The 55401-nt window shown below is 64.4% G+C and carries 56 protein-coding genes, 2 tRNA genes and 1 pseudogene (2 of these 59 running past the window's edge); 26 read left to right on the top strand and 33 right to left on the bottom strand.

Features of this window, described 5'->3' with window-relative positions; all coding sequences use genetic code 11:
* Positions 1-419, top strand: partial view of a hypothetical protein gene (locus CIK75_RS13595; RefSeq protein ID WP_143413351.1) — the 3' portion only. Its footprint begins 34 nt before the window's first position; the window shows 419 of its 453 coding nt (coding positions 35-453); its start codon lies off the left edge, out of view; it ends in the stop codon at positions 417-419.
* A gap of 49 nt (positions 420-468) precedes the next feature.
* Here CIK75_RS13595 and CIK75_RS13590 read toward each other — a convergent pair whose 3' ends face one another.
* A complete protein-coding gene (locus CIK75_RS13590) occupies positions 469-2301 on the bottom strand; it encodes a bifunctional UDP-sugar hydrolase/5'-nucleotidase (RefSeq protein WP_241895460.1) in 1833 nt (610 codons plus the stop codon).
* A gap of 157 nt (positions 2302-2458) precedes the next feature.
* On the opposite strand from CIK75_RS13590, the gene CIK75_RS13585 reads away from it, so the two are divergent.
* The 3 genes from CIK75_RS13585 to CIK75_RS13575 all read left to right on the top strand — a co-directional run bounded on the left by CIK75_RS13585 (position 2459) and on the right by CIK75_RS13575 (position 5342).
* On the top strand, positions 2459-3094 hold the full coding sequence (locus CIK75_RS13585; protein ID WP_096224456.1) for a TetR/AcrR family transcriptional regulator: 636 nt from the start codon (positions 2459-2461) through the stop codon (positions 3092-3094).
* Positions 3081-4835, top strand: a complete 1755-nt coding sequence (locus tag CIK75_RS13580) for an MDR family MFS transporter (protein WP_096224455.1) — start codon at positions 3081-3083, stop codon at positions 4833-4835. The genes CIK75_RS13585 and CIK75_RS13580 overlap by 14 nt, the downstream gene beginning before the upstream one ends.
* Before the next feature lie 162 nt (positions 4836-4997).
* On the top strand, positions 4998-5342 hold the full coding sequence (locus CIK75_RS13575; RefSeq protein ID WP_086996461.1) for a bifunctional 3-phenylpropionate/cinnamic acid dioxygenase ferredoxin subunit: 345 nt from the start codon (positions 4998-5000) through the stop codon (positions 5340-5342).
* On the opposite strand, the gene CIK75_RS13570 is transcribed toward CIK75_RS13575, so the two are convergent.
* Positions 5325-6173, bottom strand: a complete 849-nt coding sequence (locus CIK75_RS13570; protein ID WP_096224454.1) for a hypothetical protein — start codon at positions 6171-6173, stop codon at positions 5325-5327. The two genes, CIK75_RS13575 and CIK75_RS13570, sit on opposite strands and share 18 nt — an antisense overlap.
* Positions 6174-6223: 50 nt before the next feature.
* Positions 6224-7198, bottom strand: a complete 975-nt coding sequence (locus tag CIK75_RS13565) for a D-2-hydroxyacid dehydrogenase family protein (RefSeq protein ID WP_096224453.1) — start codon at positions 7196-7198, stop codon at positions 6224-6226.
* 109 nt (positions 7199-7307) lie between these two features.
* Here CIK75_RS13565 and CIK75_RS13560 point away from each other — a divergent pair, with 109 nt between their 5' ends.
* The 4 genes from CIK75_RS13560 (at position 7308) to CIK75_RS13550 (ending at position 10348) form a co-directional block, all read left to right on the top strand.
* A complete protein-coding gene (locus tag CIK75_RS13560) occupies positions 7308-8324 on the top strand; it encodes an aldo/keto reductase (protein ID WP_096224452.1) in 1017 nt (338 codons plus the stop codon).
* 116 nt (positions 8325-8440) lie between these two features.
* Complete coding sequence (locus tag CIK75_RS16620; protein ID WP_256382365.1) at positions 8441-8563, top strand: hypothetical protein; 123 nt, start codon at positions 8441-8443, stop codon at positions 8561-8563.
* 65 nt (positions 8564-8628) lie between these two features.
* Positions 8629-9846, top strand: coding sequence for an MFS transporter (locus tag CIK75_RS13555; protein ID WP_086996759.1), 1218 nt, complete (start codon positions 8629-8631; stop codon positions 9844-9846).
* A 49-nt stretch (positions 9847-9895) separates the two neighbouring features.
* Positions 9896-10348: a VTT domain-containing protein gene (locus tag CIK75_RS13550; protein ID WP_086996449.1), complete on the top strand. Its 453-nt coding sequence runs from the start codon at positions 9896-9898 to the stop codon at positions 10346-10348.
* A gap of 16 nt (positions 10349-10364) precedes the next feature.
* Here CIK75_RS13550 and CIK75_RS13545 read toward each other — a convergent pair whose 3' ends face one another.
* Both CIK75_RS13545 and ald read right to left on the bottom strand, forming a co-directional pair.
* On the bottom strand, positions 10365-10919 hold the full coding sequence (locus CIK75_RS13545; protein WP_086996446.1) for a YetF domain-containing protein: 555 nt from the start codon (positions 10917-10919) through the stop codon (positions 10365-10367).
* 77 nt (positions 10920-10996) lie between these two features.
* The gene (ald, locus tag CIK75_RS13540) at positions 10997-12124 is read right to left on the bottom strand and encodes an alanine dehydrogenase (protein ID WP_086996442.1); all 1128 of its coding nucleotides are present in this window, start codon (positions 12122-12124) and stop codon (positions 10997-10999) included.
* A 105-nt stretch (positions 12125-12229) separates the two neighbouring features.
* On the opposite strand from ald, the gene CIK75_RS13535 reads away from it, so the two are divergent.
* The gene (locus tag CIK75_RS13535; RefSeq protein WP_256382364.1) at positions 12230-12721 is read left to right on the top strand and encodes an Lrp/AsnC family transcriptional regulator; all 492 of its coding nucleotides are present in this window, start codon (positions 12230-12232) and stop codon (positions 12719-12721) included.
* Here CIK75_RS13535 and CIK75_RS13530 read toward each other — a convergent pair.
* The 8 genes from CIK75_RS13530 to CIK75_RS13495 all read right to left on the bottom strand — a co-directional run bounded on the left by CIK75_RS13530 (position 12718) and on the right by CIK75_RS13495 (position 20256).
* On the bottom strand, positions 12718-13452 hold the full coding sequence (locus CIK75_RS13530) for an ABC transporter permease (protein WP_086996439.1): 735 nt from the start codon (positions 13450-13452) through the stop codon (positions 12718-12720). The two genes, CIK75_RS13535 and CIK75_RS13530, sit on opposite strands and share 4 nt — an antisense overlap.
* Positions 13449-14246: an ABC transporter ATP-binding protein gene (locus CIK75_RS13525; RefSeq protein WP_096224451.1), complete on the bottom strand. Its 798-nt coding sequence runs from the start codon at positions 14244-14246 to the stop codon at positions 13449-13451. The genes CIK75_RS13530 and CIK75_RS13525 overlap by 4 nt, the downstream gene beginning before the upstream one ends.
* 78 nt (positions 14247-14324) lie before the next feature.
* Positions 14325-15782, bottom strand: a complete 1458-nt coding sequence (locus CIK75_RS13520) for a GuaB1 family IMP dehydrogenase-related protein (protein WP_086994270.1) — start codon at positions 15780-15782, stop codon at positions 14325-14327.
* Between the two features lie 81 nt (positions 15783-15863).
* Entirely contained in the window at positions 15864-16757 is an 894-nt protein-coding gene (locus CIK75_RS13515) for an FHA domain-containing protein (RefSeq protein ID WP_086994250.1), read from the bottom strand.
* 7 nt (positions 16758-16764) lie between these two features.
* Positions 16765-17022, bottom strand: a complete 258-nt coding sequence (locus tag CIK75_RS13510) for a hypothetical protein (protein ID WP_086994247.1) — start codon at positions 17020-17022, stop codon at positions 16765-16767.
* Positions 17023-17150: 128 nt separating this feature from the next.
* A complete protein-coding gene (locus CIK75_RS13505; protein ID WP_086994244.1) occupies positions 17151-17879 on the bottom strand; it encodes a GntR family transcriptional regulator in 729 nt (242 codons plus the stop codon).
* Positions 17880-17881: 2 nt separating this feature from the next.
* The gene (locus CIK75_RS13500; protein ID WP_086994242.1) at positions 17882-19501 is read right to left on the bottom strand and encodes a 5-oxoprolinase/urea amidolyase family protein; all 1620 of its coding nucleotides are present in this window, start codon (positions 19499-19501) and stop codon (positions 17882-17884) included.
* On the bottom strand, positions 19498-20256 hold the full coding sequence (locus tag CIK75_RS13495; RefSeq protein WP_086994267.1) for a 5-oxoprolinase subunit PxpA: 759 nt from the start codon (positions 20254-20256) through the stop codon (positions 19498-19500). Before CIK75_RS13495 ends, CIK75_RS13500 begins: the two co-directional genes overlap by 4 nt.
* A 201-nt stretch (positions 20257-20457) precedes the next feature.
* Between CIK75_RS13495 and CIK75_RS13490 the strand changes: the two genes are divergently transcribed.
* The 3 genes from CIK75_RS13490 to CIK75_RS13480 all read left to right on the top strand — a co-directional run bounded on the left by CIK75_RS13490 (position 20458) and on the right by CIK75_RS13480 (position 22333).
* A complete protein-coding gene (locus CIK75_RS13490; protein ID WP_198962450.1) occupies positions 20458-21222 on the top strand; it encodes a SurA N-terminal domain-containing protein in 765 nt (254 codons plus the stop codon).
* A 44-nt stretch (positions 21223-21266) separates the two neighbouring features.
* Entirely contained in the window at positions 21267-21767 is a 501-nt protein-coding gene (locus CIK75_RS13485) for a DUF456 domain-containing protein (RefSeq protein ID WP_086994239.1), read from the top strand.
* Positions 21768-21922: 155 nt separating this feature from the next.
* Positions 21923-22333 carry a hypothetical protein gene (locus CIK75_RS13480; protein WP_143269154.1) on the top strand — a complete coding sequence of 137 codons (411 nt, stop codon included), beginning with the start codon at positions 21923-21925 and terminating at the stop codon, positions 22331-22333.
* A gap of 29 nt (positions 22334-22362) precedes the next feature.
* On the opposite strand, the gene CIK75_RS13475 is transcribed toward CIK75_RS13480, so the two are convergent.
* Genes CIK75_RS13475 through CIK75_RS13440 form a run of 8 tightly spaced genes read right to left on the bottom strand, consistent with a single transcriptional unit; the run spans position 22363 to position 29642 of the window.
* Positions 22363-23808, bottom strand: a complete 1446-nt coding sequence (locus tag CIK75_RS13475; protein WP_086994234.1) for a deoxyribodipyrimidine photo-lyase — start codon at positions 23806-23808, stop codon at positions 22363-22365.
* Entirely contained in the window at positions 23805-24659 is an 855-nt protein-coding gene (locus CIK75_RS13470; RefSeq protein WP_086994231.1) for a prenyltransferase, read from the bottom strand. The genes CIK75_RS13475 and CIK75_RS13470 overlap by 4 nt, the downstream gene beginning before the upstream one ends.
* Entirely contained in the window at positions 24656-24970 is a 315-nt protein-coding gene (locus CIK75_RS13465) for a lycopene cyclase domain-containing protein (RefSeq protein ID WP_086994228.1), read from the bottom strand. Before CIK75_RS13465 ends, CIK75_RS13470 begins: the two co-directional genes overlap by 4 nt.
* Positions 24967-25329 (bottom strand): lycopene cyclase domain-containing protein, encoded by a 363-nt coding sequence (locus CIK75_RS13460; RefSeq protein ID WP_086994226.1) that lies wholly within the window; start codon positions 25327-25329, stop codon positions 24967-24969. Before CIK75_RS13460 ends, CIK75_RS13465 begins: the two co-directional genes overlap by 4 nt.
* Positions 25326-27065: a phytoene desaturase family protein gene (crtI, locus tag CIK75_RS13455; RefSeq protein ID WP_086994223.1), complete on the bottom strand. Its 1740-nt coding sequence runs from the start codon at positions 27063-27065 to the stop codon at positions 25326-25328. The genes CIK75_RS13460 and crtI overlap by 4 nt, the downstream gene beginning before the upstream one ends.
* The gene (locus CIK75_RS13450; protein ID WP_086994221.1) at positions 27065-27949 is read right to left on the bottom strand and encodes a squalene/phytoene synthase family protein; all 885 of its coding nucleotides are present in this window, start codon (positions 27947-27949) and stop codon (positions 27065-27067) included. Before CIK75_RS13450 ends, crtI begins: the two co-directional genes overlap by 1 nt.
* A 2-nt stretch (positions 27950-27951) precedes the next feature.
* Entirely contained in the window at positions 27952-29091 is a 1140-nt protein-coding gene (locus tag CIK75_RS13445; RefSeq protein WP_086994218.1) for a polyprenyl synthetase family protein, read from the bottom strand.
* A complete protein-coding gene (locus tag CIK75_RS13440) occupies positions 29088-29642 on the bottom strand; it encodes a MarR family transcriptional regulator (protein WP_086994215.1) in 555 nt (184 codons plus the stop codon). Before CIK75_RS13440 ends, CIK75_RS13445 begins: the two co-directional genes overlap by 4 nt.
* A 105-nt stretch (positions 29643-29747) precedes the next feature.
* Between CIK75_RS13440 and CIK75_RS13435 the strand changes: the two genes are divergently transcribed.
* Complete coding sequence (locus CIK75_RS13435; protein ID WP_241895459.1) at positions 29748-30560, top strand: tryptophan-rich sensory protein; 813 nt, start codon at positions 29748-29750, stop codon at positions 30558-30560.
* Positions 30561-30616: 56 nt separating this feature from the next.
* Positions 30617-32083, top strand: a complete 1467-nt coding sequence (locus tag CIK75_RS13430; RefSeq protein ID WP_086994213.1) for an SDR family oxidoreductase — start codon at positions 30617-30619, stop codon at positions 32081-32083.
* Positions 32084-32104: 21 nt separating this feature from the next.
* On the opposite strand, the gene CIK75_RS13425 is transcribed toward CIK75_RS13430, so the two are convergent.
* Positions 32105-32578 carry an Lrp/AsnC family transcriptional regulator gene (locus CIK75_RS13425; RefSeq protein ID WP_086994210.1) on the bottom strand — a complete coding sequence of 158 codons (474 nt, stop codon included), beginning with the start codon at positions 32576-32578 and terminating at the stop codon, positions 32105-32107.
* A 395-nt stretch (positions 32579-32973) separates the two neighbouring features.
* Between CIK75_RS13425 and CIK75_RS13420 the strand changes: the two genes are divergently transcribed.
* The 6 genes and pseudogenes from CIK75_RS13420 to CIK75_RS13395 all read left to right on the top strand — a co-directional run bounded on the left by CIK75_RS13420 (position 32974) and on the right by CIK75_RS13395 (position 37511).
* Positions 32974-33189 (top strand): helix-turn-helix domain-containing protein, encoded by a 216-nt coding sequence (locus CIK75_RS13420; protein ID WP_086994207.1) that lies wholly within the window; start codon positions 32974-32976, stop codon positions 33187-33189.
* Complete coding sequence (locus CIK75_RS13415; RefSeq protein ID WP_086994204.1) at positions 33176-34330, top strand: alanine racemase; 1155 nt, start codon at positions 33176-33178, stop codon at positions 34328-34330. The genes CIK75_RS13420 and CIK75_RS13415 overlap by 14 nt, the downstream gene beginning before the upstream one ends.
* A gap of 83 nt (positions 34331-34413) precedes the next feature.
* Positions 34414-34486 (top strand) — tRNA-Ala (locus CIK75_RS13410).
* A 78-nt stretch (positions 34487-34564) separates the two neighbouring features.
* Positions 34565-34666, top strand: a pseudogene (locus CIK75_RS16580) (DUF4193 family protein); the annotation flags it as partial.
* Positions 34667-34812: 146 nt separating this feature from the next.
* Positions 34813-36024 carry an acetyl-CoA C-acetyltransferase gene (locus CIK75_RS13400; RefSeq protein WP_086994201.1) on the top strand — a complete coding sequence of 404 codons (1212 nt, stop codon included), beginning with the start codon at positions 34813-34815 and terminating at the stop codon, positions 36022-36024.
* 14 nt (positions 36025-36038) lie between these two features.
* Positions 36039-37511 (top strand): enoyl-CoA hydratase/isomerase family protein, encoded by a 1473-nt coding sequence (locus CIK75_RS13395; RefSeq protein WP_096224450.1) that lies wholly within the window; start codon positions 36039-36041, stop codon positions 37509-37511.
* Here CIK75_RS13395 and CIK75_RS13390 read toward each other — a convergent pair.
* Positions 37508-38416, bottom strand: coding sequence for a cation diffusion facilitator family transporter (locus tag CIK75_RS13390; protein WP_086994195.1), 909 nt, complete (start codon positions 38414-38416; stop codon positions 37508-37510). The genes CIK75_RS13395 and CIK75_RS13390 overlap by 4 nt on opposite strands.
* Before the next feature lie 106 nt (positions 38417-38522).
* On the opposite strand from CIK75_RS13390, the gene CIK75_RS13385 reads away from it, so the two are divergent.
* From CIK75_RS13385 to CIK75_RS13375, 3 genes are all read left to right on the top strand, one after another.
* Positions 38523-39674: a N(5)-(carboxyethyl)ornithine synthase gene (locus tag CIK75_RS13385; protein WP_086994192.1), complete on the top strand. Its 1152-nt coding sequence runs from the start codon at positions 38523-38525 to the stop codon at positions 39672-39674.
* 94 nt (positions 39675-39768) lie between these two features.
* Entirely contained in the window at positions 39769-40977 is a 1209-nt protein-coding gene (locus tag CIK75_RS13380; protein ID WP_086994190.1) for an FAD-dependent oxidoreductase, read from the top strand.
* Between the two features lie 144 nt (positions 40978-41121).
* A complete protein-coding gene (locus CIK75_RS13375; protein ID WP_086994187.1) occupies positions 41122-42357 on the top strand; it encodes an MFS transporter in 1236 nt (411 codons plus the stop codon).
* Between the two features lie 13 nt (positions 42358-42370).
* Here CIK75_RS13375 and CIK75_RS13370 read toward each other — a convergent pair whose 3' ends face one another.
* Together CIK75_RS13370 and CIK75_RS13365 are read right to left on the bottom strand one after the other, a co-directional pair.
* A complete protein-coding gene (locus CIK75_RS13370; RefSeq protein ID WP_096224449.1) occupies positions 42371-43759 on the bottom strand; it encodes a sugar porter family MFS transporter in 1389 nt (462 codons plus the stop codon).
* Positions 43760-43917: 158 nt separating this feature from the next.
* Entirely contained in the window at positions 43918-44343 is a 426-nt protein-coding gene (locus CIK75_RS13365) for a VOC family protein (RefSeq protein ID WP_086995450.1), read from the bottom strand.
* Between the two features lie 248 nt (positions 44344-44591).
* On the opposite strand from CIK75_RS13365, the gene CIK75_RS13360 reads away from it, so the two are divergent.
* A tRNA-Ala gene (locus CIK75_RS13360) sits at positions 44592-44667 on the top strand.
* 56 nt (positions 44668-44723) lie between these two features.
* Here the strand turns inward: CIK75_RS13360 and CIK75_RS13355 are convergent.
* Complete coding sequence (locus CIK75_RS13355) at positions 44724-45254, bottom strand: YetF domain-containing protein (protein ID WP_086995405.1); 531 nt, start codon at positions 45252-45254, stop codon at positions 44724-44726.
* Positions 45255-45292: 38 nt separating this feature from the next.
* On the opposite strand from CIK75_RS13355, the gene CIK75_RS13350 reads away from it, so the two are divergent.
* Positions 45293-46282, top strand: a complete 990-nt coding sequence (locus CIK75_RS13350) for a 2-dehydropantoate 2-reductase (RefSeq protein ID WP_086995447.1) — start codon at positions 45293-45295, stop codon at positions 46280-46282.
* On the opposite strand, the gene CIK75_RS13345 is transcribed toward CIK75_RS13350, so the two are convergent.
* The 7 genes from CIK75_RS13345 to CIK75_RS13315 all read right to left on the bottom strand — a co-directional run bounded on the left by CIK75_RS13345 (position 46218) and on the right by CIK75_RS13315 (position 52497).
* Positions 46218-46847 carry a DUF2249 domain-containing protein gene (locus CIK75_RS13345; protein WP_086995402.1) on the bottom strand — a complete coding sequence of 210 codons (630 nt, stop codon included), beginning with the start codon at positions 46845-46847 and terminating at the stop codon, positions 46218-46220. The two genes, CIK75_RS13350 and CIK75_RS13345, sit on opposite strands and share 65 nt — an antisense overlap.
* 65 nt (positions 46848-46912) lie before the next feature.
* Positions 46913-47311: a hypothetical protein gene (locus CIK75_RS13340; protein ID WP_086995399.1), complete on the bottom strand. Its 399-nt coding sequence runs from the start codon at positions 47309-47311 to the stop codon at positions 46913-46915.
* A 16-nt stretch (positions 47312-47327) separates the two neighbouring features.
* Complete coding sequence (locus tag CIK75_RS13335) at positions 47328-47846, bottom strand: methylated-DNA--[protein]-cysteine S-methyltransferase (protein ID WP_086995396.1); 519 nt, start codon at positions 47844-47846, stop codon at positions 47328-47330.
* Between the two features lie 6 nt (positions 47847-47852).
* Positions 47853-49256, bottom strand: a complete 1404-nt coding sequence (locus tag CIK75_RS13330) for a DUF1731 domain-containing protein (protein WP_086995393.1) — start codon at positions 49254-49256, stop codon at positions 47853-47855.
* 115 nt (positions 49257-49371) lie between these two features.
* The gene (locus tag CIK75_RS13325; protein ID WP_086995390.1) at positions 49372-49632 is read right to left on the bottom strand and encodes a GlsB/YeaQ/YmgE family stress response membrane protein; all 261 of its coding nucleotides are present in this window, start codon (positions 49630-49632) and stop codon (positions 49372-49374) included.
* 251 nt (positions 49633-49883) lie between these two features.
* Complete coding sequence (gene putP / locus CIK75_RS13320) at positions 49884-51404, bottom strand: sodium/proline symporter PutP (protein ID WP_086995387.1); 1521 nt, start codon at positions 51402-51404, stop codon at positions 49884-49886.
* Positions 51405-51567: 163 nt separating this feature from the next.
* Positions 51568-52497, bottom strand: coding sequence for a LysR family transcriptional regulator (locus tag CIK75_RS13315; protein WP_086995444.1), 930 nt, complete (start codon positions 52495-52497; stop codon positions 51568-51570).
* Between the two features lie 172 nt (positions 52498-52669).
* On the opposite strand from CIK75_RS13315, the gene CIK75_RS13310 reads away from it, so the two are divergent.
* Positions 52670-55401: the 5' portion of a bifunctional proline dehydrogenase/L-glutamate gamma-semialdehyde dehydrogenase gene (locus tag CIK75_RS13310; RefSeq protein ID WP_241895458.1), read on the top strand. 946 nt of this gene lie beyond the right edge of the window; only the first 2732 of its 3678 coding nucleotides appear in the window; the start codon lies at positions 52670-52672; its stop codon lies beyond the right edge, outside the window.

The following is a 55401-nucleotide window of genomic DNA, read 5'->3' as shown; positions in this document are numbered from 1 at the left end:
GTGGCCTTGGCATTGTGCTCGGCGGTCTTTTCTCCGCCATCAGTGCCGCCTCCCCTTCCTATTTGGCCGCCTGGGCGGTCGCCTATTTGGTGTTGGTGGTCGGTGTCGCGCAAGTGGTGCTGGGCCTGGGCCAGGACCGGCTGGCCGTAAAGACCCCTTCGGAGGGCATCGTTTCGGCCGAGGTCTTGACCTACAACCTCGCCAATATCGCCGTGCTGGGCGGCTCGATGTTTTCACTGACGTTGCTGACGTGGACTGGTGCAGGACTGATCGTCGTCGCCATGGGCCTGTTCATCTGGGCGGCCCGCGGTGCTGCCTCGGAACAGCGGTGGTGGCTTTATGGATACCGGGCGATGATCGTGGTCATTCTGGTGTCGGCCCCGATCGGCATCATTCTGGCGAATTCACGAATGGGCTGAAGGCAGCCGGCAGTGGCCGCGCCGGCAGTGGCCGGCGCGGCCACTGCTACTACTGCGTGACTGCCCGGCCCAGCGGGGCCGGGTCGACGACGTCGTGGGCTTCGAAGTAATCCAAGGCAGCGACCAGGTCGCTTTGGCCCGAGTCGGTCGCGTTTGCCCCCTCGGCCAACGTCGTGAAGTTGTCACCACCGGCAGCAAGGAACGAGTTCATGGCCACCTTGAACACGTCATCGTCAGCAATTGCCTCGCCTTCGAAAGTCATCGAGGTGATATGTGAGCCGCGGGCCGCGTCCTGCGTGTAGGTGTATGCCAGGCCTTCGGAAATCCCCAGATGCAACTTGGGGCGGCTGGAGCCGTCGGGCTGCCACTGTTCTTCCAGCACCGATTTCAGCTGCGCCCCGGTGAGGTCCTCGGTCCACAAGGTGTTACCGAAAGGTTGGACGTTGGCCACGTCCTTATACGTGACGGTCCCGTCCGTGCCATACAGCAGGTCTGCCCGCAGGCCTCCCGGGTTCATCAGGGCGATCTGTGCCGGTTCTCCGCCGAAATCCTCATTGGAGGTCGCCCACAGCTGCATATCTGCCACGAGATTGCCCATCGAGGATTCGACGCCGCGGTCGGCGCCGGGCTCGGCCCCACCGCGCAGAATGTCGCCACTGATCTGGCCCACCTGTTCCGCGCCGACGATCTCGGCTTGCTCGGCGGCCTTCTTCACGACCTGCGCCACTCGACGATCCGCCGGGAAGGCAGGAACGGTCTCGCCGGCGTCGTTCGTTTTCATCAGTTCCATCAGCGAACCAGAGAGGGCGACAGGCTTCTTGGAACGACGGTCCACGGTGATCTTCACCCGGTCCAGCGTGGTGCCGTATTCATGGGCCTGCACGACGGGGCGCTTCATCGAGGAGGACCAACCCTTGACCGGTAAGGAGCAGGCATATTCCTGGTGGGTGTGGCCGGAGAAGATGGCGTCGACGTCAGCCGATGCCCCGCGGATCAACTCGCCATAGGCGGTGTCTTCGTTGGCGATCGCCGAGCAGTCGGTGCTTGCGGAGCCCTCATGAGCCAGCAGAACGATCACATCCGCCTCGCCGTTGGACTTCTTGCCGTCGGAGAGCTGCTCCGATACCCGGTTGACGGCCTCAAGCTGGTTGCCGAAGTCGAGCCCGGCGACTCCGGAGGGGGTGACCAAGGATTTGGTCTGTTCGGTCACGACGCCGATGAATCCGACCGTGACACCCTGGACCTTGCGCAACGCATATTCCTTCAACGCCGGCTTCTGGGTTCCCTCGTAGTAGACGTTGGCCCCCAACGCGTAGTCGGCCCCGGCATTCTTGTTGTGCTTACCGTAGCGCGGGATGACCCGATTCTTCAGGTCGTCGATCCCGCGATCGAATTCGTGGTTTCCCACGGAGGAAACATCCAGCCCCGCGGTGCGCAGTGCATCGATCGTCGGGGTGTCGTCCTGGGAAAATGAGGTGAAGGTCGAGGCGCCGATATTATCGCCCGCGGAAACGAACAGGGTGTTGTTCTTTTTCTTCCCGGATAATTCGTTGACAGCCCCAGCCAAGACCGCCGCACCGGCAGACGTACCGCCCGCCTCGATCCGACCGTGGAAGTCATTGATGCCCAGCAGCTGGATGGTGCTCGTTCCCGGCTGGTGGTGACCCTGTCCATGGCCCCCACCATGATGACCGCCATGACCGCCATGACCGTTGCCGTGGCCTCCGCCATGGTGGCCCCCGGGGCCGCCACCGTGATGGCTTCCGTGGCTGCCTCCCAAGGGGATGGCTGCCTGGGCCGGGGCCACCAGTGCGGTGGCCGCCAGGGCGAGGCCGGCGATCACCGCGCCGGCCGCTCGGAGTGTTTGCTGATGTGGGTTCATGACTGGACTCCCGGATGCGAGGTGTGATGCATCGCACATTTCCGGTACGACACTCGGGTGATCCTACCGAGGGCCGTCGTGGAGTCAATGGCAGAATGTGTTTCATGGCACAATTTTGCAGTTGTGCAATGTTTGCAGTCGTGCATAAACTGTATCCATGCAAGAAGTCCCCTTAACGCAACGAGAGCGCAATCGCCTCGACACGTGGAACGCGATCCATGATGCAGCGGCGGCCATGGCGCTCGAAGACGGCCCCGTCTCCGTGACGATCGAGGCCGTCGCCGCCCAGGCCGGAGTTTCCAAGCGAACCTTCTTCAACTATTTCCCGACCAAGGAGGATGCCATCCTCGGCACCCGGGACCCGTCGGTTTCCGAGGAGCTGCTCGAGCAGTTCCGCACCAGTGATGCGGATCTATTGACCCGGATCGTGAGGATCCTGACCGGTGTGATGTCCACCAGCCTGGGCCGGGGCCACGCCTACCAGACCCGTCGCGACATCATTGCCCGCTACCCCGAACTCAAGGGGCGGATGATGCAACATATCAACGCCGCAGAGCAGCTGGTCGAAGAAATTCTGCAGGAACGCATCGATAGCGATGCGGCCGAGGAAACACTGAACTTGCTACCCGATGGCCAAGACTCCGCCAGGGCGCTCCTGATGCTCGCGGGAACCATCACCCGATACGCCTACCGTTCCGATCCACAAGGGACCGTCGCCGATATCGAGCTCCATATCGATTCAACCGTCAAGATTTTCCGAGAGGTAATGCAATCCACCCATGACAACGCTTAAAACCACCAAAGCCAAACCGGTGATCGGCAGCAAAAACCACATCATGCTGCTCTTCGCCGCCCTGATGATCACGATGCTCATGGCGTCGCTGAATCAGACCGTGCTCTCCGCCGCCTTGCCCACCATGGTGGGTGAGCTCAACGGCGTCGAGCACATGGCGTGGATCATTACGGCGTTCATCCTGGCCTCCACCATCATGATGCCGGTCTACGGCAAGCTCGGCGACTTGTTCGGGCGCAAACCCCTGCTGATCGTCGCCATCCTGATTTTCATGAGCGGCTCCATTCTTGGTGCCCTTTCCGGCACGATGAACGGCGTCATCATCGCCCGAGTCGTCCAGGGGCTCGGCGGCGGCGGCTTGATGATTCTTTCTCAGGCCACCATCGCCGACGTCATCCCTGCCCGCGAACGCGGCAAATACATGGGGATCATGGGCGGGGTCTTCGCACTGTCCTCCGTCGCTGGCCCGTTGCTGGGCGGTTGGCTGACCGAAGGGCCGGGCTGGCGCTGGGCCTTTTGGCTGAACCTGCCGTTGGGCGTCCTCGCGGTTCTGGCCACCATCTTCCTGCTGCACGTGCCCCGCACGCTCAATGACGTCCGCCCGAAGATCGACGTCGTCGGGATGATGATGATGGGCATCGCGACCACCACCCTGGTGCTCGCCTGCACCTGGGGCGGGAACACCTACGCCTGGGATTCCCGCGAAATTCTGGGTCTCTTCGGTGCCACCGTGCTCTTCGGTGTGGCCTTCGTCCTCGTTGAGCGCAAGGTCTCCGAACCAGTGATCCCGCTGATGCTGTTCAAGAACCGCAACTTCGTTCTCACGACGTTCGCCGCCCTGATGGTCGGCATCGCCATGTTCGGTGCCATCGGCTACATGCCGACTTACCTGCAAATGGTCACCGGGTTCGGCCCGACCGAAGCCGGTTTGCTGATGATCCCGATGATGGGTGCCCTGCTGGTGACCTCGGTCGTTGTTGGCCGGCAGGTCTCCGCCTCCGGGCGCTATAAGAAGGTCATGATGGCCGGAACGTTGCTCTTGGGCTTGGGTCTCGGACTGCTGTCGAGCATTCACGCCGATACCGAGGTCTACATGATCTGTGTGTTCCTGGGTGTGATCGGTCTGGGGTTGGGCATGAGCATGCAGATGCTCACCCTGGTGGCGCAGAACTCCTTCCCGCTGAAGTTCGTCGGTACGGCGACCGCAGGACAGAACTACTTCCGTCAGGTCGGGGCCACCCTCGGCTCGGCAGTGGTCGGCTCGCTCTTTGCCAGCCGGTTGAAGGACATTTTGGCCGATAAGCTACCCGCGGGGGCCTCTTCGGGGGCCAGCACCAACTCGTTGACTCCCGAATTGGTCACCTCCCTGCCCGCTCCGATCCGCGACGTGATCGTCTCCGCCTATAACGAGGCCCTGGTCCCGCTGTTCCTGTGGATGGTCCCGCTGGCCATTGCCGCGACCATCGCCCTGTTCTTCATGAAGGAGGTGACGCTGGCTACTCGTATCGAGCGCGAGGTCCCGGCGGCAGCGGTTTCCGAGGGACAGCTGGCAGGAGCAGACGCGCCTGCTCCGGCCGAGCAGCGCGAACCGGTATCCGTGGGAGCCGGCGGTGGCGGCAGCGAACCATCCCAGGTGCCGTCCATGGCACCAGTACCGGCTACACAGGTGTCCGAGGCGGCGGGTAGCGAGGCGGGGCAACGCCCACGCGGCGCCCACCGAGCCACCGGCCAGGCCGAGTAACCGACCGATACCAGCGGCCGCCGGCCAGCTTCACCCAGGGGCATCTCCCGAAAGGGGGTGCCCCTTTGTGATGCCCCACATTGCGTGGAAGTCAGCCGTGGACAACACTGGAATGAAAGGGACCCACCTGGTGTCCCGCTGCGCCAACCAAGGAGTAACACCGTGAGCGAACCCATCAATGTGGGACCGGTTGAAGAGATCGAAGAAGGCGAGGCCAAGGTCATCGACGCCGATGACACCGGGACCGGAAACGATATTTCCATCTTCCATAGTGAAGACGGCAACTTCTACGCGCTCGACGACGAATGCACCCATGAAACCGCTTCGCTGGCTGAAGGCTGGATCGAAGATGGCGAGGTCGAATGCCCCGTGCACTCGGCGCGTTTCTGCCTCAAGACCGGTGAAGCGCTCTGCCTGCCGGCGACCGTCAACGCCCGCATCCATAAGGTCGAGGTCCGTGACGGGGACGTCTTGCTCTACCCCGGGGTGTCACCCAACGCCGGCTAGACGCTCCAGCGCCAACGGGGTTCCCAATTCGGGCCGATCCGACGGGTGTTCAAGATAATGCACCAGGGCCGAATGCAGGCCGTTCGGATCCGCCAACAGGTACGCCACCTGCACCACCACCTCTGGGGAGGCGGTGGTGTTGTGTGTCGGCCCCACACCTGCCGACCGGTCGTGGGCCCTCAGGACCACGAGCGCCGGGCCACGCCGGCCCAGGGGCGTACGACCACGTGGATTCTCGGCGCTGATCGATTCCATATCACGCCAATACATTTCGGTCAGGCCCAAGGGCCCAAAGACCACCACGCGGCTCCGGGTCAGGAAAACCCCCGGCTCCTGCTCGGCGGAGGCGATGCGCAGCAGCCGCAGGCCTTCACGCAGGATCATGAATCCGGTAATGCCCAAGGCGAGGGCACCGGCTATCGTCCAGAAGCGCTCGAACCCGGCATGTAGCAGAGCGAATTTTCCGACAGCAGCCAGGGCGGCGACCAGCCCGATCACCCCGAGCCCGACCGTTGCTGCGGCAAAAGCCGGCGAATTATGGCGGTAGGCGAATCGGGTGGAGGCGCGCAGGCCGCTGGACGTGTTGACGGGGCTGAGCTCGGGCACCTGGGCGGTGGCGGGCAGGCGGAACTCGCGGACCAGCGACACGATGGTGCCGATCCCGAAGGCCACCAGGGGGATACCGAAGAGGAGCGATTGCAGGACCAACGCCCAGACGCCCAAACCGATCAGGAACCCTGCCATGACGAAGGCGGGAAGTAGGTGGTGAGCCAGCTTCCACCCCCGGTTACGCGGGGCCCACTGGACCTCGAGGCGTTCCTGTGCTGACATGCATCCATCGTATCGAGGAACCGTGCCGTTCGGCGGCAGCCGGGTGTGGCTTAGTTCAGTCGGCGCAACGGCTCACCATCGAGCCAGGCTTTCACATCCTCGAAGGCTTCCCCGTAGAAGACCTCATAGGTCTGCCGGGTCACGTAGCCCAGATGCGGGCTGAGCACGGTGCGAGGCGCGGAGATGACCGGGTGGTGGGCCGGCAACGGTTCGACGTCGAAGACATCCAGCGCAGCCCCGCCCAGCCAGCCCTCATGCAGGCCGCGCAGCATCGCGTCCTGGTCCACGATTCCGGCCCGTGAGGTGTTGACCAGCAGCCCGTCGGGACCCAGGAGGCGCAGCTCTGCTTCGTCGACCAGGCCACGAGTGCGTTCGGATAGTTGCAGGTGGATGCTCACGACATCGGCGCAGGCAAAGAGCTCCTCGCGGCCCACGAGCCGAGCGCCGGCCGCCGCGGCCCGGTCCGCTGCGAGATTCTGACTCCAGGCGATGACCTCCATCCCGAAGGCGGCACCATAGGCGGCAATGCGCGAACCGATCCTGCCCAGTCCCAGGATGCCCAACGTCGTGCCGGAGAGGCCCCTGCCAACAGTGGTGCCGTTTTGCCACGTTCCCGCCCGCAACGAAGCCTGTTGGGTAGGAATATCCCGCATCCAGGCCATCAGCAGTGCCCACGTGTGCTCGGGAGTGGCGGTGGTCGACCCGGCGGTCCCGCAGACCGTGATCCCGGCTCCGGTTGCCGCGTCAAGGTCGATGGACGCGTTGATTTTTCCGGTGGTGACCAGCAACTTCAACCGAGGTAAACCGGAGATCACCCCGGCGTCGAAGGCCGTGCGTTCGCGCATGGCGATGATGATGTCGAATCCGGCCAAGGCCTCCACGGTTTCCTGCAGGGTGGGTAGCGGGTCGTGGAAGACGACGATTTCGACATCCTGCAGCGTGTTCCAGGGAGCGAAATCCAGGGCGACATCCTGATGGTCGTCGAGGATGGCCAGCCGATGGGCCGGATGGTCGGTGGGGGACATCGAAGGCGCCTTCCGGACGGATAGTCGTGTTCTGTGAACCTTAGCGCCGTATGCTGGCAGTCTCTGGCCGGGACGGACCGGAGCGGCCACCGTCATGAAGGAGCCCAGAATGCACGACGCCGGATCACGACTGGTTTTCGGTTGCATGGGACTCGGCGGAGATTGGGGGACCGGCCCCATTGAGGCGGCGGACGTGGCCACGGCGCATGCTGCGGTGGACGCGGCGCTCCACGCAGGGATCACCGTTTTCGATCATGCAGACATCTACCGCAACGGGAAAGCCGAAGCAGTCTTCGGGATGGTGCTGGCCCAGCGCCCCGGGCTGGCCGGGAATCTGCAGCTGCAAACCAAATGCGGAATCGTGCTGGGGGATGCCCAGACCCCGGGACGGTACGATTCCAGCGCGGCGTCGATCCTGTCGGGGGCCGAGGAATCGTTGGTCCGGTTGGGGGTCGAACGGATCGATACTCTGCTGGTCCATCGGCCCGACCCGTTGACGCCTCCCGAAGAGATCGCCGCGGCCTTCAGCCAGTTGCACCGGGCAGGGAAGGTTGGCCGCTTCGGGGTCTCCAACCACTCGGCGGTGCAGATGACTCGGCTGCAATCAGTGCTGGATCAACCGTTGGCGGTCAACCAGCTACACATCAGTCTGGGGCACCGTGGTTGGGTGGAATCCGCGGTCATGGTCAACGTCCCCCAGGGTCCTGCCGGGCCGGCCTCCGGAGACGCCGGCGACCAGCAAACGCAGACTGACCCGTCACCGGCCCTGGCGGCGGCGGGGTTCCCCGCGGGGACGCTGGAATACTGCGCCGCACATCAGGTGCAAGTGCAAGCCTGGGGGTCGATGGATCGCGGCCGCTATACGGCACCGGCAGCCGATGCTCCCGAAGCCGACCGTGACACCGCGGCACGGGTGGAACAGGTGGCACGGAAACTCGGGAGCACCAAAGAGGCGGTCGTGCTCGGTTGGGTGATGCGCCACCCCGCCGGCATCCGGCCGGTCATCGGGACCACGAACCCGCGACGGATCGTTGATTGCGCCCCGGCGGAGGACGTCGCGGCACGGATGTCGGGCGCCGACTGGTACGGGATCTGGACCGCGGCCCGGGGAGAGCCGCTGCCATAACAGCAGGTCCGGACCGGGGCCTCGGCAGAGGAGGATCAGCCTGCCTGGCTCTCCAGCGTCTGGCGGAGAGACGGCGTTGTACATCCCGCTCCGAGACGAAGTGCGCGGATCTGCCGATGGCCGAATACGATGGCGTCATCATGAAAAAAACTCGTTCACTCGCCAAGCCCCTGACGTGGCTGCTCATTATTGCCCTGGTAGGAACCGTAGGAGCCGGTGCACTGCAAGGCGTCTTGTGAGCGGAGGAGTCGTGAACGACGGCGTCACCGGCGCCGGTACCGCCGCCTCAGACGTCGAAGCGCTGATGGAGCCGACCCGCCGCGTCAGTGCCCGGTGGGTCACCGGGGCGGTGATGGTCAACCTGGTCATCAATGTGGCGTTCTTCGCGCCGATCAACATCCTGATCGGGTTGCAGGCTACGGCGATCGATGCCGGGAACAAGGAGGCCATCCTCACCCTGGTGACCGCTTGCGGTGCCGCCGTCGCCCTGGTCACCAACCCCGTCACGGGGGCACTCTCGGACCGGACGACCTCCAGGTGGGGTCGGCGCTCGCCGTGGATCCTGGCCGGAGCGGTCCTGGGAACCGCGGCCATGCTCTTCCTCTCGGGGGCCACGACCGTCGCCGCGCTCGTGATCGGATGGGCGTTGGTCCAAGCCGGTTGCAACGCCATGTATTCAACCATCACCGCTGCCGTCCCGGACCGGGTCCCGGTGGCCCAACGGGCCTCCGTCGGTGGACTGGCCGCAATGGGTCAGACCCTGGGGATCCTCGGCGGATCAGTGGTCGGTTTCGTGATCTCCGGAAATGTGGCCGTCGGGTACTGGATCTGCGCTGCGGCCATCGCCCTCGGGGTGATCCCCTACCTGACTCATCGGAATGATCCGGTTCTGCCTTCGGGGCACCACCCACCGTTCCGGATCGGCGGATTCCTGCGCTCCTTCTGGATCAACCCCGTCCAGTATCCCGACTTTGGCTGGGCCTGGCTGACTCGGTTCCTGATGTTCGTGGGCAACCAGCTGGTCATCGTTTACCTGCTGTTCTTCCTGACCGATGTGATCCACCATCCGGATCCCGCCGCCGGGGTGCTGGTTCTGACGGGGCTCTACGCCGTCATGGTGGTCATCACCAGCGTGTTGGCCGGGCGGTGGAGCGATCGGGTGGGGAAGCGGAAGGTCTTCGTCGCCGGGGCATCGGCAGTGATCGCCTGTGCGGCGCTGATCATGGCGTTCTTCCAGGTCTGGCCGGCGGCGATGGTCGGCGCAGCCGTCCTGGGCATCGGCTTCGGCGCCTACCTGGCGGTCGATTTTGCCCTGTTGACCCAGGTGCTTCCCTCGGCGGCGGCCCGTGGCAAGGACATGGGGGTGGTCAATATTGCTGCCGCCTTGCCCCAGGTGGTGGCCCCGGCACTGGCCCTCGTGGCGGTGAAGTTCCTCGGCGGCTATCTGGCCCTCTTCGTCCTGGCGGCAATTATCGGTCTGGCTGCAGCAGCCTTGGTGTATCGGATCAAATCCGTCCCCTGATGGCTGACCCGTGGCGAGGGCGGCCGGGTTTCGGCGGTATTCTGGGTCAATGGATTGGTTACGCGAGGCTCCCTTTGGCTGGGCGTACCTCTTCCTTTTTCTGCTGTCCATGGCCCGCGCGAACACCACCTACTGGGTGGGGCGCGGCGTGGTCGCAGGGGTCAAGCATTCTCGTTTCGAATACGTTTTGGAAGGCCCGATCTACCGGCGGGCCAAACGCTTCGTCGCCCGCTGGGGGATCCTTGCGGTTCCGCTGTCCTTCCTGACCATCGGCATCCAGACCGCAGTCAACGCGAGCGCGGGGATGTCCAGGATGCCCTTATCTCGCTACCTTCCTGCGGTGATCGCCGGCTGCCTGATGTGGGCGCTGATCTATGCCACGGTGGGGATGGCTGTGGTCTACGCGGCGATTGCCGTTGGCTGGCAATGGATCGCTCTGGCGGGGGTTCTGGTGGTGGCCGGAGCCATCCTGTGGATCAGGTACCGGCGCAGGAACGGCTAGGCGGAGGGACCGGCTCTTATTCGGTCCGCACTGCCATGAACGACGCTGGCACCAGGTCTGCGCCCGCGACACCCTCGAGCATTCGCGGCTCGATGAGCACCCCCGAACGCAGGATGCTGATCTGCCCGGTGGACTCCAAGATCACGCAGGCGACCTCGGACCGGTGGCGGATGCCTGCCTGACGCAAGCGGGCGACCAATTCCCTTTCGGAAACATGGGTGCGGCGAAGGTTGGTCTGGACGATCTCGTCCCCGGCCATGAGCAGGAACGAGCGGTTGTTGATCATTCCCGAGACCCGCCGGAACCGACGCAGCTGCCCGGTGATCGCCTGCAGGGCCAGCAGCGTGACCAGGCCCAATGCGCCGGCGACCACCGTCGGGGTGTAGCCCAGGATCGCACGCCCGACGACGGCGCCGAGGGCGACGGCGGCCGCCAGATCGAAGCTGGACAGGCTGGCCATCGTGCGTTGGCCCATGATCCTGATCAGCGCCAGAATCACGAGATAGAGCGCGATGGCGGATACCACCACGCGTGCCGCGTCAATCCAGGTCAGTCCGTATTGTTCCCACATCTTTTTTCCTTTCCGCCAGCCTCCAGCCTAGACCGGGGGAATGCGGCGGTCCGACGGGGGGACGGGATCGAACTCTGCTACTGCTGTCCTGCCCCGTTCAGGATCTCGGCGGTCGGGGTATGGGCCAACCCCAGGGCCTCGGCCACGGGGGCGAAAGTGACGTGGCCGTCGTGCACGTTCAAGCCGTTGGCCAGCCCGGCGTCTTCCTGCAGTGCCTGGTGCCAGCCCTTGGAGGCGATGCGCAGTGCGTAGGGCAGGGTTGCGTTGGTCAGTGCCACCGTCGAGGTTTGCGGCACGGCACCAGGCATGTTCCCCACGCAGTAGTAGACGGCGTCGTGGACCGTGAAAGTGGGGTTGAGGTGTGTGGTGGTGTGCGACCCCTCGAAGCAGCCGCCCTGATCGATCGCGATGTCCACCAAAACCGATCCGGGGCGCATATGCGAGACCATTTCGGTGGTGACCAATTTCGGGGCGGCGGCGCCGGGGATGAGGACGGAACCGATGACCAGGTCGGCCGCAGCCACCTCGCCGGCGATCGTGAACTTGGTGGAGGCCAGGGTTTTGATCCGGCCGTTATAGGCGACATCGATTTCCTTCAAGCGGGCCAGACTGATGTCGATGATGGTCACGTCGGCGCCCATGCCCGAGGTGATCGCCGCGGCATTTTCGCCGGCAACACCACCACCGATGACCACCACCTTGGCCGGACGGGTGCCGGGAACACCTCCCATCAGGATGCCCGACCCGCCATTGGGCTGCTGCAGCTGGAAGGCCCCGATCTGTGCGGCGAGCCGGCCGGCGACCTCGGACATGGGGGCCAATAGCGGCAGGGTACGGCCCATGGTGACCGTCTCATAGGCAATCGCGGTGGCCCCGGCATCGATGATGGCCTGGGTGCATTCGCGGGAGGCGGCCAGATGCAGGTAGGCGAAGAGGATCTGTCCGGCGCGGATGCGGTGGTATTCTTCGGCGATCGGTTCCTTGACCTTCAGGACCATGTCGGCGCTGGCCCACGCGGCGTCGGCGTCTGCGCAGATCTGCGCACCGGCTTCAACGTAGAGTTCATCGGGAATACCTGAACCGAGGCCTGCGCCGGTCTCGACGATGACCTCGTGACCCTGTGCGACGAATTCGGAGACACCTGCCGGGGTGATGGCGACACGGAACTCGTTGTTCTTGATTTCACGGGGAACGCCGATGATCATAAGGACTCCTTGGTGTGTTTTCTGCGGCCCTTCGGGTGTTACACAGATTTTATTTCGGTACAATCGAGAATATCCGTAATTTCCATCCATCGGAAAGAGTGTGACGTGGCCACAGCGAAGAATGTTCGGACCGGTCGGCACTATGAGCTCGATGATATCGACCGTGGCCTCTTGCGGATGCTCACGGAGAACTCCCGGCGGACCAACAACTCGCTCGCCGAAGAACTCGGGATCGCCCCCTCGACCTGCCTGGCCCGCATGAATGCGCTGCGCGAAACGGGGGTCATCCGTAAATTCACACTGGATCTGGATCCAGAGGTCCTCGGACATGCGCTCGAGGCGCTGATCTTCGTGAGGATCCGTCCCGGGGCGCGGCACCTGATGTCCAGTTTTGCCGAGGAGATCCGCAGCAAGGCAGGGGTGATGCAGCTGTTTTTCCTCGGCGGAACGGATGACTTCGTGATCCATGTGGCGGTCAAAGATTCCAACGACGTGCGCCAATTCGTGCTCGACAACCTGTCGGCCAACCCGGCGGTGGCCTCCACGCAGACATCGCTGGTCTTCGAGCACACCCGCGGCGAAGTCCCCTGGCTCTAGGGTGTCCGACGGCGCAGGGTGATGGATCCCAACACAATGGAACCGACGATCCACGCCCCGATGAACAGGGCCCGCACCACGACATAACTGGAATCCTCGTCGCCGGTGGCCACGGCGGTCAGGGCGTCCATGGCGTGTGAGAGGGGCAGCCAGTCCCCGATGGTTTCCAAAACGCCAGGTAGTTGGGTGCGGGGCAAAAAGAGTCCTCCCAGCAGGATCTGCGGAAAAACGAAGGCCGGCATGAACTGGACGACCTGGAACTCGGTGCGGGCAAAAGCGCTGGCCAGGAGGCCCAGGGCGGTTCCCAGCAGGGCATCGGCGACGGCGATCACCAAGAGCAGCCACAGCTGGCCGTTGATTTCCAGGCCGCAGACCCAGATCGAGAACGTCACGGCGATCGCTGTCTGAGCCAGCGCGAGGAGCCCGAAAGCCAGCGTGTAGCCGAGGATGAACGACCCCTTGCCCAGTGGCATGGTCAGCAGCCGCTCGAGGGTCCCGGAACGGCGTTCGCGCAGCGTGCTGATGCTCGCCACCAGAAACATGATGATGAAGGGGAACATCGCAATAATGGCCGGCCCAATGGTGTTGAAGACATCGGTCTCCGTGAAGATCCAGGCCACCAGGCCGATGAGGAGACTGGGAACCACCAACAGGAGCGCCATCGTGCGTGGATCATGGAGGATCTGAGCCAGAACGCGTCCGGCGGTGGCCCATGTGGCGGAGAGGTTCATGGTTTGACTCCGTGGGTCGGAGCGGCCGCAGCCCTGCGATGTCGCCCAAGTGCCGGAAGGCTGGCCGGGGAGGGGGCACCATCGGAGGCAATCAGGGCCAGAAAAGCGTCCTCAGCTGTCTCTGTGTTCGTGGCCCGCAGCAGCCCTTCGGGGGAATCGTCGGCGATGAATCTGCCCTCGCGCATCAAGAGCAACCGGTCGCAGCGGGTGGCCTCATCCATCACATGGCTGGAAATCAGCAGGGTGGCCCCATCGGCGGCTAGTCCCTTGAAGATCGCCCAGAGGTCGGCGCGCAGTACTGGATCCAATCCGACGGTGGGTTCATCCAGGATCAGCACCTCCGGGGCGCCGAGCAGAGCCACGGCCAGCGAAACCCTGCTGCGCTGTCCGCCCGAGAGGTTTTCGGTGAGTTCCTGGGCGGAACCGGCCAGATCCGTCATCTCCAGGACTCGCTGGGTGTCCTGGGCGGGGCCTCCGAGGATCTTGCGGAAATATTCGAGGTTCTGCCGCACCGTGAGGTCGTCGTAGATGCTCAAGGATTGGGTCATGTAACTGACCCGGCGGCGGAGCTGCCGGGAACCGGCCGGTTCCCCGAGGACCCGAACGCTCCCACCGTGTACCAGCTGCGTTCCGACCAGACTGCGCAGCAAGGTCGACTTGCCGCAACCGCTGGGACCGAGGAGCCCGACCACGTCCCCTGACCCGACCGAGAACCCCAACCCGTCCAGAACCGTGTCCCGGCCGCGCCGGACCACCAGGCCGTCGACCTCGATGGCAGGTTCGTGAGTGCTCATATGACTTATGAGATGCCTGCAGGGGCCGCGGGTCAACCCCGCGCCCCTGCTGCCTGCCCGGTTGTTGGTCAGCGGTGCCTACCAGGATGTTTCGCGGGGACGGCCCTCCTCGTAGCCGGCACTGGACTGCACGCCGACGACGGCACGTTCGCGGAACTGGGCAATCGACTCGGCCCCTGCGTAGGTGAAGGAGGAGCGGACGCCGGAAATGATCGAATCAACCAAGTCCTCGACGCCGGGACGGGCTGGATCCAGGTACATCCGCGAATGCGAGATGCCTTCTTCGAAGAGCCCCGAACGCGCGCGATCGAAGGCCGACTGTTTTTTGGTGCGGTTCTGCACGGCACGAGCCGAGGCCATGCCGAAGCTTTCCTTATAGGAGCGGCCGTGCGGGTCCACCACCAGGTCGCCCGCGGATTCGTGGGTGCCGGCGAACCAGGAACCAATCATCACGCTGGCGGCACCCGCAGCCAGGGCCAACGCGACATCGCGCGGGTACTTCACTCCGCCGTCAGCCCAGACTTCTGCGCCCGATTCGTGTGCAGCCTGCGCGCATTCGAGCACGGCGGAGAACTGTGGTCGCCCCACCCCGGTCATCATGCGGGTGGTGCACATGGCCCCCGGGCCGACCCCGACCTTCAGGATGTCGGCTCCGGCGGAGACCAGATCGGTCACCCCGTCGGCGGCCACCACGTTCCCGGCCACTACCTGCAACCGTCGGCCGGTGCGGTCGGCGAATTCGTCGCGGGCCGCGGTGACGTGCGGCAACGCCTCGATCATCTTCTCTTGGTGGCCGTGGGCGGTGTCCACGACGAGGACGTCGACGCCCGACTCGAGCAGACTGGCGGTCTTGGCCCGCACGTCCCCGTTGATGCCGACGGCCCCGCCGACCATGAGCCGACCCTGCGGGTCGACGGCGGGGGAGTAGATGGTCGAGCGCAGGATGCCTTTGCGGGTCAGCACTCCGGCCAGCCGGCCGTCGTCGAGCATGGGAACCATGCTCAGATGGCGTTCGGCGATCGTGTCGAAGACCGAGCGGGGATCTTCATCGACCGAAGCGGTGATGATGTTCTCGCTCATCACCTCGGAGATGCGGGCAAAACGGTCGACCTCCTGGCAGTCAGCCAAGGAGACGATGCCTACCGGCTCATGGCCGTTGAGGACGACGGCGGCTCCATGGGACCGCTTGCCCAGCAGGGACAGGGCGGTCGATACGGAATCGGTGGTCTGGACCGTGATCGGAGTTTCGAAAACTGTATGGGCGCGCTTGACCTGGCCGACCATGTCATCGACTGCTTCACGGCTGATGTCTTGCGGCAGAATCGCGATTCCTCCGCGACGGGCCACGGTCTCTGCCATGCGCCGACCCGCCACGGCAGTCATATTGGAGACCACCAACGGGATCGAGGTTCCGATGCCATCGGGGGTGGTCAGGTCCACGCTCGTGCGTGAGGCGATGGCCGAACGCGAGGGCACCATGAAGGTGTCGTTATAGGTCAGGTCATAGGACGGGTTCACGTCATTGAGAAACTTCACATACTCGAGGGTACCGTTCAAACGAATTCAGGCGGCACCAGCCCGATGCCTCACCGCATCGGAAGCGGTGAGGCATCGGGGCTAGTCCTCGCGTGGATCACCCAGGCCGTAGATGGCGTCGTGTTCGATCACCCCGTAACGGCGGTCATATTGCGGTTTCTGGTACGCCAATTCGCCCCCTTGCCGACCGCCATGGGGGCGTCCATGATCGGCATACTCCTCGCGGACGAAGACCAGCCGCCAGGGTCCGATGCCGATGCGGGCGCCGGTCCGCAACGTATAGGAGCCGCCCTGGGGCAACCGGGTACTGCCGGTCACCGGTCCAATGGCCGTCAGGATGTACTCATCATCCGGCGAGTGGGTGATCGTGGCATGGCCGGCGACGGTCTCCGGTAGCTGGAGTTCGGCCTCGGCGTTGCTGCCGATCACCGTGGTCTCTGCCTTCAGATCGAAGACCTGTGCCGGGCGCCCGTCCCACGCCTCGCCGTCCTTCACGAAGATGAGCCGCGGGCGGCCGCCACCGTAGGTGTAGTGGGTCGTCGTCGGGCGCATTCGGTAGTTGCGCTGGAACGTGGGCGAGAGCGGGAAGGGTGTTCCCGGAGGAACCAGGCTCTGCGTCAGATCGCCCGACGAACCGCGCAGGAGTGCCGACCAGGCGCCGACCTTCCCGGGTCGGATATGAGCGGATCTGGTTAAAACTCGCTGAGCAGCATTGGCCTTGACGGCACCCAGCGAGACGATCGTTCCCTCCGGTGAAGCCAGCGAAACGCTCAGGCCCCACTCGCTGAGTTCCTGGGCGAACCCTCTGATCGAGCGCAGATCAGCCCGCGGGCCGACCCGGTATAAATCAGTGGTGTCGGTGCTGATCACCACCTCGGTTCCGTTGGCTCGCACGGTCCCGTTCACCGTGGACTCCGGTTCTACAGCGGTCGCCGGGACCGTGACCGAGAAGGCGAGGTCTATGTCCAGTCGCATCGGATCATCACCGATCCCGGTGGGGATCCGAACCGGCGGCCTGGTCGTCGCTGGTGGTCACCCTCAGCGTGCCGTCGAACTTCCAGGTCGCTCGCGGTGCATCGGCTCCGATATCGCGGGGTACTTCGACGGTCATGTCAACGAGCGTATAGTTCACCGCTGCGCCTCGTCCCGTGAGGTAGGACCATAATTGCTGGCCCAAGTCGGACCAGTCGCTGACCTGGCTTGCTCCAGATTCTTGGGGGGTGCTGGCTTCCTGTGACATCTCAACACTTCCTCTTCATCAGTGGACGAAACTTCGGGGAAACCGCTCGGGATGAGCAGGCCCTGTCCGGGGACTGCATTCGTCTCAAGTAGTACGATATTCTAATTATCAAGTATTTGATAGACCTATTATTTTGTATTGGTGTGAACGGCACTGCGCGATGGCGGACCTGCGGATCGGGGGGTCCGGGCCTCGAGGTGGGCCAGTAGTTCAGCCTCGGCGGCGTCGAGGTCATGACGCAGCAACCGGGCCGCATCCTCAGAGCTTCCGGCCCGCAAATGGGCGACGAGGTTGATATTGCGACTCACATAATGGGTATGGAAATCCGGTGCCGAGGCCATGGCATGGAAGACCAAACGCATCCGCGCTAAGACGCGGTCCATGAGCACCTGGAGCGTCTGGCTCCCGGTCAGGGCGATGACTGCTTGATGCAGAGACTGATTCGCATCGGCCATCTCAGGGACCGACCCGGCATCCCGGGCCGCCACCGCCCGGGCCAGGATGGCGTCCATGGCGTCCAGTTCCTGGTCCGAGGGCGATGCCCAGAGGACGGCGGAGGGTTCCAGAACACGTCGAACCCGATAGATCTCCCGAATATCCTCAACTCCGGGGGATGCCACGAAGACCCCGCGGTTGGGAATCCGCACGATCACTGATTCGGCGGCGAGTGTCCCAAAGGCCTCCCGCAACGTATTTCGCGAGACGCCGAGCTCCACCGAGAGCTTCTGCTCGGAGAGCTTCGAGCCCGGGGTGAGCAGACCCCCTGCGATCCGCTGACGAAGGACCGCGGCGATCCACGCTCCCGTATGGGCATGACGAGAGTCAGCCCCGTCGTGTTCGTGAACCGGAGAGCTCATGGCTACCGCCTCCCAGCTGGCGGCCGGGGTACAAGGGTATCGGGGTCCACCCGGGTGAAGCGGATGGAAGCGCCCGGCGGAACCTGGGCTGCTGCCGGTAGATCTTCGGGGACGACGACGGCGATCACCGGGTATCCGCCGGTGACGGGATGGTCGGTGAGGAAGAGGAGAGGCAAACCTGACGGCGGAATCTGCACGGAACCGATCGCGGTCCCCTCGCTGGACAGTTCGCCGGTACGGCTCCGTTCCACCGGGGTTTGATCAGTGCCGGTTTCGAGCCGGAGGCCGATTCGATTCGAGTGGTTTCCGACGGACCAGGGGGCACGACAGAGGCCATCGATGGCCTTGCTCGCGAACCAGTCGGCCCGGGGGCCCGAAGTGATTCGCAGATTCACGGCTCCCGCTTCGGGCCGGGGCAGGAGGGCAGGCTCGGGGTATCCGACGATGTGGCCGCGTGCCACGGATCCGACGGGCAGGGAGGTGCCTGAAATCAGCGGTGCCGGCCCGATTCCCGATAACGTATCCGTCGAACGGCTGCCCAGCACCTGGGGCACTTCGAGACCGCCACGTACCGCAAGGTAGCTGCGCAATCCGCTCTCAGGGGCTCGCACGGTCAGTGTTTCGCCGTCGTGCAGGGCGAAGGGCCTGCCGGAAGCCATCAGGCGCCGGCCGTATGTACCGGAGATTTGGGCCCCCGCCGCAGCACCGGTCAAGGCCAGCGTGAGCTCTCCGTCAGCCCGGAGCCGGAGTCCTCCCACCAGGGTTTCGATCACCGCGGCGTCGGCAGGGTTCCCCATGAGTCGGTTGGCCTGCCGGGCCGACACCGTATCGGCAGCACCGGCTGCCGGAACCCCGAGATCGCCGAGCCCGGGCCGGCCCAAGTCCTGGATGAGGGACTGCGGGCCGGGGGACAGGACCAGTAGTGCCGGACGGGGGTCGTCATCGTCACGGGCAGGTTGACCGACCGGTCGGGGTCCCCGGGTGGTCGGGTGGATCCTGACGAGCTCGCGGACCGCGCGGTGGCGTACCCGGTCCCCGGGGCGGACCAGGGCCGGATGTTCCCTGCCCAGGTCCCACATCACTGCCTCCGTGTGGCCAATCAGTTGCCAGCCTCCCGGCGATGGTGCCGGGTACACGGCGGAGAACCGGCCGGCGAGGGCAACCGATCCTGCCGGCACTGCCGGGCGTGGAGACTGCCGACGCGGCACCTCCAGGCAGTCGTCTTCGCCGTGTAGGTAGGAGAAGCCCGGTGCGAAGCCGCCGAAGGCTGCCGTCCACACCTGGGAGGTGTGGGCTGTGATGACACCGTCGGTGCCCAGCCCGGTCATCCGTGCGACCTCGGCGAGGTCATCGCCGTCGTACACCACCTCGACGGTGATATCGCGTCCGGCAACCGTGGCATCCGGGCTTTTCTCCAGGTGCCCCAGGACCGTGGAGGCTGCGAGGGCGTGGGCGCGGGTATCGAAGGCGAGCATCACGGTGGCTGCGGCAGCGAGGACGTCGATTTGCCCGCGCAGCGGGGAATCGACCAACCGGGAGTGCAGGGCCATCACGTCCTCCAACGTGTCCACTTCGAGCAATAGGGTGCGTGTTCCGGCCCAACGCAGTGCCCGCGCGCTCATGCGAACGGCCGGATGTCCACGCCTGCCTCTTCCAGCCCCCGGCGGACCGCGACAGCGAGTTCAACGGCGCCGGTGGTGTCGCCGTGCAGGCAGATGCTCTCGACGGGGATCGATAACGTCGAGCCGTCCCGGGCCGTGAGGGTGCCTTGGGTGGCCAGTCTGACCATATTGGCGCTGATGGTCGCTGCGTCGTGGAGTACCGAACCCTCTTCGCGGCGGGATACCAACGACCCGTCGGGGTTGTAGGCGCGATCGGCGAAGGCCTCGACAACCGCTCGCAATCCGGCGGCTTCGGCGCGTTCCAACGCCACGGAGCCGGGCAAGAGGAGCAGTGGTAAATCGTTGCCGAAGGCCTTGACCGCGTCGACGACGGCTTGGGCGTGCTCCCGGTGGTGGAGGATGGCGTTGTAGAGGGCGCCATGGGGTTTGACGTAGCTGATGGACCCTCCGGCGGCGCGGGCCACGGCGTCGAGTGCCCCGAGCTGGTACAAGATATCGTCCGCCAGTTGGAGGGGGGAGCAGTCCACGAATCGGCGGCCAAAACCGGCCAGGTCTTGATAGGAGACGTGGGCCCCGATGCCTACCCCGGCTGCCACGGCATCGCGGCAGGTCCTGCCCATCGTGGAGGGGTCGCCAGCATGGAATCCGCAGGCGACATTGGCGCTGGAAACGGAGCGGAACATAGCGGTGTCGTCGCCCTTGCTCCATTCGCCGAATGATTCGCCGACGTCGCTGTTCAGGTCGATGGTGGGCACAGTGATCTCCGTCTGCTTGCTGGTCAGCACAGCATGCACCACAAGCCAAGATTGTTCAACAATCCATGGTGGTGACAGGTGTGGTGGCGGACCCGAAAGTTGGCCCACAGCATAAAAGGGGTCCGGAGGCTCCAATCTTCAGTCGGCGTTCAGGTCGCGTTGCTAGCCTCGACGAGATTCAAAATCCTCAGGAGGTAGCACGTGAACAAGAAGAAGATGCTGGCCGCACTGGCACTGGTGGGGTCGCTTTCCCTGGTCACTGCCTGCGGTAGCGGCGGCAATGAAGAAGCCGACGGCTCGTCCGCGGCACCCTCCTCGCAGTCCAGCGAGCAGGCGGCCGCCCCCTCGCCGGACCTGAAGGGCCTTCCCGATGTCGTGGCCAAGGTCAACGACAAGGATATTTCGAAGAAGGAATTCACGCGAGTCTACGAGAGCCAGTTCCAGCAGGCGGCGATGCAGGCGCAGATGTCCGGTCAGGACCTTTCCGACCAGACGGAGATGAAGAAGCAGGTCGCCGAGGGCATGGTCGGCTCCGAACTGCTGATCCAGAAGGCGGAGAAGTCGGGCATCAAGGCCACCGACGCGCAAATGGATAAGGCGCTGACCGAAGCTGCGAAGTCCCAGAAAATGAAGAAGAAGGAATTCCTTGCCGCGCTGAAGGAGCAGGGGATGGACCGCTCGACCGTTGATCAGCAGATCAAGCAGCAGGTCGAGGTCGAAAGCCTCATCAAAAAGGAGCTGGGTACTTTCGACCCCAGCGAGAAGGAACTCAAGGCCGCCTATAAGAAGGCCGAGGACGCCCAGAAGCAGCAGGGTAAATCCGGCCAGGAGGCTCCTGAGATGCCCAAGTACAAGGAAGCGAAGCCGCAGCTGAAGCAGCAGCTCGTCCAGCAGAAGGAAAACGAAGCCACCCAAGGGCTGGTGAAGAAGCTCCGCAAGGAAGCCGACGTCAAGATCAACCTCTAAAACCGAGGAGTTTCTTGGGCCGGTGATGCTGGCAAACTAGGGCTGTGGACACACAAATCCTGGTCACCATCATCGCCGGCCTTTTGCTGGCATTTTCCGTCGTCGGAACCATCTACCCCGTGTTGCCCGGAAGTCTTCTGACGATTCTCACGCTACTGGGTTGGGCCCTGATCATCGGTGGCCCGGCTGCGTGGACCTGTGCGGCGGTCGGCATGGTCTTGGCACTGGCCGGTTGGTCGGCGTCGATGGTTCTCACCGGACGCAGCCTCAAAAAACAGGAAATCCCCCGGGGTACGATCCTGTTCGCCGTGGCTGCGGGTATCGCGGGAATGTTCCTGATCCCCATCGTCGGGCTGTTCATCGGGTTCGGTGTCGGGCTGCTGCTGGCCGAATATGCCCGCCGGCGCAGCCTTCGGTCCGCAATGCGCGCCAGCCTGACAACCCTCAAATCCACCGGGATCGGAATCCTCATCGAATTCGGGTTCGCCGCGCTCGCCGGCTCGGTGTGGACCATCGGGGTTATCTGGCATTTTGCTGCTCGCTGAGCCGCCGGGGCCCCCGCCCGGCGGTGTATCCCACAAGCTGCTGTGAGTTTGCTCGCCTTCTACCGCCCTTCACCGTGTTGCCCCGGATTTCCGGCGTACTTTGGTAGTACAGAAGATTTTCACGGAGTGTCGGTTCACTCGGGAGGAGCATGGTCATGAGCGTCGCACCGGATCGTCAGCAGCGTGCAGCGAACAAGACGATGCCTCTCGGTGAGGACATCCTGCTGGCGCGCCATGGTGATCGCATTATCCAGCTCCGGCAGGACCGTAAGCACGACCTGACCATTGCCCGCCTGCATGACGGTCATACCGACTGGGCGGCAAACACCCTGGCCGGCATGAGCGAACGCATTCCCGAGTCCCCGGCGATGTGGATGGGACGACTGGCCGATGATTTCAAGGCCGATAAGCTCCCCATGCCCAGTGGCGAGGTCCGATTCCTGGCCAAACTGGGAGTCATCTGGGGTGGCCTCTCGCTGGTTTTGAGCGCCGGCATCCTCTGGCTGACCTACCAGTCAGCCAACCCGGAGCTGATGCATTCGATGATGGGCGCCGCAGGCTCCTAGACCTCCCAGCAGTATCGCCTCCGAGCCCGCTAGGACTTCCTGATCCGGTCGTAGTCCGCCAAGGCTCGTCGGCGGGACTCGGCGAGGTCCTCGATGGGCTCGGGATAACCGGGAAGTGTTGCCTCAGGGGCCCAACGGGAGACGTACCGGCCGCCCGCATCGAAGCGTTTGCCTTGGGTTTGCGGGTTGAAGATCCGAAAGAACGGTGAAGCATCGGCACCCGAGCCGGCTACCCATTGCCAGTTCGCCGGGTTGGACGCCTGATCGGCGTCCACCAGGGTCTCCCAGAACCACGCTTCCCCGACCTGCCAGTGCACCCCCATGTTCTTGGTCAGGAAGCTAGCGACCAGCATCCTTACGCGGTTGTGCATCCACCCGGTTTCCCAGAGCTGGCGCATGCCCGCATCCACCATCGGGAGCCCGGTGATCCCGGCCTTCCAGGCATCCACGGGTTCCTCCGGGACGGCCTGCTCTGTGGCCGCCGGATGTTGCGTGCCTCGCAGCTGGGCCGGGGTGCTCGACCCTGGTTCTTCCGGCCACCTCCAGTCGAATCCGTCGAAGGCCGGCCGCAGGTTCGCCGAGGCTAGTTCGGGGTGGTGGAAGAGCTGGTGCCAGCAGAACTCTCGCCATCCGACTTGCCGCAGGAAGGCCGCTGCGCCTGCCGTGCTCGGACCGGGAACTGGGGAAAGGGCATGCCAGAGTTGGAAGGGGCTGATATGTCCCCACCGGAGATACGGCGAGAGGCGACTGGTGCCGGCGATTCCGGGGAAGTCGTGCCCCTCGTCGTAGTCGGCCATGGCCTCTTCGTTAAACTCTTCCAGCAACCGCCATGCGGCAGTCTCACCGGGACTCCAGTGGGATGCGAGTCTTTCCGGCCAGGTGGCACCAGCGGGAACCAGCTTCCAGGCCGCTAGATCATCAGAATCGACCGTGGGGATGTCCTTCCCCCGACACGAGCCGCCAGAGTCGACGGCGGCAGGTGGGGCTTCCAACGGGTGTCGGAAGTCCAATGTTCTGAGCTGGTTCCAAAACGGCGTGAAGACCCGGTACTGGCCGCCCTGGCCGGTGGTGACCTTCCACGGTTCGTGAAGGAGAGACGCCTGGAAGCTCGCCGCATGGACTCCGGCTGCCTGGCTGTTTTCCTTGACCGCCGTATCCACTGCCCGCTCTGGTTCCCAATACCTACGGTTCCAATAAATGCTCTCCGGTTCCAGCTCCCGCACCAGGGCCGATATGACCGTGGCCGCCGGGCCACGGCGCAACACCAATTGGATGCCCCGGTCCGCGAGATCGTTGTGGAGCCCGGTCAATGCCTGATGCAGCCACCAGCGGGCGGCCCCGCCCAGGGGCCGCAGCCCCTCGGATTCCTCATCGAGGACGTAGACGGCCACGACCCCGCCGTCGTTGGCGGCCGCCAGGAGGGCGGGGTTGTCGGCGAGGCGTAGGTCGTCGCGAAACCACATAATTGAACTCATCGAATCCCCACATACCAGATCAGCAGCATGGTCACGCAGAACCCGGTGAAGTAGTTCAGCCACAGGAAACGGCGCCAGCCATGGTTGGCAGCCCCCGAGCTGGCGTCGTCAACGCGGAGGAACTGCAGAACGTTGGCCGCATATGGCAGGGCCAGCAGCCCGGCCAGCGGTCCGGGCCAGTCGGTGGCGACCATCAGCAGCCCGGCGGCAACATAGGCGGCGGCTGCGGCCACGATGGTCGGGCGGGCACCCAGCACCGTACCCACCGATCCCAGACCCGCCTCACGGTCCGGGACGATGTCCTGCACCGAACCAAAGGCATGGCTGGCCATCCCCCAGAGGAAGTAGGCAGCCAAAAGACACCACAGCCCAGGGGTGAAGGTGGCTCCTGCCAGGACCAGTCCGTAGAGGGCAGGAGAGACGAAGTGGATGCTGGAAGTGGCTGAATCCAAAAAGGGGCGTTCTTTGAACCGAAGCACCGGGGCGCTGTAGGCATAAACGGCGAACAACGAGGCCAGCAGGACCAGGTTGGCGGACCAACCACCTTGCGTGGCCAGGGCGACGACGAAGGGCAGTGCGAACAGCGCCGCGGCCCACAGGATCGTCCGGTGACGGGTCCGATCCACGACCGCTCCCTCGGCCCCGCCTTTGCGGGGGTTCAGCAGGTCTGATTCATAGTCGAAGACGTCGTTGATACCGTACATCGCCAGGTTATAAGGCAACAGGAAGAACAGTGTCCCCACCACCAGGATCCAGTCCATGCCACCGGTAGCCAGCAGGTAGGCGGCCGCGAACGGGTAGGCGGTGTTGACCCACGAGACGGGGCGGGAGGTGGCAATGAGGTCCTTCATGAGTCCTTTCGAGGGCGGGGCTCCAACAGCAACCAGGCCGAAGGCAGCAAAATGGCGGCACCTAGCGGGTAGGCGAAGTCCTCCAACGGAGCCAGACCGATCCTCGGACCCGCCAACGACTCGGAGGAGTAGTCGAAAAGCCCGGAACCAATCATGACGTTGTCGAAGACGGCTGTCAGTATCAGCATGGCGAAAACACCGGCCAACATCGCTGTCATGCGCCTGCGATCCAGCCGTCGGGCCAGAACGGCCCCGAGCAGGCTCAGGAGGGCGAGGCCCAGGAAGAAATAGTTCAGTTCCAGATAGCTCACGAGCTCACCGTTCCTTCTGGCACGGCGGCCCGGTGGGCTGCCTTGCCCCGGACCCGGTGGCGAAGCCACGCAAGGGATCCGGTGAACGCGATCATGGTCTGATAGCTCAGGAACAGCAAGAAGACCGGTTCTTCCACGGGAAGCTGGTCAGCCAGCATGATGCCGGTCATCAAGGGGGAGTCGCGATGCAGGAAGATCCCTGCGGTGATGGCCCATAGATCCCAACTCAGGAAGTAGACGACACCGAGGCACAGGACGAGCGCCGACCTCCAGGGGTGGGACCAGAAGAACAGGCCGAAGCGGGCATCGAGGGCAGTCATGCAGCCCAACAGGAACAGCAGGATCACCAGATAGGTCATGCGGTCCTCGCCGCGGGTTCGGCCTGCGCCTGGGCAACCTGAGGGCCGGGCACCGGCAAGGCGCCGCGGAACGACTGCCCGCGAATGGCCTTGAGGACCAATTCGGCGCTGATCATGCACATGGGGACACCGATGCCCGGCCGCACGGAACTTCCTGCATAGAACAACCCGCCCACCTTGGCACTGCGGATTCCCGGTCGCAGGAAGGCGCTCTGGCGCAGGGTATGGGCAGCACCCAGGGCGCTGCCCTTCCACGCGTTGAAGTTTTCCACGAAATCCCCGGGGCCGTAGCTGCGCCGCACGACGATCCGCTCGCGCAGGTCAGGGATGCCTGCCCAGTCGGCGAGTTGGTCGATGGCCGCGTCGGCCACCTGTTCCACCATGGGCGCCCCGGTGCCATCGTCGCCGCCACCGCCCCAGGCCTCAACTGCCGGGGAGGGGACGAGGATGAACAGGTTCTCGTGTCCGGCAGGGGCGACACCGGCATCGGTTTCACTGGGTTTGCAAACGTAGATCGACGTCCGGGCGTCCAGGTCCTCCCCGGCGTCGATCCTGCCGAAATTCTCCCGCCAGTCGGCGGTGAACAGCAGGTTGTGGTGGACCAACTCGTCGAGGTTTCCGCGGACTCCCAGGCAGACCAACACGGCGCTGGGTCCCGGGTCACGTCTCCGCCATACCCGTTCGGGGTGGGTTTGCCTCCCGGGTGGCAGCAGCGTGGTTTCGACATGGTGCAGATCGGTGGCGGCCACCACCTGGCTGGCTTGGACCACCTGCCCAACACCGTCGGCGTCGGTGTATTCTACGGTATCCACCACGGTACGACGGTGGGAACCGTCGCGTGTGGTGATGCGTTTCACCGTCGCGCCGGTGATGATCGTGACGCCAGCTGCCCGGGCATTTGCTTCCATGGCGTCGACGAGTGCGGCGAACCCGCCCCGGGGGTAAAGGACTCCGTCGGCGAGATCGAGATGGCTCATCAAGTGGTACATCGCTGGCGCCTTGAAGGGAGTGGTCCCCAGGAAGACCGCCGGATATCCGAGCAACTGGCGTTGGCGGGGGTCCCGGAACCTCCGGGCGATGAAGGCATCGAGGTTCGTCGCCAGCAGGCGTGCCATCGTCACCCCATGGCGCAGCACGGTGGGGTGCAGTAGACCCAGCAGGGTGCGGAAGTCATCATAGAGAAAATGCTTCTTGGCCAGCGAGTAGGTCAGTTCCGCTGATGCAAGATATGCGCGCAGCTGCTGTCCGGACCCCGGATCCATGGACTCGAAAAGCGCCTCGGCGTCCGCCCGGCCGGTGCGCACATCCACCGGGTCCCCGTATCCTTCGAACCAGGTGCGGTAGGCCGGGGTGAGTTTCACCAGATCGAGCTGCTCGTCGGCACTGGTGCCCATCAGGCGGAACCAATGGTCCATGACCTCGGGCATGAGGTACCAGGAAGGACCGGTATCGAAGGTGAAGCCGTCGACGGCATGGCGTCCGGCGCGACCTCCGAGATGTTCCCCGCGCTCCAGTAGTGTGACGTCGTGACCGTCGCGGGCCAGGAGACCGGCGGTGGCTAGTCCGGCGATGCCGCCGCCAATGACCACGATCCTCCGAGGTGTTTCGCCCTGGGGGATAGAAGGGCCACTGGGGGAAGCTGTGTCACTGGTGCTGTGCCGGTTTCGTCGGGCGGAGCGGGCAGCGGGGTCGTAATAGCGTCGTGCTGCACGACGACGGAATGAAGTCCAGCTCATCAAACTGCCTTTGCGTTACGGGGTGACCGTGCGGCGAGGGCTCGCAGCGCGATGGAAGCTTTTTCGGCTCCGGGGACCCGGATCCTGACCCGGAGCAATTGTTCGGCCGGAGCCGCATCGAGGCGATCGACCAGCGCGGCGAACAGCCCGTGGGCCAACGCAACGGCTCGTCGGGCGCCGGGGGCCAGGAGCGGGAGGCCCGCCTCCGCGTCCATGAGTTCCCGGCGGATCTGGGCAACGAGGTGATCCTTGGTCGCCTCGTCGAGAGGCGCGGTGCCGGAACCTGGAACGTAGTTGCGTCCCAGTTCCTCTCCGTCGGCCGCCAGGTCGCGCAGGAAATTGACCTTCTGGAACGCCGATCCGAGGCTGCGTGCCGCCCGTTCGAGTTCCTGGTCATGGCCCGTGCTGGCTCCGGGCATGGTCTGGAAGACGCGCAGGCACATCAGGCCCACGACCTCGGCCGAACCATAGATGTACTCGTCCAATGATTCGGCGTCGTGACGGGTGACCGTCAGGTCCGCTCGCATCGAAGCAAAGAACGGTTGCGTCAGGCTCGCCTGGATTCCACAGGCCCTGGCCGTCAGGGCGAAGGCGTGGACCACCAGATTGGTGCTGTATCCGGTGCGCAGCGCCAGTTCAGTCTCTTGTTCCAGACGGTTCAATTGTTCGCCCACGGCGACGATATCCAGTCCGGCGGCAGCGGCCGCGCCGTCGACCACCTCGTCGGCGACACGCACCAACGCATAGATGTTCTCGATGTCGCGTCGCGCGTGGTGTCCCAACATTCGGCAGGCGAGACCGAAGGACGAGGAGTAGCGGGAGATCACGATGCCGGCACTCCGACCGGCAGCATCGGAATACTTGGAGAGGTCGTGGATGCTCATGACTACTTCTTCCGATTCAGGACATGGTCGCCGATCGCGGCGAACTCCCCGAAGACTGCCGGAGTCAGGTCGAGACCCCTGGCCTCATTCAAGGCGGAGGTGACCAACTGCGCCGCGAGGGCGCGGGCTTGGGGCTCGGCGCCGCTGTCAGCCAAGGCCGAGCGCACGCTCTCGAGGTCGCTGCGGCCGACGGAATAGGCGTCCCGGGCCTGTCGGAACCCCTGATGGCCTTCCGCCTGTGCGGTCAGTACCGTGCGTTTTCCCGAACGAAGATCGGAGTCGATGGACTTCCCGGTCTCCTCCGGGTCCCCGAAGGTTCCCAGGACGTCGTCAATGATTTGGTAGGCGGTTCCCAGATTGCGTCCCAGCCCACCCAACCGTGCCGCCAGATGTGGTGGCGCCCCAGCGAGCAATGCCCCGGCTTGCAGCGGCGCCTCGAACGAGTAGATGGCGGTTTTCAGTCGTTCCATGTTCAGCACCTCCGACTCCGGTGTGCCGGCAGGGGAAAGGGAAAACACCAGGTCGTCGAGTTCCCCGGCGGCTGAAGCCAGGAGAGCGGAATGGACCACGTCGAGGATGGTGCGGGCGTTCGGTGAACTGGCGGAGGCTAATGCCGCCAAGCGAATGGAGCCAGCGAGCAGGATGTCGCCGGCGATGATGGAGGCTGAATGTCCTGCGTGTTCGGCGGTCTCCGCGGTATGGCCGAGGGTCAGGGCATCGTCGCGATACCCGGCTCCGAGGGTCGGGACGCCGCGCCGAACGAAATCGCGGTCGATGACGTCGTCGTGCATCAACAACGCTGCGTGAAGCATCTCGAAAGCGGCACCCAGGGTGGCTGCGGCCTCCGTGTCTCGGCCACCGAAGGCCCTGAAGGCGACGTGTACCAGATGCGGACGCGTTCGCTTTCCCCCGTCGAGGGTGGTCGCAAGGCGCCGGCACAGCAGGTCATAGTTCCGTGAGTTCAAACCCGGTGCCCGACGGTCTGCTCGTTGCTCAGCATCGAGGATCCGCTGAACCATCTGGCCGTAGTCGGCGGATGCCTTGTCGGGAGCCGGCTTGGTCGCGGTCGATTGGGGTGGCGGCCTCGTGCACTTGCTTCCCGCGGGGTCTGCGTGTTTCCATTCGTGCAATTCGGTACTCATTTGTCCTCCTTTCGTACTGTTTTGTTCGGGCTGGAGGCGGTGGCGGGTCCGCTTGCGTCGCCCGATTGCCCGTCGAACTCTTGGGCCATCGCGTCGATCCTCTCCTGGACTGCATCCGCAGCTCCTTGCAGATAGCGGGTAACGGCCTGCTGCTCCTTATCGTCCATTTCCCGGACCAACGAGTCGGTTTTGAGGATCATCGGCATGAGTTGCGCCATGGCTTCACGTACCGAGGAATCGGTGGGTTTGACCAGGACCCCACGGCGGTCCGTGGGGTGGGGGACACGTTCGGCATGACCGGCTTTTTCCAGTCGGTCGATGACGCTGGTGATGGCCGCGGTTGTCAGGTGGAGGGCTCCCGCCAATTTCGAAGGCGTGAGGGGTCCCAACTGCATGAGCTGTTGCATGGCCTGGAAATCGGTGTCATTCGTTTTCAGGTGCATCCGCATGCGGTATTCCATGACGTCATTGAGCACGAGGATCCTGCGCAGGTGCACTGATGCCGGGTGCATTCGGCCCGCCGGGGAGATGGTTTGCTCATTTTCTGCCATGGTTCCAGCCTTACTTGATAATAAGAAAATCTAGCTACATACTTGTGCATGAATCACTATTTGTCGAGTGCGACTCCCCTGAAGACGCTGAACCAGGAGCAAAGAATGCCGAGAGCCACAGCCCGCTGGGAAAAGATGGCGCCGCTGCTGACTGCTGCCGCCATGGCCTTGGCCATCGCTGGAGCTTTTCTCGGAAGCGGCGCCGTAGTGGGGACACCGGTGCAGGATGTGGCGGACGGTTGGCTGTCAGCGGATGGCACCATCTTGGCACCAGGTTCGGGAGCCTTTTCGATCTGGAGCATCATCTACCTGGGCCTCCTGCTCTACGCTGTGGTCCAGTTCCTGCCCTCGCGCAGGGATGATGTCCTGCACAACAAGCTTCGAGGATGGGCTGCGGCCTCCGGCCTGCTCAACGCCTTATGGCTCGGCGTAGTCCAACTGGGATGGCTGGCGGTCAGCGTGGTGGTGATCTTCGCTCTTGTGGCTACGCTGTGCGTCATCCTGGTGATTCTGCGGCGCAGCCCGGAGTCCAATCTGGTGGATCGTGTTGCCGTCGGCGGTACCTTTGGTCTCTATCTGGGATGGGTGTCGGTGGCCGCAGTCGCCAACGTATCGGCTTTGCTGGCCTCCTCTGGGTTCACGGGCTTCGGGCTTCCGGTTCCGGTTATCGCCGGCGTTGTCCTTCTGGTGGTCGCCGCTATTGGCGTGGGAACCGCGATGTATTCGCGAGGCCGCCTGGGGCCCGGCCTGGCCCTGGCTTGGGGACTGGCGTGGATCACCGTCGGCCGTACCGACGGCGGTCTGGAATCGACGCCCGTGGCTGTTTCCGCGGCGATTGCCGCAGGAGTCGTGCTCTCGGCCGTCGTGGTGGTACGAGTGGTCACGCGCGGGCCAGCCGCCGACGTCGCCTTGTCGTGACAGCCGTTTGTTGAACAACCAGTTTTTAAGAGCACCGCCCGACGAAGGAGAATCAGATGAGCATCATTGCCGTTGCAGGAGCCACTGGGTACGTCGGGGGTCGGCTGGTTCCGCTCTTGCTAGAACGGGGGCACTCCGTGCGGGTACTGACCCGAAATCCTGCCAAGCTCCGCGATATTCCGTGGGCCCATCAGGTCGAGGTCGTCGAAGGTGCCCTCGAAGACGCCCAGGCCGCGCAGCAGCTGGTCGAGGGGGTCGACGTCATGATGTACCTGGTGCATTCCATGGGCGGGGATGCCTCATTCGAACGGATCGAGCGCAGTTGTGCCCTCAATGTGGCCCAAGCCGCGCGCGAGGCGGGGCTCAAGCGCATCGTCTACCTCTCCGGGCTACACCCTGATGGCCAGCTCAGTCGTCATCTGGCTTCCCGCAAGGAGGTCGGAGAGATTCTTTCCACCTCGGGAACTCCGACGGTGGTGTTGCAAGCGGGGCTATTGATCGGCTCCGGATCCGCCAGCTTCGAAATGGTCAGGCACCTCACCGACGTCCTGCCGGTCATGCCCGCGCCCCGCTGGGTGAAGAACAGGGTTCAACCCATTGCCGTCAGGGATGCGCTCTACTATCTGGTCAGGGCCGTGGAGCTACCCGAAGGAGCCGCCGGGACCTTTGACATCGGTGGCCCCGACGCCCCCACCTATTCAGAAATGATGCGCGGTTATGCCAAGGTCGCGGGTCTTCGCCAGCCCTGGGTGATTGCCTTGCCCGTGCTTACCCCGTGGCTCGCTGGCCAGTGGGTCAACCTGGTGACCCCCATTCCGCGCGCGCTGGCTATCCCGTTGGTGGAGTCGCTGCAGCATGACTGCGTGGTGAAGGACCGAGGCATCGATGATCTGATTCCCCCTCCGGAGGGCGGCTTGACCGGCTATGAGCGCTCGGTGGAGTTGGCCCTGATCAAGATCGAAGCCGGGGCCGTGGAAACGTCTTGGGCAAATGCCGAAGTACTGGCGGAGCCGGCCGAACCGTTGCCCAGCGACCCGGAATGGGCCCGGCGGACCGTTTTCACCGACGACCGGGAACGGGCCTCTGAAGCCACTCCCGAGCAGGTCTGGAAGGTCATCGAAGGCATCGGTGGCGACAACGGCTGGTATTCCATGCCCTTGGCCTGGTCGGTGAGGGGCTGGATGGACAAATTGGCCGGTGGTGTCGGTTTGCGTCGTGGACGCCGAAGCAGGACGAATCTGATGCTTAACGATGTCGTTGACTGGTGGCGGGTCGAGGCTATTGACCCCGGGACGTCGTTGCTTTTGCGCGCCGAGATGAAGGTGCCAGGGGGCGCCTGGCTGGAATTGAGGGTCGAACCGGCTCCGGGGGGCGGAAGCGTGTACCGTCAGCGGGCGATCTTCTTCCCCCGCGGGCTAGGGGGCCGACTCTATTGGTTGGGGGTCCTTCCCTTCCACGGGGTCATCTTCAAGAGCATGGTGGACCAGGTGGTCCGGACTGCAGACCGACGTCCCGTCGTCTAGAACCCAGGGCTGGTCGGCGGGCTAGGGCTCCTCGAGCAGGCCGGTGGTGCGGTAGGGGATGACCTCGCGCAGGAACATCGACGTCGATGTTCGCGTGATCCCGGGGCAAAACCGGATGACCTCGCTGACCCGGTACAGGTCGTCGGGATCAGAGGCCACGACCCGAATCAGTAGATCGGTGTCCCCGGCCGGTGCGAAGCACTCGAGCACCTCGGGTATATCCCGTAATGCGGCAATTGCGTCGTCCAGCTTGGACTGGTCCAATTCAGCGGACACGGAGGCGGAGACCCCGCGCCCCAGGGCGGCGGGGGTGACGCGGCTGCTATTAGGGCGCATGGCGCCGGAGGCAGCAAGCTTTTCGAGGCGGGATTGGACGGTTCCCCGCGCCAGGCCGAGCCGCTGGGCCAGCATCATGATCGGGATGCGCGGATCCTGGTCCATGGCGGCCAGGATGCGGCGATCCGTGGTGTCGAGTTGATATCGCTCGGGTGTCACCCGGTGCTCCTTTGCTGGGGTGCTGCGGATGGCGTCGGCCAGATGTCGGTCAAAATGACCAACAGTCTTCGCGAACAGAATCTAAGATTAGTCATATTGTTCAGCCAAAATCAATACTGTTGCGCGGTTTGACCGATGAATGATCTATTGATGAGAGGAACTGGGCAATGCCACAAGCATTCGAAAGTCAGGTTGACGGTTCGGCGGCAACACCAGCGCTTCCGAAACGGCACGGCCCATCAGGCCCGCGACCAGTAGTCCTCTACGAGTATGGCCCGCGAGATTCCCGGAGGGGAATCCTGCGGGCCTACGTGACGTGACCCCGGATTGTCCCCATGCGCACCTAATGACTGGAAACGACGTCAAACCCGGGCTAACTTCGAGGTATGAGATTTATGCGTCTGGAAGACGTCGCCGAAGAGTTGAGCGTCAACATGCCTCAGGTCCGTTCACTGGTCCGGAGCGGCGAGCTTCCCGCCATCAAGGTCGGCGGCCGCGGCGTGTGGCGTGTGGAGCGCAGCGAACTCGAGGCCTATATCGAGCGTCAATATGTCGCCACCCGCGAGGGGCTCAAACAGGACGGCGGCATCACCTCTGATGGAAGCCGCTAAGGCCGCTGGGTTTCCCGCCGTCGTCCCCCCTTCACTGCAGACCCCAGCTGTTCTGATCGACCTGGAAATCCTCCGCCGGAACATCGACACACTGGCGCGGGCGGTATCCGCCCGGGGGCAGCGACTGCGCCCCCACGCCAAAACCCATAAAATCCTGAACATTGCCGCGATGCAGCTGGCGGCCGGAGCCACCGGCCTCACCGTAGCGACACTGGGGGAAGCCGAGGTTTTCGCCGATGCCGGCGTGGATGACCTGTTCATTGCCTATCCCCTCTGGGTGGGGGAGCCGATGGCACCACGCCTGGCGGCACTGGCCCGCCGCAGCCGGCTGCGCGTCGGCGTCGACTCTTGTGAAGGGGCACGAAATCTTGCTGCGAGGCTCGGCGACGAGGCTGGCCTGCCGGGGGTCATGATTGAGCTCGACAGCGGACACCACCGTAGCGGTACCGAACCTCAAGAAGCAGCATCCGTGGCCCTGGCCGCCCGCGAGACAGGATTGCGTGTTCTCGGGCTGTTCACCTTCCCCGGTCACAGTTACGGCCCCGGTGCCTCCGCCGGCGCCGTGGACGACGAATCGCGGGTTCTTCAACAGGGCGCCGCCTCGCTCCGGGCGGCCGGCTTCGACGAGCTCGAACTCAGTGGCGGTTCGACGCCGACGGCCTACGCATCGGAACCCGGCGCGGCAACCGAGCTCAGGCCCGGCGTCTACGTGTTCAACGATGCTCAACAGCTGGAAATGGGCCACTGCGACGTGGGGGACATTGCCCTGACCGTCGCGGCGACGGTCGTTTCCCGGCGCGAGCGCCCAGAGGGTGGCGGGCAGGTGGTGCTTGACGCCGGTTCGAAGATCCTTGGAGGGGATCGACCTTCCTGGGCCAGCGGATTCGGGCGGATTCTTGGCGCACCATCGGCACATGTTTCGGCGCTGTCCGAGCATCATGGAACCGTTGACTACCCGGCAGGAAGTCGACTACCCGACTACGGGGAGGTTTTGCAGGTGATCCCAAACCACGTTTGTCTGGTCCCGAATCTCGTGGATGTGGTGACTGTTGTGCAGCGGAAGGGTGGCAGCACCGAACGGCAGGCTCCCTACAAGATCGTCGAACAGTGGGCCGTGGCTGCACGCGGACAAAATAGCTGAACAACGGTCCGCATCTTTTGTGTTGCGCCCTTGAAGTGCGTTAAGCTGACCCACGTGGTCATCGCGTGTGATTTCATGTGCGCGGGGCTTTAGCTCAGTTGGTAGAGCGTTTCGTTCGCAATGAAAAGGTCGGGGGTTCGATTCCCCCAAGCTCCACCGCAGACGAGTCCAGCCAAGGGACATACCCCGGCTGGACTCGTTTTTTGTTCCGGCCTTTCGGCCCATCGACAGACCGCCGCCGAGTTCACCTGCGGCTCCTGTTGCCTTGTTCGGCACCGCCCCGAGCTGGCCCGGGAGAAGAACGGGCTGAACTTCTGCCTCGACTGCGCAGGCTAAGCAGGAGCGCAGAAGCGACGGCCGGCAGTTGCCCCGCACCCCCGGAATCGTCCGCGGCCCTGCCCACCCCCACCCGAAACGCCTACGATGGAACCAACGTGTCATGGCACACGCAGGACGGACGACGTGAAGGGAGCCGACCTGGCATGAGCAGCGAAGCCTATATTTATGACGCCGTGCGCACACCCCGCGGTCGCGGACGCCAGGGAGCCCTCCACGGGACCAAACCGATCTCACTGGTCACCGGTCTGATCGACGCTCTGCGGGAACGCAACCCGGGTTTGGATGAGTCACGCATCGACGACCTGATCCTCGGGGTGGTCACCCCGATCGGCGACCAAGGGGCCGATATCGCCCGGATCGCCGCCATCGCCGCAGGACTTCCTGACACCGTCGGAGGATTCCAGCTCAACAGGTTTTGCGCTTCTGGATTGGAAGCGACGAACCTTGCCGCCGCGAAGATTCGCTCCGGGTGGGAACATCTGGTCATCGCCGGGGGTGTGGAATCCATGTCACGGGTCCCTATCGGATCCGACGGCGGGGCCTGGGCCTTTGATCCTGCCACCAGCTACGACACCTCCTATGTCCCCCAGGGCATCAGCGCCGACCTCATTGCCACGATCGAAGGCTTCGACCGCAGGACCGTGGACGCCTTCGCCGCCAGATCCCAGCAGCGCGCCGCCACCGCCTGGGACCAGGGCTACTTCGAGCGCTCGATCGTGCCCGTGATGGACCAGAACGGCCTGGTTGTCCTGGACCACGATGAACATCTGCGCCGGGGGACCACCGTGGAGACCCTGGGGAGGATCCGTCCCGCTTTCGCCCTGATGGGCACCGACGGCGGCTTCGACGCCGTAGCGCTGGAAAAGTACCATTGGGTCCAGCAGATCGATCACGTCCACACCGGAGGCAACTCCTCAGGCATCGTCGACGGGGCCGCAGTGGTCCTGGTCGGTTCCGAATCAGTCGGCCACGATCTGGGATTAACCCCGCGGGCCCGCATCACCGCCGCCGCGGTCTCCGGAGCGGATCCAACGATCATGCTCACTGGACCCACCCCTGCCACCCACAAACTGCTCAAAACCGCAGGGCTGAGGCCGGAGGACATCGACCTATGGGAAATCAACGAGGCCTTCGCCGCCGTCGCCCTGAAATACCAACGTGACTTCGCCATCGACGAAGACCGCCTTAATGTCCACGGTGGCGCCATCGCGATGGGCCACCCCTTGGGCGCTACGGGGGCGATGATCCTGGGCACCATGGTGGACGAACTCGAACGCACCGGGCTCCGCCGCGCTGTCGTCACGTTGTGCATCGGCGGCGGCATGGGCGTCGCAACCCTGATCGAACGGGTCTGAAACGAAGGGTGGACATGGAAAAGCAAGAAGTCATCCGTGAGCAGGAAGACGACGCAGGGATCCTTACCTGGATCCTCGATGCCCCGGGAAAGGCAGTGAACCTGCTGGACGATGCCTTCATCGCCTCCATGACCGGGCGTCTGGATGCGCTCGAAGAACGGCGGGCCGAAAAACCCGCTGCCGTCACCGGAATCATCCTCACCTCCGCGAAGAAGAGCTTCTGTGCCAGCGCCGACCTGGAGGCGATGGCGGCCGCTACCCCCGCGGACGCCCGAACCGTGAACGACCTGGCCCGTCAATGGGGGCTACTGCTGCGCCGCCTGGAAACTGCCGGTGTTCCCGTCGTGGCTGCCCTGAACGGCGCGGCCATCGGAGGTGGCCTCGGCCTGGCACTGGCCACCCACCATCGCATCGCCGTTGACGACCCCGGCAACAGGTTCGGTTTACCCGAAGTAGATTTTGGGATCTGCCCGGGCGCTGGAGGGGTCCTGCGCACTACCCGCCTGCTGGGCATCGAACGCGCACTGGATGAGCTGCTGCTCAGTGCTGCCATCGTGGGGGCCCAGGATGGCCTCCAGCTGGGAATCATCGACCAGGTCCTCAAGGACGAGGAGGAGCTGCTGCCGGCAGCACGTCGGTGGATTCGTGAACATCCCGTGGCCCGCCAGCCCTGGGATACCGACGGTTACTTCTTCCCCGGCGGAGCGCCGCAGGTTCCCACCGGGGCCGGCCAGAACCCGTTGACAGAAATCCTCCAATTCCTTCCCGCACGATTGCGTGGCCGCACCGATGCCCTCCATAATCCAGCACCCCGCGCCATTCTCGCCGCCGCCGTGGAAGGCGCGCAGGTGGACGTGGCAACAGCCACTGCCATCGAGGCCCGCTACTACACCCAAACTGTCGTATCGCCGGTCTCCACGGCGATGATCGGCCTGCGGCACACCGACCGCAAGGCCGCAGGGCGCCAGGCCATTGACGCGACCACCGGTGCGGTTCCCGATGCCGCGACCACCGCTGCTGGCGAGACACCCGATGCCCCTGGAACCGGTAGGGCGGTGGAGGGTGAAGAGCGCCATCGCGGGCAGATGAGCGCCGCGAAGGTAGCCCGGCAGATGGGAGCAGACCTCCTAGAAGCGGCCCGAGTCACCGCGAGGGAGCTAGTTGCCCACGGGATGGCAGCGATTTCCGTTGAGCGTGCCGCCGAAAATGCGGGACTGGCATCGCCGCTGTTCCATGCCATCACCGAAGCCGTGCAGGAATCGCCCCGGGAGACCACCGATACCCCTGTTGGAGTGGGTCAGCAGGGGACTCCGGAGCTATCCACCGAGGTGGCGCAACGGCGCCTGCTCTCGGCGATAGCCCGTTCCGGGCGAGAACACCTCGGGGGACGGGATGCGGCGATGACCGCGGCCCTGAACATCGCCTCGGTGGACGGTGCCGGTTATCCGGCCTGGACCGGGGGGATCACCCGCTGGGAAGACGACTAGAACTCCAGCGAGGCCTCATCGCTGACCGAGAGTGACAACACGGCTGTTTCGATGACTTCATGGGCCTCGAGCTCGCGCTCGAGCCGCCGCATCTGCCGGGCCACATCCTCTTCCGGATCATTACCCACCAAATCCACTTCGGCCACCAGAAACAGCCGATCGGGTCCGATGTATTCCAAATGCAGGTAGGTGACCCGTTCGATTTCCTCATGACCCTGAAGGGCCAGGCCGACCTGGGCACGAATTTCGGGAGTCGAACTCGCGCCGATCAGAAACAGTCGATTCCTGTCGATGAGCACCAATGCCACGACGCCGAGCAGCACACCGATGACCATAGAACCGGCGGCGTCCCAGCGGGCATCACCGGTGATCTGGTGGAGGTAGATGCCAGCGCCGGCGGCGACGAGACCGACCAAGGCCGCGAAGTCCTCGGCCACCACGGCGCGCAGCGTCGTGTTCGAGGTCCGCAGGACCAGGTCGAGGGTCGACGTTCCTTGCGCCCGGGCTTTCCGACGGGCCTGCACCACCGCCTGGGTGAAGGACGAGCCCTCGATCAGGAAGGCCAGACCCAACACGGTGAAGGCGATTCCGGGTGACTCCACGGGTGCTGGATTGTTGAGCTCCTGGAGTCCATGCATGATCGAAAAGACGGCGCCAGCGGTGAAGATGCCCACGGCAGCGAACATCGACCAGACATAGGCTTCGCGACCGAAACCCAAGGGGTGACGGGAATCCTTCGGGCGGGCCGACCGGCGGTCGGCGATGAGCAAGAAGATTTCGTTTCCGGCATCGGCCCACGAATGCGCAGCCTCCGCAACCATGGAGGCCGACCCGGTCAGCAGGGCAGCCACCGACTTCGCGATCGCCACCAGGATGTTGGCGATGAACGCGATGACCACCGTCATGCTGGATTCTCCATGGTGCCAGTCTAGAACCGGAGCCCGTGGAATGGGCCCCGGTGTAGCCTAAGGCCAAGGGCGCCAGCGCGGCGCCCCGAAAAGGATGTGGACCATGGCAACTGAGAAGGAACCCGTTCTGGGTGTATTGGGCAAGTCGCGAAAAATTGACGAGCACCGCGTGCCGATCCACCCCGGCCATCTGGAACGCATCGACCCGGGACTGCGTGCCCGGATGGTCCTCGAGGAAGGGTACGGGGAACGGTTCGGATATTCGGACGCAGACCTGGCCACCCTGGTGCGGGCCGTATCGAACCGCACAGCGGTCATCGACGCCGCGGACACCGTCCTGCTGGCCAAACCGCAGGCCAGGGATCTTGAGGATCTACACGAAGGCCAGACCCTCTGGGGATGGCCGCATTGCGTGCAGGACCGCGAGATGACCCAGCTGGCGATCGACAAGAATCTGACGTTGATTGCCTTCGAAGCCATGAACCACTGGGCCAGCGATGGCGGGTTCTCCTTGCACGTCTTCCATAAGAACAACGAACTTGCCGGCTATTCCTCCGTCATCCATTCCATGGCGCTGACCGGGGTCACCGGGGACTACGGCCGCCGGCTGACCGCCGTCGTCATCGGTTTCGGGGCCACCGCCCGGGGCGCCGTCACCGCCCTGAAGGCCCACGGTGTAACGGATATCAGGGTGCTCACCAACCGGACGGTCGCCTCGGTGGCCGCGCCCATCCACTCGGTGCAGATGGTCCAGTTCGATCACGAGGACGGCCCCTACCTCAGCGAAGTGATTACCGATGACCGGGGGCGCGTTCCCCTTGCGCCGTTCCTGGCCGAAAGCGACATCGTCGTGAACTGCACCTTGCAGGACCCCAACAACCCCTTGCTGTATTTGCGCTTGGAAGACTTGGGCGCTTTCACCCCGGGCAGTCTGATCATCGATGTTTCCTGCGATGAGGGGATGGGATTCGACTGGGCGCGACCGACCACCTTTGCCGAACCGATGTTCACGGTCGGGAACAACATCGACTACTACGCCGTGGACCATAGCCCGTCGTACCTCTGGAATTCGGCCAGCTGGGAGATCAGCGACGCGCTGCTGCCCTTCCTGCCACTGGTCATGGGCGGCCCGGATGCGTGGGGAACCAGTGAAACCGTCACCCGCGCCATCGAGATTCGGGACGGTGCCGTCGCCAATCCCGCGATCCTCGAGTTCCAAGGACGTGCGCTGGGGTATCCGCACCGGCTGCTCTGAGGCCACTAGTGCTTGCACCCTGACGGGCCACGGGCCTACGTTGAAAGAACCAGCCCCCATCCCGGAGGCACGTAACATCAGCCAGGAGGTCATCATGGCAACATCGGACGGTACGGTCATCATCGGTGGGGGACTCGCGGCGGCGCATGCTGCCCAGACGCTACGCGAACAGGGGTACTCCGGGAGCATCACCCTGATCGCCGATGAGGCAACCCCTCCCTATGAGCGTCCGCCGCTGTCCAAGGAGTTCCTCCAGGGCAAACAGGATGCCGAAGCAGGCATCGCGCACGACGCCGAATGGTACGCAGCGCACGATGTGACCCTGGTGCTGGGTGGGCATGCCTCCGAGATCGACCGTCGGCGCCACGTGGTGCGGCTGGATTCGGGGGATGAGCACCCCTACGGGCAACTGCTGCTGGCTACCGGCGCCGATTCTCGTCATCTCGACCTTCCGGGAACCGATCTACCTGGGGTGATGATGTTGCGCCGTTTGGGCGATGCCCAGATCCTGAAGGATGCCCTGGCCACCGGGGGGCGCCTCGCCGTCGTCGGTGCCGGCTGGATCGGCCTCGAAGTGGCCTCCAGCGCCCGGCAGGCAGGGATGGAAGTCACCGTGGTCGCCCCGAATGACACGCCGCTGGAAAACGTCATGGGTGAAAAGATCGGCGCACATTTCGCCGAGGTGCACCGCAGCAACGGGGTCGAGTTGCGGATGGGTACCCAGGTGAACGGCATCATCGAACGTGACGGCCGGGCCGCCGGACTGGACACCTCGGACGGTGAGGTGCCGGCCGACGTCGTTCTCATTGCCATCGGCGCCGTCCCGGCCACGTCGCTGGCGGAGGCCGCCGGGCTTGAAACGGATAACGGGGTACTGGTCGACGGTTCGCTGCGCACCAGCGACCCCGATATCCTCGCCGCCGGCGATGTCGCCAACGCGGTGAACACCAAATTGGGTCGTCTGCGGGTCGAACACTGGGACAACGCCATCCGGCAAGGCGAACTGGCAGCGAAGACGATCCTGAAACATGCTGACCGGTACGACTGGCTGCCCTACTTCTTTACCGACCAATTCGATCTGGGCATGGAATACGTCGGGCATGCCGGGCCCGGTGCTCAGGCCGTCGTCCGCGGGAGCCTGGAATCGGGGGAGTTCATTGCCTTCTGGCTTGAGGAAGGCGTCGTTACCGCGGCCATGAACGTGAACATCTGGGATGTCAACGACACTCTGCGCTCCATCGTGGGCCGCGCGGTGGCTCCCGAGCGGCTCGCCGACACCAAGGTTGAACTCGCCGATCTCTGAGTCCTGGTCGGGGCTCCGCGTCGTCGATGGTGCGGGAATGGAACGGTGTCCTTAGACTGTTGTGGTCGATACGCGCCACGGACGGCAATGAGGCACCTGGCCGGTCACCCTCCACCGCAGAATCCCGAAGGTAGGAACCGCCGCATGACCCACCCGCCACATAGCACCATGCTTACCGGGCGTCCCCTGTTCATTGCCATGGTCTCGCTGGCATTGGGCGGATTCGGTATTGGCACCACCGAGTTCGCCATCATGGGCCTGCTTCAGGAGGGGGCATCCGACCTCGGCGTGGGCAACGCCGACATGGGGCTGATGATTTCCGCCTACGCCCTCGGCGTGGTGGTCGGCGCCCCCTTGCTGACCGCGCTGGGCGCCCGGGTGGCCCATAAGACGATGGTGTCCTGGCTGATGGTGTTTTTCACCCTCGCCAACTTCTCCTCGTTCCTGGCCCCGACCTACGATTCGATGCTGGTGACCCGTTTCCTCTCCGGGCTGCCCCACGGAGCCTACTTTGGGCTCGCCGCCATCCTCGCAGGGAACCTGGTCCCCGCCACCATGCGTGGCCGGGCGATCGCCTGGGTCATGATGGGCCTGTCGGTGGCCAATGTGTTGGGGGTCCCCGCGGTGACCTGGCTGGGTCAGCAGTTGGGATGGCGTTGGATGTTTGCCTCGGTGGCGCTGATCGGTGTCCTGACGTTGATCTGTATCCGACTCTGGGTTCCCTATAACCCGATCCATGAAGGTGCCAGCATCCGCCGGGAACTGACCGCGTTACGCAGTGGACGGGTCTGGCTGGCCATGGCCACCGGCATTGTGGGATTCGGCGGCTTCTTCGCGGTCTACTCCTATATCTCACCGACATTGACCGACGTCACCGGCCTCGAAAAGGGGGCCGTCCCCCTGGTCCTGAGCCTCTACGGGATCGGGATGGTCCTGGGAAACCTGTTGGGTGGGCGGCTGGCCGACTGGTCGGTCCACGGCAGCATCTACATCGCCACCTCGGCCATGGTCGTGTTCATGAGCGCCTTCGGGATCCTCTCGCCCTACCCGGTGCCCGCCCTGATCCTGGTCTTCATCCTCGGCGGGACAGGATCCATCCTGGTGCCGAGCCTGCAGGCCCTGCTCATGGACTCGGCGCCGAAGGCTCAATCACTGGCGGCCTCGTTGAACCACTCCGCGCTGAACGTCGCCAACGCCCTCGGCGCCGCCTTGGGTGCCGTAGTCATCAAACTCGGATTTGGCTACCAGGCCCCGTCCTTCCTCGGGGCAGGCCTGGCCCTGCTGGGTCTGTGCCTGGCGTTGCTGACCGCCCGGGTCTTCAAAGCCCGTGCCGCCGCCGACGCGGCCGCCGTGGCACAGACTTCGGGACAGCTCAGCTAGGACCGTCGGACCATCAGGTGGCCCGGGCCCGCGACCAGGACTCGATTTCTTCCAGACTGCGTCCCTTGGTCTCGGGGACGAGCTTGACGGCGAAGAGCCACCCCAGCGCGCAGATGAGGGCATAGAGCCAGAACGTCCACGACTTGCCCAAGGCGTCGAAGAGGGACAAGAAGGTCAGCGACACCACGAAATTCATGCCCCAGTTGCACATCAGGGTCGCGCTCATGGCCGAGCCGCGGATCCGTTGCGGGTAGACCTCGGAGGGCAGGACGAAGACGACGATCCCGACGCTGGCGCCGAAGGCCGCGATGTAGATCGCCAGACACACCATGGCGATCCATCCTGCCGAAAGGTCCAGGCTCTCTCCGTGCAGCACGAAGCCGAGCACGAGCAGCGTGATGCTCATGACGGCGAATCCGGTCATCAGCAGGACGCGGCGTCCGATCCTATCGACCAGGGACATGCCGACAATGGTCATGATGACGTTCACGGCACCGATGCCCACCGTGCCCAGGATCGCGGTGGAGGCCCCGAGCCCGGTGCTGTTGAAAATCGTGGGGGCGTAGTAGATGACGCTGTTGATGCCGCTGGCCTGACCGAAAACGGAAACCCCGATACCGGCGATCAGGGCAGGACGAACCCAGGGGGTCGTGAGGTCGCGCAGCGTGGATTTGGGTTGGACGTCCTCGTGGATGGACCGGTGGATCTCCTGGTATTCGCTCTGGGCGGTCTGCGGGTCCCTGAGCCTGCCCAGAACGGTGCGGGCCTCGTCGGTACGCCCCTTTTCGAAGAGCCAGCGCGGGGTTTCGGGCAAAAAGAGCATCCCTACGCCCAGCACGATCGCCGGGATGACGCCGAGGCCGAACATCCAGCGCCAGCCGCCGTCGTGGGCGAACAGCGCGTTGGTCAGGTAGGCGGCGAGGATGCCGATGGTGATCAGCAGTTGGTTCGCCGAAACCAGTCGGCCGCGGATCGCCGGGGGTGCTGCTTCGGCGATGAAGAGCGGAACCAGGACCGAGGCGGCCCCGACCGCGACTCCCAGCACCAGGCGGGCCACGACGAGGAATTCCGCCGTGGGGGCGAAGGCCGCCAACAGGGCGCCGATCGTGAACACCGCTGCGGCGGTGATGATCGTGTTCTTGCGGCCAAAACGGTCCGAGAGGGGCCCGCATCCGACGGCGCCGATGATCGCCCCGACCAGGATGGAACTGACGACCACACCTTCGGTGAACGGTGTCAGCGAGAAGTCGTCGTTGATGAAGAGCAGTGCCCCGGAGATCACCCCGGTGTCGTAGCCGAAGAGGAATCCCCCGACGGCGGCGATGGCGCTGACCGCATAGACCAATTTCGGTGATTTCGGGGCAGGGGCAGGGGGCGTGGGGTCCCGGGGTTCTGTGCGCATAACGGCTTTCCTGAGCTGGGTTCGGGACGCGGGCCGTGATGCTCTCACGGCAGGCGGGGCACCTGGACGAGGTGGGCTGATCCACCGTATTCAGCCTTCTGGCCATGTTCCCCTCCGGAACAGCCAACGCGCGATGGGTCTCGAAGACGCCGCGGAGCCTAGCCTTGCTGGGCCGTGATGTTGAACATCCAGCTGATGCCGAACCTATCGGTGAGCTGCCCGAACGAATCCCCCCAGGGTGCCTGTTCGAGTGGCATGGTGACGGTCGCTTCGCCGGCGAGCTGGTCCCACCAGCGGTGCAGGTTGTCAGCGTCCTGGCCTGCCGTCCCGTCCGAACTCAACGAGATGGTCCCGTTCGGGGTGGGATCGCATCCCGGTCCCGGATCACTGGCCATCAAATGGATGCCGCGTTCAACGAATAACGAGGAGTGCATGACTTTTTGGGCCCGCTCCGGATCTTTTTCGCCCATCCCCTCGGCAAAGGTCAGCACGGCCAGTTCACCGCCGAAAACGGAGGTGTAGAACTCCATGGCTTCACGCGTATTACCGCCAAAACTCAGGTAGGGGGTCATTCCGATGCTCATGGTGGTGCCCTTCATTCGGGGAACGGACACTGTGGTGCCCTGCATCCATCCTGCCGCCGGCCGGCGGACTTGGGAAGGGATGAGGAGCCAGAACCAGGATCCGTTGAGGCACTTCCTGTCGGAGTCCCGGCGTCGTTCCCGCTGCCTTTGCCCGGCCCGGCCTGCCCTCGATTGGCGCATCACGGGGCGGGTGCTGTAGATTATTGAATCGTCCCGGACGTCGGAAGACGGCGGCGGGGATGACCTGCGGGGGTATGGCGCAGTTGGTAGCGCGTCTGCATGGCATGCAGAAGGTCAGGGGTTCGAATCCCCTTACCTCCACCACAGGAAGAGGGCTTCCCGGTTCATTGGAACCGGGAAGCCCTCTTTGCATGGGGGACTTATTCGCCTTCGCGTTCGGCGTAGGGCAGGATGCTGGAGCCATCGCCCATCGCGGAACGGGTGATGACTCCGAGGGAGCCGTCCTGTTGCAGGACCACCGCCTGAACATCGGCGAGAGACCCCTGCCCCGACTGCCGGGCGGCGGTGTGCACATCGGCTTCCGTCAGCCGGTGGCGGTGTAGGGCACGGTGCTGCAGCTCATCGTTGTAATAGAGCAGCACCGGAGGTGAGTCCAGGACCCGGCGCATGACGTTCCAGCGCGCCCGGATGCCGGCCAGGGCCCACTGCACTCCCACCAGCAGCACCAGAGCCGCCACCGCTTGGGCGAGGCTGACATCAACTGCCGTGACGGTGCGGCCGAACGTCGAGCCCAGGGTCACGGCGATGACGAAGTCCAGCGGCGTCATTTTGGCCATCGTGCGTGGCCCGGTCCCGCGCAGCAGGATCACCAAGACAAGGTAGCCGACGATGCCGATGAGCAAGGTATGAATGATCGGCTCCCAGCCGGTCCAGAAGTAACTCGAATCCATGGGGACATTCTGGCATGGGGGTGGGGGATACTGTCGATATGAGAATCCTGATGGTCGGCGCTGGAGCCACCGGAGGCGCCTTTGGCGCGCGATTGTTGGAAGCCGGCCGCGATGTCACCTATCTGCTCCGAACCTCCCGGGCCGAAAAACTACGACGCGACGGCTTGAGGTTCATTTCCCCGGACGGTGACCGTGTCCTGCCCGTCCAGGTCATCACCGCAGACCAGACGGCCGCCGAATTTGATCTGGTCCTGTTGGCCGTCAAGGCCACTGGACTGGACGCCGCCTTACACGACGCTGGACCGTTCATCGGCGCCGACACCACCGTCATCCCTTTCCTCAACGGGATGCGCCATATCGACCTGATCCGTGCGCTGCCGGCCGGCAACCCGCTGGGTGGGTTGGTGAAGATCCTTGCCGCGTTGGACGAGGACGGCTCGGTGCGGCAAATGACCGGCCTCGCCACCATGACCATCGGTACCTTCGATGGCAGTGCCGTCCCGGCCAGGATTTCGGACACGCTGCGGGTCCCCGGTCTGGAGCTCTTCGAAACCGGCGAGGTGTTGCAGTCGCTGTGGGATAAATGGGTGTTCATTGCCGCTGCGGGGGTCATCACCTGCCTGTTCCGCAATAATGTGGGAAATATCCTGGCTGCCGGGGGCCGCAGCCAGATCGACGCAGCCATCGCCGAGACCGAGGCCGTCGCAGTGGCCGCCGGATACCCCACGAAGACTCCCAGCCACGACCAGGCGGTCGGTCTGCTCACCGCACCCGGGTCGACGTTCGTTTCCTCGCTCTACCGTGATGTGATCTCCGGACAGGCGACGGAGGCGGAGCATATTCTGGGCGATCTGCAGTCACGGGCTCGGGCCCTCGAGGTGGAGACCCCACTCGTGGATCTGACTTTGGTGCAGATCCGTGCCGGTGAGTTGGTCGCCGCGGCGCCGGAGGGCTCAGCGGGGGTCAGGCGGGGGCATCAGGACGCGTCGTCCGCAGCACGAGGGATTGCCGGCGCTGATGCACCGTGAGGTAGCGCAGTCCGCCCGGTCCGGCAGTGAACGAGCGTCGTGATTTGCGAGGCAGCCAAACCAAGGCCCCGGGGGAGAGGTGGAGGTCGTCCCGCTCGGTGCCCAAGGTACCCGTGCCGCCCAAGACGTGGATGAGCACATCGAGTTCGGGGCCGGTGTAAGCGTCGATGGAGCCTCCCGGTTCGAGCGAGATGATATTCGAATCCAAATCTCGTTCAGGCAGCTGAATGTTCCATACAGCCCCCGAAACCCCGGGTTCCCCCGTCCGGGCAGCCACGGCATGGGTGTCCAGCAGCACCCGGGGCAGCGGCGTGCTGGCCAGTTTGGTGATACGAAAATGCCACTCTTCGGGCCCTGAAAGTATGTTTTGCCAGTCGTGGCTGCCGGGGTGTTCGGCCTCGAACTCTTTGTGCAGACCCTCCGGAGCGTGGTCGTTGACCACCAGGAGGGATCCCGCGACTGGTAGGAGCCCATACTGCGCGAAGACTGCCGGGTGGCGTTCCGGTGCGCGCAGGACCCGCAGGTCCAGTTCTGGTGCGGTGCCGGGGGAATCGGTACTGGTCATCGGTCTTCTCCTCGGGGTGGGGCTGCGGTTTTGCCGGGAGGCCGTCGCCGGGACGGTACGCGGCCCTAGAGTCTTTTGGTCCAGTCCACCACGGGGGCCAGCGTGGAGAAGACCACGGAGGTGTCCTGGTGGGCTCCTTCCTGGAAGAAGGAGATACTGGGTAGCTCGGCTGGACGGAACAGCCGCCGGTAGTGATCCGCCGGACGGTTCCCGCCGATGATGACGACGGCGCTCTGGCGTTCGGGGGCGAGGGCCCGGGCCAGTGCCAGACCATGCAGACGGCCGAAACGTGGCGGCCCGACCAGGACCAGCCCGTCGTAGAAGACCACGTCGTTGGCTGCAGCATCGCGCACTTGGATCTGTTCGGCCAGGTTCCCGGCACCGCGGAGGGAGTCTTCCAGCGCCTGGGCATAGGCCCGGCTGGGGCCGTGGCGGCCGTAGTAGACAATGGCGACAGTACGCATGGTGCCTCCTCGGGCGTTAGAACAATGCGGGCTGTTCCTCGGTCGAAGGCAGGACACCTTCGAGCCGGAGCAGGAAGAGCTTGCGGTCGATTCCTCCGCCGTACCCGGTCATCGAACCGTCGGCGCCGATGACGCGGTGGCAGGGAATGATGATCGAGATCGGATTTCGCCCGTTGGCGGTGCCGACGGCCCGGGTCAGATGAGGGTCCCCCAGTTCTGCGGCCAATTCCCCATAACTGCGCGTCGTTCCCGGCTCGATGCTTTGCAGCAGGGTCCAGACCCGTTGCTGGAACACGGTCCCGCAAGGGGCCAACGGCACCCTGAAACGGGTCCGGATCCCGGCAAAATACTCGTGGAGTTCGTCGATGGCCCGGCTGATGGTTGCGGGGGTACCCGCGCCGGAAACTTCGGTGCCTTCCGGCGGTCCAGCGGGCTGGTGTGCATGGTTTTCCATGTGCACGCCGGACAGCCCGTTCTCGGTGGCCGAGATTCGTAGCCGCCCGATGGGCGATTTCATATACGCATATGTGAGCATGTCTGCCTACCCGGTGATGGCAGCCAGGGCGCCATCGAGGTCGGGGTAAGTGAAGGTGAAACCGGCGTCGGGCAGCCGTCGTGAGGACGCATGCCTTCCGGTCAGCCCCAAGGCAGGGTCGGTCCGTAGGGCTGCGGCACCGAGCCTGAGCACCGGTTCGGGGGTGGGCAGTGAGAAACGCTTCAGGGGGCCCGGTGCCAACGTAGACCTCAGGGCTGCCATGAATTCGGCATTGCGGACCGGGTGGGGTGCCGCGGCCACCACGACCCCCTCGTCCAGTTCGATCCCGGGTTCCAGCCCGAGGCCCACCCGGACAATGCGCAGCCAATCCTCCAGATGGATCCAGCTGACCCATTGACGGCCGGAACCGATGGGGCCGCCCAAGCCGATGCGGGTGAGTAGCGAGAGACGGTCGAAGGCGGGGCACTCCTGTTCCAAGACGATGCCGGTGCGCAAGATCGTGGTCCGGTCCGCGTGGGCGCCGTTGAGGGCCTCTTCCCACGGTTGGGCGACGCCGGTCATCTGCGGCAGGGCAGCGCCCGCCGTGGGCAACGGGGAGTCCTCGGTCAGCCGTTCGTCTCCGGCATCGGAGTAGATGGCGGTGGTGCTGGCCTGAACCCAGCGTTGAAGAGGGGCTGTGTGTTTGCGGCTTGCCTGCACCAGGGCGCGGGTGGCATCGACCCGGGAGTCCCGCAGCTCGGCGATGACTTCCGTCGTGGGGCGCGCGTCCACCAGCCGGCCGGCCAAATTGACCAGGCTGACCGTACCTTCGGTGTTCGCCAGTTCACCGGTCCAGGCCCCTTGACTGCGGCCGTCCCACCGAACCTGGCGGAACGGCGAAACGGGATCCGGGGTGCGTGTGAGGATCACCGGGTCCAGGCCGCGGCAGAACAGGTGGGCGGCCAACCGGATCCCCAGGAAACCGCTGCCTCCGGCGATGACCACACGGCGGCTCGGATCCGTGGTGCCACCGGCTAGTCGGTAAAGGCGGGCACAGTTTTCCGCGAAGTGGGAGGCCAGTGGCTTGGCGTTCGACTCGGTGAACAGCAGGGAGCCATGGCCTTCGATGGCGACCCGTTGGGTCAGCAGGGTTCCGACTGGATGCTCGGCGATCTGCCAGTGCACCAGCAGGCCACCGCCGGGCTGCGGCTGACGCCAGGCAAAGGAGGTACCAGTCTGGTTGCGGGTGATCACGGCGTCCGGGGCGGTGCGCGAATGCACGGCGCCGAGTAGTGGCGGGTTCGGGGTGAAAGCCAGCCGGGTACCTGGAACCAGGGCCCCGTCGTGGGCGGGGACCAGGGACCTGACCGCAGGATTCCAATCGGGCAATCTGGAGGGATCGGAAATAATGCGCCAGAGAGCGTCCGGCGCCACTGCGAGCACATGCTGTTGCGTGCGATTCCAGGCCATGGTTTCAGCTTAGCCGCGAACCGCCGGACAAACAGGGGGCCATGAAAGGGCCGTCAACGAAGGAGGTGGCCACCCCGTGCGGGATGGCCACCTCGTTCGTTGTTGCCGCTGGAGCCTAGGCCTTGCGGCGACCCGTGATGAAGCCCCAGATGACCAGGACGATCAGCGAGCCGACGATCGCCCAAATCCAGGAGACGAGGTTGAAGAACCCTGCGGTCCCGCTGCCGAAAAGACTTCCGATCCAGCCGCCGAGGATGGCGCCGATGACACCGAGGATGAGGGTGGCGATCCAGCCGCCGCCCTGCTTACCGGGCAGGATCGCCTTCGCGATGGCGCCGGCGATGAGGCCGAGGAGTAGAAAAGGCAGGAAATTCATGATGTTCCTCCTTTGCATTCCCACGTGGTGTGGGCGTTTTGCCCCGAAGGCATGAGGCCTCCGACGTGACGTAGCGAAATAGTACCAGCAAGAATTGACAGAAATAGACGATATGGAGATACGTGGTCAAATCGTGCCCTGTGAGCTTCGCCATGCCCACCGGTGCCTGGGAAACGACAATGGCGGCATGCCGTCAATCCCCCCGAGAATCGGGACGGATGGTGGCATGCCGCCGAGGCGACGAGCGATGTTTACTTAGTGGTGGCCTGCCGGGGCTTTACGGCCACCTGGTCCTCCATGGCGGTGAACTCCTCGTCGATGAGGTCATTGGGCTTCGCAGTCATCTTTGACACGACGACGGCGACGACCACGTTGAGGATGAACGCCGGGATGATCTCGTACAGGTTCTCCGTCAACACGGGGGTCTTGCCCCAGATGAACACGGTGGCGGCGGCGACGATCATGCCGCTCAGTGCACCGGTGCTGGTCAGCTTGCGCCAGTACAGGCTCAGCAGCACCAGCGGGCCGAAGGCCGCACCGAAGCCGGCCCACGCGAAGGCCACCAGATCCAGGACACTGGCTTCGCGGTCCAGGGCGATGAGGAAGGCGATGACGGCAATCACTAGGACGCCGGCCCGACCGAGCATGACCTGCTTCTTGGCCGTCGTTTCCCGGCCAACGATGTTGTAGAGGTCCTCCACCAGGGCGGAGGAGGAGACGATGAGCTGGGAGGAGATCGTGGACATGACCGCAGCCAACACCGCGGCCAGCACCAGGCCTGCGAGGAAGGGGTGGAAGAAGATCTGGCTCAGCAGCAGGAAGACCGTTTCCGGGTCGGTGATCTCCTTGGCCGGGTCGTCGGCGAAGTAGGCGATGCCGACCAGGGCGGTAGCGACGGCACCCAGTGCCGAGATGGCCATCCAGCTGACGCCGATCCGACGGCCGGCCTTGGCGTCCGCGGGGCTCCGCAGTGCCATGAACCGGACGATGATATGCGGCTGGCCGAAGTAGCCCAAGCCCCATGCCGCGGCGGAGATGATGCCCAGAAGCCAGAGGCCTGTTGGTTCCACACCGAATCCGTCGAAGAGGTTCAGGGCTCCGGGCTGGGCCGCCTTGATGCCGTCGACCGTGGCACCGATGCCGCCGGTGGCAATGACGCCCACGATCGGCACGGTGATCAGGGCAATGAACATCAACAGGCCCTGGGCGACGTCGGTCAGCGTGGCGCCGATGAATCCACCGAAGAGTGTGTAGCCCAGGGTGATCACGGCAACGGTGACCATGCCGATGGTGTAGTTCCAGCCGAAGGAGCTCTCGAAGAACTTACCCGCGGCGACCATTCCGGAGGAGACGTAGAAGGTGAAGAACACCAGGATGATCGCCGAGGCGGCGATGCGCAGCACATGGGATTTATCCTTGAGCCGCTTCTCGAAGAAGCTGGGGATGGTGATCGCGTTCTGCGAGATCTCCGTGTAGGAGCGCAGGCGTGGGGCGACGAACTTCCAGTTCAGCCAGGCGCCGATGGTCAGGCCGATGGCGATCCAGGCTTCGATGAGGCCGGAGGCGTAGATGGCTCCGGGCAGGCCCAGCAGCAACCAGCCGGACATATCAGAGGCGCCTGCGGAAAGTGCCGCGACACCGGGCTTGAGCCCACGGCCGGCGAGCATGTAGTCGTCGAGGTCAGAGGTTTGGCGGTAGGCGTAATAGCCGATCCCGAGCATGGCAGCAAGGTATATGACAATCGCCACCATCTGGAATGCTTGTTCAGACATGGTGTTCCTCAATTGGCTGGAAGGTGCAAGGTGCGTCCGGGGAATCCCCCGGAAAGGTACGTCCGGCCAGCTGTCAACCTTTGTCAACCACCGGGCGATGCGAGTGTGTGCTTCTCAGAGTAGGGCATTGTCAAAGATCTGTGTGATTGGCATCACGGGGGTGTTATCTTTCCGTGACCACATGTGGGGTGTCCCGCGCCAGGATATCGGCCTGATCCTCCAAGGCTTTGCGGACCGCGGCGATCGCCGGGTTCTGTGTACTGGATTCCCGTGCGGCGGTGAAGGTGGTCCGCCAGGGGCGGGAGGGGACTTCGATGCGCCGCAGTCCAGGTTCCCGGTGGGCCCACACCAAATCGGGTAGCAGGGCCACCGCCTGCCCGGACTGAACCAGGGCGATGTGTGCCTGTAGATCTGCCGATTCGTATCTGACATCCGGTTCGAAACCTGCGGTGCGGCAGAGCTGTTCGGCCCAGTGTCTGGAAGCGGTGCCGCGCGGTTCCATGACCCAGGGAAGAGTGGCCGCCTGCTCCAGTGATTCGACCGTGGAAGATCCGGCGATGTCGGCAGCCACACCCAGTCGGATGGAGTCCAGCGCCAACGGGCGTCGCTCCAATCCGCGGTAGTGCGTGGCCGCGTGGCCCGGATACTGTTCGGCGACCACGAGGTCGAAATCACGGGCCCACGTCTCATGCAGGGCCGTCTCAGGCTCATGCTGGGTCATCTCCACGCGGATCCCCGGATGTTCGGTGCGCAACGCTTGCAAGGCGGCAGGCATCAGCGCCAGGACGGCGCTTTGGAACATGGCCAGACGGACGGTCCCCGAGGTCACCGGCAAGGTGCTGGACAAGGCGGCTTCGGCGCGTTCGAGTGCGGCGAGCAATTCGGTGGTGTGCGCAACGAGCACCTGCGCCTGCGGGGTGAGGGCCAGCATTCGACCGCTGCGGCGCAACAGTGCCACGCCTGCCTCCTTTTCGAGTAGGGACAACTGTTGCGAAACGGCCGATGGGCTGTAGTTCAGTGCCGCGGCGACACCGGAGACCGTGCCCCGGACGCTCAATTCGCGTAAAAGGCGCAACCTCCTGACCTCCAGCATGGTGACCCCTTTCACGATTCATCGTCGATTCATTCCTGCTTAACATCATCCTTCACTATTCGTCGCTTTTCCTTAACTCATGAGCATTGGATACTTATTCGATGGGGGACTCTGCCCCATGTCGCGCAGGCCGGTTCCCCACCGGTCGTTTTCTGCTAGGAGCACCACCGTCGTGACCACTACTTCTCCTTCCGCCGGAACGGGCCATATTTCTCCCCGGGATCTGGCCGACGAAGCCATCGAACTGGTCCGCCACTGGCTGACCGAAGGTTCCAAGCAACCCGTCGACTCCTCGGCCCGCCAGCTCGCAGGAGTCCTGAAGGATCCGCAGGGCCTGGACTTCACCGTCGGTTTCGTCGACGGGGTGATCCGTCCGGAGGACCTGCAGGTCGCCGCCCGCAATCTGCGCGCTCTGGCCCCAAAGGTCCCCTCCTTCCTGCCCTGGTACATGCGCTCGGCCGTAGCGCTCGGTGGCGCCATGGCCCCGGTCCTGCCCGGCGTGGTGATCCCCGTGGCCCGTCGCGTGCTGCGCGAAATGGTCGGACACCTGATCGTTGATGCCACCGACGCCAAGCTCGGCCCGGCCATCGAGAAGATCCAGCAGAAGGATGTGCGCCTGAACATCAACCTGCTCGGCGAGGCCATCCTCGGTGAGAAGGAAGCCGGTCGCCGGTTGGCAGGCATCTCCCGGTTGCTGCGTCGACCGGACGTCGACTACGTCTCAGTGAAAGTATCCTCGAGCGTTGCCCCGCATAACCACTGGGACTTCGATGCAGCCGTCGGGAACATCGTGGATCAGCTGACACCGCTCTACCGGCAGGCCCGGGACTCCTCTCCGCGGAAGTTCATCAACCTGGACATGGAGGAATACAAGGACCTGGACTTGACCATGGCCGTTTTCAAGCGACTCATGGCCCTGCCCGAATTCAAGGATGTCGAAGCAGGCATCGTGCTGCAGGCCTACCTCCCGGACGCCCTGCCGGCGATGATCGAACTGCAGGAGTTCGCCGCCGAACGTGTCGCCTCCGGGGGCGCACCGGTGAAGGTCCGCCTGGTCAAGGGCGCCAACCTGCCGATGGAGATCATGGAAGCCGATATCCACGGCTGGCCGGCAGCGACCTGGCATTCCAAACAGGCCACCGACACCTCCTATAAGGCAGTGATCGACTACGCCTTGCGTCCCGAACACATCGCCAATGTGCATCTGGGCATCGCCGGGCACAACCTCTTCGACATCGCACTGGCCCACCTGCTGGCGAAGGCCCGCGGAATTTCCGAAGGTATCGACTTCGAGATGCTCCTGGGCATGGCCACCGGGCAGGCGGCAGCCGTGAAGGCCGACGTTGGGTCGCTGCTGCTCTACACCCCGGTCGTCCACCCGGGTGAATTCGATGTGGCGATCTCCTACCTCATCCGCCGGCTCGAAGAAGGGGCCAGCCAAGAAAACTTCATGTCCGCTGTTTTTGAACTCCACGAAAACGAGGCCCTCTTCGAACGGGAGACGGATCGTTTCCGCGCCTCCCTGGAGGACCTGAGCGATACCGTTCCGACACCGAACCGCATCCAAGACCGCAGCAAATATGATGCCGAAGCAGCCGCCTCGGAGGTCGCCGAGTACGCTTCGGGAGAGCGGAAGTTCTCCAACACCCCCGATACCGACCCCGACCTGGTCGGGAACCGGGCGTGGGCCAACGAGATTCTGACCCGAGTTCCGCAGAGCACCCTGGGGCGCGACACCATCGAATCCCATCTGCTCACCACCACCGGTGAAGTGGACGCCGTGATCACGGCCACCCATGCGGCAGCAGAATCCTGGGGCCAGCTCAGCGGTGCCGAGCGCGCCGCGGTGCTGCACCACGCCGGCGAACGGCTGGCCGCCTACCGCGGTGAACTGCTCGAGGTCATGGCCTCCGAATGCGGCAAGACCCTCGATCAGGGTGACCCGGAAGTCTCCGAGGCCATCGATTTCGCCCACTTCTACGCCGAGTCTGCTCGCGCCTTGGATACCGTCGACGGCGCCACATTCGTGCCCTCGCGGTTGACGGTGGTGACCCCTCCGTGGAACTTCCCCGTCGCCATCCCTGCCGGGTCCACCCTTTCGGCACTGGCTGCCGGTTCCGGCGTCGTCATCAAACCCGCCAAGCAGGCAGCCCGCTCCGGAGCCATCATGGTCCAGGCCATCTGGGAGGCGCTCGACGCCGCAGGAATCGGGCGCGAACTACTTTCCTACGTCCAGCTTTCCGAACGCGATCTGGGGACGCGCCTCGTCTCGCACCCGAGCGTCGACCGGCTCATCCTCACCGGCGGTTACGAGACCGCCGAACTGTTCCGTTCCTTCCGTGAAGACCTGCCGCTGCTGGCCGAGACCTCGGGCAAAAACGCGCTCATCGTCACCGCCTCGGCCGACCTGGACCTGGCGGCACGGGACGTCGCCGCGTCGGCCTTCGGGCATGCCGGGCAGAAGTGCTCGGCAGCCTCACTGGTGATCATGGTCGGAGCGGTCGCGAAGTCGCCACGCTTCCACAGCCAGCTCGTCGATGCCGTCAGTTCACTACAGGTCGGCTACCCGGACGACGCCGGAACCCAGATGGGTCCGGTGATCGAACCGGCGCAAGGCAAGCTGCTGCGTGGGCTCACCACGTTGGGCACCGGCGAACGCTGGGTGCTGGAACCGCGCCAACTCGATGACAGTGGGCAGCTTTGGAGCCCCGGAGTGCGCACCGGGGTGCAGCGTGGCTCCGAATATCACCTGACCGAATACTTCGGCCCGATCCTCGGCGTAATGACCGCCGAAACCCTCGAAGAAGCAGTCGAGATGGTCAACGACATCGACTACGGACTCACCACGGGGCTCCACTCCCTGGACCCCGATGAGTTGGACTACTGGCTGGACAACGTCAAGGC

The sequence above is a fragment of the Glutamicibacter sp. BW78 genome, from assembly GCF_002332245.1.
Taxonomy (GTDB): domain Bacteria; phylum Actinomycetota; class Actinomycetes; order Actinomycetales; family Micrococcaceae; genus Arthrobacter_H; species Arthrobacter_H rhombi_A.
This window is presented reverse-complemented; position numbering and strand designations above follow the sequence as displayed.

Coding starts and splice junctions, on each gene's coding strand:
- CIK75_RS13590 (WP_241895460.1), bottom strand. CDS start 2,301: ATGAACCCACATCAGCAAACACTCCGAGCGGCCGGCGCGGTGATCGCC.
- CIK75_RS13585 (WP_096224456.1), top strand. CDS start 2,459: ATGCAAGAAGTCCCCTTAACGCAACGAGAGCGCAATCGCCTCGACACG.
- CIK75_RS13580 (WP_096224455.1), top strand. CDS start 3,081: ATGACAACGCTTAAAACCACCAAAGCCAAACCGGTGATCGGCAGCAAA.
- CIK75_RS13570 (WP_096224454.1), bottom strand. CDS start 6,173: ATGTCAGCACAGGAACGCCTCGAGGTCCAGTGGGCCCCGCGTAACCGG.
- CIK75_RS13565 (WP_096224453.1), bottom strand. CDS start 7,198: ATGTCCCCCACCGACCATCCGGCCCATCGGCTGGCCATCCTCGACGAC.
- CIK75_RS13560 (WP_096224452.1), top strand. CDS start 7,308: ATGCACGACGCCGGATCACGACTGGTTTTCGGTTGCATGGGACTCGGC.
- CIK75_RS16620 (WP_256382365.1), top strand. CDS start 8,441: ATGGCCGAATACGATGGCGTCATCATGAAAAAAACTCGTTCACTCGCC.
- CIK75_RS13555 (WP_086996759.1), top strand. CDS start 8,629: ATGGAGCCGACCCGCCGCGTCAGTGCCCGGTGGGTCACCGGGGCGGTG.
- CIK75_RS13550 (WP_086996449.1), top strand. CDS start 9,896: ATGGATTGGTTACGCGAGGCTCCCTTTGGCTGGGCGTACCTCTTCCTT.
- CIK75_RS13545 (WP_086996446.1), bottom strand. CDS start 10,919: ATGTGGGAACAATACGGACTGACCTGGATTGACGCGGCACGCGTGGTG.
- ald (WP_086996442.1), bottom strand. CDS start 12,124: ATGATCATCGGCGTTCCCCGTGAAATCAAGAACAACGAGTTCCGTGTC.
- CIK75_RS13530 (WP_086996439.1), bottom strand. CDS start 13,452: ATGAACCTCTCCGCCACATGGGCCACCGCCGGACGCGTTCTGGCTCAG.
- CIK75_RS13525 (WP_096224451.1), bottom strand. CDS start 14,246: ATGAGCACTCACGAACCTGCCATCGAGGTCGACGGCCTGGTGGTCCGG.
- CIK75_RS13515 (WP_086994250.1), bottom strand. CDS start 16,757: ATGCGACTGGACATAGACCTCGCCTTCTCGGTCACGGTCCCGGCGACC.
- CIK75_RS13510 (WP_086994247.1), bottom strand. CDS start 17,022: ATGTCACAGGAAGCCAGCACCCCCCAAGAATCTGGAGCAAGCCAGGTC.
- CIK75_RS13505 (WP_086994244.1), bottom strand. CDS start 17,879: ATGAGCTCTCCGGTTCACGAACACGACGGGGCTGACTCTCGTCATGCC.
- CIK75_RS13500 (WP_086994242.1), bottom strand. CDS start 19,501: ATGAGCGCGCGGGCACTGCGTTGGGCCGGAACACGCACCCTATTGCTC.
- CIK75_RS13480 (WP_143269154.1), top strand. CDS start 21,923: ATGAGCGTCGCACCGGATCGTCAGCAGCGTGCAGCGAACAAGACGATG.
- CIK75_RS13475 (WP_086994234.1), bottom strand. CDS start 23,808: ATGAGTTCAATTATGTGGTTTCGCGACGACCTACGCCTCGCCGACAAC.
- CIK75_RS13470 (WP_086994231.1), bottom strand. CDS start 24,659: ATGAAGGACCTCATTGCCACCTCCCGCCCCGTCTCGTGGGTCAACACC.
- CIK75_RS13460 (WP_086994226.1), bottom strand. CDS start 25,329: ATGACCTATCTGGTGATCCTGCTGTTCCTGTTGGGCTGCATGACTGCC.
- crtI (WP_086994223.1), bottom strand. CDS start 27,065: ATGAGCTGGACTTCATTCCGTCGTCGTGCAGCACGACGCTATTACGAC.
- CIK75_RS13450 (WP_086994221.1), bottom strand. CDS start 27,949: ATGAGCATCCACGACCTCTCCAAGTATTCCGATGCTGCCGGTCGGAGT.
- CIK75_RS13445 (WP_086994218.1), bottom strand. CDS start 29,091: ATGAGTACCGAATTGCACGAATGGAAACACGCAGACCCCGCGGGAAGC.
- CIK75_RS13440 (WP_086994215.1), bottom strand. CDS start 29,642: ATGGCAGAAAATGAGCAAACCATCTCCCCGGCGGGCCGAATGCACCCG.
- CIK75_RS13435 (WP_241895459.1), top strand. CDS start 29,748: ATGCCGAGAGCCACAGCCCGCTGGGAAAAGATGGCGCCGCTGCTGACT.
- CIK75_RS13430 (WP_086994213.1), top strand. CDS start 30,617: ATGAGCATCATTGCCGTTGCAGGAGCCACTGGGTACGTCGGGGGTCGG.
- CIK75_RS13420 (WP_086994207.1), top strand. CDS start 32,974: ATGCGTCTGGAAGACGTCGCCGAAGAGTTGAGCGTCAACATGCCTCAG.
- CIK75_RS13415 (WP_086994204.1), top strand. CDS start 33,176: ATGGAAGCCGCTAAGGCCGCTGGGTTTCCCGCCGTCGTCCCCCCTTCA.
- CIK75_RS13400 (WP_086994201.1), top strand. CDS start 34,813: ATGAGCAGCGAAGCCTATATTTATGACGCCGTGCGCACACCCCGCGGT.
- CIK75_RS13395 (WP_096224450.1), top strand. CDS start 36,039: ATGGAAAAGCAAGAAGTCATCCGTGAGCAGGAAGACGACGCAGGGATC.
- CIK75_RS13390 (WP_086994195.1), bottom strand. CDS start 38,416: ATGACGGTGGTCATCGCGTTCATCGCCAACATCCTGGTGGCGATCGCG.
- CIK75_RS13385 (WP_086994192.1), top strand. CDS start 38,523: ATGGCAACTGAGAAGGAACCCGTTCTGGGTGTATTGGGCAAGTCGCGA.
- CIK75_RS13380 (WP_086994190.1), top strand. CDS start 39,769: ATGGCAACATCGGACGGTACGGTCATCATCGGTGGGGGACTCGCGGCG.
- CIK75_RS13375 (WP_086994187.1), top strand. CDS start 41,122: ATGACCCACCCGCCACATAGCACCATGCTTACCGGGCGTCCCCTGTTC.
- CIK75_RS13370 (WP_096224449.1), bottom strand. CDS start 43,759: ATGCGCACAGAACCCCGGGACCCCACGCCCCCTGCCCCTGCCCCGAAA.
- CIK75_RS13365 (WP_086995450.1), bottom strand. CDS start 44,343: ATGAGCATCGGAATGACCCCCTACCTGAGTTTTGGCGGTAATACGCGT.
- CIK75_RS13355 (WP_086995405.1), bottom strand. CDS start 45,254: ATGGATTCGAGTTACTTCTGGACCGGCTGGGAGCCGATCATTCATACC.
- CIK75_RS13350 (WP_086995447.1), top strand. CDS start 45,293: ATGAGAATCCTGATGGTCGGCGCTGGAGCCACCGGAGGCGCCTTTGGC.
- CIK75_RS13345 (WP_086995402.1), bottom strand. CDS start 46,847: ATGACCAGTACCGATTCCCCCGGCACCGCACCAGAACTGGACCTGCGG.
- CIK75_RS13340 (WP_086995399.1), bottom strand. CDS start 47,311: ATGCGTACTGTCGCCATTGTCTACTACGGCCGCCACGGCCCCAGCCGG.
- CIK75_RS13335 (WP_086995396.1), bottom strand. CDS start 47,846: ATGCTCACATATGCGTATATGAAATCGCCCATCGGGCGGCTACGAATC.
- CIK75_RS13330 (WP_086995393.1), bottom strand. CDS start 49,256: ATGGCCTGGAATCGCACGCAACAGCATGTGCTCGCAGTGGCGCCGGAC.
- CIK75_RS13325 (WP_086995390.1), bottom strand. CDS start 49,632: ATGAATTTCCTGCCTTTTCTACTCCTCGGCCTCATCGCCGGCGCCATC.
- putP (WP_086995387.1), bottom strand. CDS start 51,404: ATGTCTGAACAAGCATTCCAGATGGTGGCGATTGTCATATACCTTGCT.
- CIK75_RS13315 (WP_086995444.1), bottom strand. CDS start 52,497: ATGCTGGAGGTCAGGAGGTTGCGCCTTTTACGCGAATTGAGCGTCCGG.